General features: G+C 61.8%; 61 protein-coding genes, 1 tRNA gene and 4 pseudogenes (2 of these 66 running past the window's edge). 21 read left to right on the top strand and 45 right to left on the bottom strand.

The window, feature by feature from the left end:
* From pcaH to BMZ10_RS03560, 8 genes are all read right to left on the bottom strand, one after another.
* On the bottom strand, positions 1 to 302 hold the beginning of the coding sequence (gene pcaH, locus BMZ10_RS03525) for a protocatechuate 3,4-dioxygenase subunit beta (RefSeq protein WP_093458649.1). It extends 418 nt beyond the left edge of the window; the window shows 302 of its 720 coding nt (coding positions 1-302); it begins with the start codon at positions 300 to 302; its stop codon lies off the left edge, out of view.
* 134 nt (positions 303 to 436) lie between these two features.
* A complete protein-coding gene (pcaQ, locus tag BMZ10_RS03530) occupies positions 437 to 1,360 on the bottom strand; it encodes a pca operon transcription factor PcaQ (protein ID WP_093458650.1) in 924 nt (307 codons plus the stop codon).
* Between the two features lie 91 nt (positions 1,361 to 1,451).
* Positions 1,452 to 3,668, bottom strand: a complete 2,217-nt coding sequence (locus BMZ10_RS03535) for an ATP-binding protein (RefSeq protein ID WP_093458651.1) — start codon at positions 3,666 to 3,668, stop codon at positions 1,452 to 1,454.
* Positions 3,655 to 4,224 carry a biliverdin-producing heme oxygenase gene (locus tag BMZ10_RS03540; protein WP_093459970.1) on the bottom strand — a complete coding sequence of 190 codons (570 nt, stop codon included), beginning with the start codon at positions 4,222 to 4,224 and terminating at the stop codon, positions 3,655 to 3,657. Before BMZ10_RS03540 ends, BMZ10_RS03535 begins: the two co-directional genes overlap by 14 nt.
* A gap of 207 nt (positions 4,225 to 4,431) precedes the next feature.
* Positions 4,432 to 6,057: an NADP-dependent glyceraldehyde-3-phosphate dehydrogenase gene (locus tag BMZ10_RS03545; protein ID WP_093458652.1), complete on the bottom strand. Its 1,626-nt coding sequence runs from the start codon at positions 6,055 to 6,057 to the stop codon at positions 4,432 to 4,434.
* Positions 6,058 to 6,210: 153 nt separating this feature from the next.
* Positions 6,211 to 7,380, bottom strand: a complete 1,170-nt coding sequence (locus BMZ10_RS03550) for a GGDEF domain-containing protein (RefSeq protein WP_256214333.1) — start codon at positions 7,378 to 7,380, stop codon at positions 6,211 to 6,213.
* Between the two features lie 174 nt (positions 7,381 to 7,554).
* A complete protein-coding gene (locus BMZ10_RS03555) occupies positions 7,555 to 8,310 on the bottom strand; it encodes a DUF72 domain-containing protein (RefSeq protein WP_093458654.1) in 756 nt (251 codons plus the stop codon).
* Positions 8,307 to 8,738 carry an HhH-GDP family DNA glycosylase gene (locus BMZ10_RS03560; protein WP_093458655.1) on the bottom strand — a complete coding sequence of 144 codons (432 nt, stop codon included), beginning with the start codon at positions 8,736 to 8,738 and terminating at the stop codon, positions 8,307 to 8,309. The genes BMZ10_RS03555 and BMZ10_RS03560 overlap by 4 nt, the downstream gene beginning before the upstream one ends.
* A 201-nt stretch (positions 8,739 to 8,939) precedes the next feature.
* Here BMZ10_RS03560 and BMZ10_RS03565 point away from each other — a divergent pair, with 201 nt between their 5' ends.
* Positions 8,940 to 10,679, top strand: coding sequence for a dipeptidase (locus tag BMZ10_RS03565; protein ID WP_093458656.1), 1,740 nt, complete (start codon positions 8,940 to 8,942; stop codon positions 10,677 to 10,679).
* Between the two features lie 79 nt (positions 10,680 to 10,758).
* Here the strand turns inward: BMZ10_RS03565 and BMZ10_RS03570 are convergent, their stop codons facing one another.
* The 3 genes from BMZ10_RS03570 to gcvA form a co-directional block, all read right to left on the bottom strand.
* Entirely contained in the window at positions 10,759 to 11,298 is a 540-nt protein-coding gene (locus tag BMZ10_RS03570; RefSeq protein WP_093458657.1) for a DsbA family protein, read from the bottom strand.
* A gap of 258 nt (positions 11,299 to 11,556) precedes the next feature.
* Complete coding sequence (locus tag BMZ10_RS03575; RefSeq protein ID WP_093458658.1) at positions 11,557 to 12,384, bottom strand: DMT family transporter; 828 nt, start codon at positions 12,382 to 12,384, stop codon at positions 11,557 to 11,559.
* 67 nt (positions 12,385 to 12,451) lie between these two features.
* A complete protein-coding gene (gcvA, locus tag BMZ10_RS03580) occupies positions 12,452 to 13,366 on the bottom strand; it encodes a transcriptional regulator GcvA (protein WP_093458659.1) in 915 nt (304 codons plus the stop codon).
* A 313-nt stretch (positions 13,367 to 13,679) separates the two neighbouring features.
* Between gcvA and BMZ10_RS03585 the strand changes: the two genes are divergently transcribed.
* Both BMZ10_RS03585 and BMZ10_RS03590 read left to right on the top strand, forming a co-directional pair.
* A complete protein-coding gene (locus tag BMZ10_RS03585; protein WP_093458660.1) occupies positions 13,680 to 14,567 on the top strand; it encodes an alpha/beta fold hydrolase in 888 nt (295 codons plus the stop codon).
* 216 nt (positions 14,568 to 14,783) lie between these two features.
* Positions 14,784 to 15,653, top strand: coding sequence for an isocitrate lyase/PEP mutase family protein (locus tag BMZ10_RS03590; RefSeq protein WP_093458661.1), 870 nt, complete (start codon positions 14,784 to 14,786; stop codon positions 15,651 to 15,653).
* 35 nt (positions 15,654 to 15,688) lie between these two features.
* Here BMZ10_RS03590 and BMZ10_RS03595 read toward each other — a convergent pair whose 3' ends face one another.
* Positions 15,689 to 15,940: a hypothetical protein gene (locus BMZ10_RS03595; RefSeq protein ID WP_093458662.1), complete on the bottom strand. Its 252-nt coding sequence runs from the start codon at positions 15,938 to 15,940 to the stop codon at positions 15,689 to 15,691.
* Between the two features lie 157 nt (positions 15,941 to 16,097).
* A complete protein-coding gene (locus tag BMZ10_RS27830) occupies positions 16,098 to 16,556 on the bottom strand; it encodes a hypothetical protein (protein WP_218147164.1) in 459 nt (152 codons plus the stop codon).
* A 98-nt stretch (positions 16,557 to 16,654) separates the two neighbouring features.
* Between BMZ10_RS27830 and BMZ10_RS03610 the strand changes: the two genes are divergently transcribed.
* The 4 genes from BMZ10_RS03610 to BMZ10_RS03625 all read left to right on the top strand — a co-directional run bounded on the left by BMZ10_RS03610 (position 16,655) and on the right by BMZ10_RS03625 (position 19,089).
* A complete protein-coding gene (locus BMZ10_RS03610) occupies positions 16,655 to 16,954 on the top strand; it encodes a hypothetical protein (protein ID WP_093458663.1) in 300 nt (99 codons plus the stop codon).
* Positions 16,955 to 16,970: 16 nt separating this feature from the next.
* Entirely contained in the window at positions 16,971 to 17,219 is a 249-nt protein-coding gene (locus BMZ10_RS03615; RefSeq protein WP_093458664.1) for a hypothetical protein, read from the top strand.
* A 152-nt stretch (positions 17,220 to 17,371) separates the two neighbouring features.
* Positions 17,372 to 17,800: a DUF2231 domain-containing protein gene (locus BMZ10_RS03620; protein WP_093458665.1), complete on the top strand. Its 429-nt coding sequence runs from the start codon at positions 17,372 to 17,374 to the stop codon at positions 17,798 to 17,800.
* Entirely contained in the window at positions 17,797 to 19,089 is a 1,293-nt protein-coding gene (locus tag BMZ10_RS03625) for a PQQ-dependent sugar dehydrogenase (RefSeq protein WP_093458666.1), read from the top strand. The genes BMZ10_RS03620 and BMZ10_RS03625 overlap by 4 nt, the downstream gene beginning before the upstream one ends.
* A 195-nt stretch (positions 19,090 to 19,284) precedes the next feature.
* Here BMZ10_RS03625 and BMZ10_RS03630 read toward each other — a convergent pair whose 3' ends face one another.
* Positions 19,285 to 19,578, bottom strand: coding sequence for a hypothetical protein (locus BMZ10_RS03630; RefSeq protein WP_093458667.1), 294 nt, complete (start codon positions 19,576 to 19,578; stop codon positions 19,285 to 19,287).
* 102 nt (positions 19,579 to 19,680) lie between these two features.
* Between BMZ10_RS03630 and BMZ10_RS27650 the strand changes: the two genes are divergently transcribed.
* Positions 19,681 to 19,839 carry a hypothetical protein gene (locus BMZ10_RS27650; protein WP_177182034.1) on the top strand — a complete coding sequence of 53 codons (159 nt, stop codon included), beginning with the start codon at positions 19,681 to 19,683 and terminating at the stop codon, positions 19,837 to 19,839.
* A gap of 88 nt (positions 19,840 to 19,927) precedes the next feature.
* Here BMZ10_RS27650 and BMZ10_RS03635 read toward each other — a convergent pair.
* The 12 genes and pseudogenes from BMZ10_RS03635 to BMZ10_RS03680 form a co-directional block, all read right to left on the bottom strand.
* A tRNA-Asn gene (locus BMZ10_RS03635) sits at positions 19,928 to 20,003 on the bottom strand.
* 134 nt (positions 20,004 to 20,137) lie between these two features.
* Positions 20,138 to 20,824: a RibD family protein gene (locus BMZ10_RS03640; RefSeq protein WP_093458668.1), complete on the bottom strand. Its 687-nt coding sequence runs from the start codon at positions 20,822 to 20,824 to the stop codon at positions 20,138 to 20,140.
* A gap of 99 nt (positions 20,825 to 20,923) precedes the next feature.
* Positions 20,924 to 21,322 (bottom strand): RidA family protein, encoded by a 399-nt coding sequence (locus BMZ10_RS03645; protein ID WP_093458669.1) that lies wholly within the window; start codon positions 21,320 to 21,322, stop codon positions 20,924 to 20,926.
* Between the two features lie 79 nt (positions 21,323 to 21,401).
* Positions 21,402 to 21,884 carry a CesT family type III secretion system chaperone gene (locus BMZ10_RS03650; RefSeq protein WP_093458670.1) on the bottom strand — a complete coding sequence of 161 codons (483 nt, stop codon included), beginning with the start codon at positions 21,882 to 21,884 and terminating at the stop codon, positions 21,402 to 21,404.
* Between the two features lie 15 nt (positions 21,885 to 21,899).
* Positions 21,900 to 22,934 (bottom strand): Hrp-dependent type III effector protein, encoded by a 1,035-nt coding sequence (locus tag BMZ10_RS03655; protein ID WP_143070251.1) that lies wholly within the window; start codon positions 22,932 to 22,934, stop codon positions 21,900 to 21,902.
* 153 nt (positions 22,935 to 23,087) lie between these two features.
* Positions 23,088 to 23,273 carry a hypothetical protein gene (locus tag BMZ10_RS27655; RefSeq protein ID WP_177182035.1) on the bottom strand — a complete coding sequence of 62 codons (186 nt, stop codon included), beginning with the start codon at positions 23,271 to 23,273 and terminating at the stop codon, positions 23,088 to 23,090.
* Positions 23,274 to 23,309: 36 nt separating this feature from the next.
* Positions 23,310 to 23,522, bottom strand: a pseudogene (locus tag BMZ10_RS28150) (hypothetical protein); the annotation flags it as partial.
* Between the two features lie 60 nt (positions 23,523 to 23,582).
* Positions 23,583 to 23,795 (bottom strand): annotated as a pseudogene (locus tag BMZ10_RS28155) (hypothetical protein); the annotation flags it as partial.
* 60 nt (positions 23,796 to 23,855) lie between these two features.
* Positions 23,856 to 24,266, bottom strand: a pseudogene (locus BMZ10_RS28160) (phage infection protein); the annotation flags it as partial.
* Positions 24,267 to 25,004: 738 nt separating this feature from the next.
* Positions 25,005 to 25,847, bottom strand: coding sequence for a transglycosylase SLT domain-containing protein (locus tag BMZ10_RS03670; protein ID WP_177182076.1), 843 nt, complete (start codon positions 25,845 to 25,847; stop codon positions 25,005 to 25,007).
* A gap of 161 nt (positions 25,848 to 26,008) precedes the next feature.
* Complete coding sequence (locus BMZ10_RS03675) at positions 26,009 to 28,381, bottom strand: type III effector HrpK domain-containing protein (protein WP_305729100.1); 2,373 nt, start codon at positions 28,379 to 28,381, stop codon at positions 26,009 to 26,011.
* 500 nt (positions 28,382 to 28,881) lie between these two features.
* A complete protein-coding gene (locus tag BMZ10_RS03680) occupies positions 28,882 to 29,433 on the bottom strand; it encodes an RNA polymerase sigma factor (RefSeq protein WP_093458674.1) in 552 nt (183 codons plus the stop codon).
* Positions 29,434 to 29,677: 244 nt separating this feature from the next.
* Here BMZ10_RS03680 and sctW point away from each other — a divergent pair, with 244 nt between their 5' ends.
* Genes sctW through sctU form a run of 12 tightly spaced genes read left to right on the top strand, consistent with a single transcriptional unit; the run spans position 29,678 to position 40,200 of the window.
* On the top strand, positions 29,678 to 30,790 hold the full coding sequence (gene sctW, locus BMZ10_RS03685; RefSeq protein WP_093458675.1) for a type III secretion system gatekeeper subunit SctW: 1,113 nt from the start codon (positions 29,678 to 29,680) through the stop codon (positions 30,788 to 30,790).
* Positions 30,790 to 32,883 (top strand): type III secretion system export apparatus subunit SctV, encoded by a 2,094-nt coding sequence (gene sctV / locus BMZ10_RS03690; RefSeq protein ID WP_093458676.1) that lies wholly within the window; start codon positions 30,790 to 30,792, stop codon positions 32,881 to 32,883. The genes sctW and sctV overlap by 1 nt, the downstream gene beginning before the upstream one ends.
* A gap of 19 nt (positions 32,884 to 32,902) precedes the next feature.
* Positions 32,903 to 33,874: a type III secretion system inner membrane ring subunit SctD gene (gene sctD, locus BMZ10_RS03695; RefSeq protein WP_093458677.1), complete on the top strand. Its 972-nt coding sequence runs from the start codon at positions 32,903 to 32,905 to the stop codon at positions 33,872 to 33,874.
* Positions 33,871 to 35,220: a FliI/YscN family ATPase gene (locus BMZ10_RS03700; RefSeq protein ID WP_093458678.1), complete on the top strand. Its 1,350-nt coding sequence runs from the start codon at positions 33,871 to 33,873 to the stop codon at positions 35,218 to 35,220. The genes sctD and BMZ10_RS03700 overlap by 4 nt, the downstream gene beginning before the upstream one ends.
* Before the next feature lie 4 nt (positions 35,221 to 35,224).
* Positions 35,225 to 35,671 carry a type III secretion system stalk subunit SctO gene (locus BMZ10_RS03705; RefSeq protein WP_093458679.1) on the top strand — a complete coding sequence of 149 codons (447 nt, stop codon included), beginning with the start codon at positions 35,225 to 35,227 and terminating at the stop codon, positions 35,669 to 35,671.
* 6 nt (positions 35,672 to 35,677) lie between these two features.
* The gene (locus tag BMZ10_RS03710; protein WP_093458680.1) at positions 35,678 to 36,244 is read left to right on the top strand and encodes a type III secretion system HrpP C-terminal domain-containing protein; all 567 of its coding nucleotides are present in this window, start codon (positions 35,678 to 35,680) and stop codon (positions 36,242 to 36,244) included.
* A complete protein-coding gene (locus BMZ10_RS03715) occupies positions 36,241 to 36,978 on the top strand; it encodes a hypothetical protein (protein ID WP_093458681.1) in 738 nt (245 codons plus the stop codon). The genes BMZ10_RS03710 and BMZ10_RS03715 overlap by 4 nt, the downstream gene beginning before the upstream one ends.
* Entirely contained in the window at positions 36,968 to 37,408 is a 441-nt protein-coding gene (locus BMZ10_RS03720) for a FliM/FliN family flagellar motor switch protein (RefSeq protein ID WP_093458682.1), read from the top strand. Before BMZ10_RS03715 ends, BMZ10_RS03720 begins: the two co-directional genes overlap by 11 nt.
* A complete protein-coding gene (sctR, locus tag BMZ10_RS03725; RefSeq protein ID WP_093458683.1) occupies positions 37,405 to 38,058 on the top strand; it encodes a type III secretion system export apparatus subunit SctR in 654 nt (217 codons plus the stop codon). The genes BMZ10_RS03720 and sctR overlap by 4 nt, the downstream gene beginning before the upstream one ends.
* Positions 38,059 to 38,065: 7 nt before the next feature.
* The gene (gene sctS / locus BMZ10_RS03730) at positions 38,066 to 38,332 is read left to right on the top strand and encodes a type III secretion system export apparatus subunit SctS (protein ID WP_093458684.1); all 267 of its coding nucleotides are present in this window, start codon (positions 38,066 to 38,068) and stop codon (positions 38,330 to 38,332) included.
* Positions 38,333 to 39,127: a type III secretion system export apparatus subunit SctT gene (gene sctT, locus BMZ10_RS03735; protein WP_093458685.1), complete on the top strand. Its 795-nt coding sequence runs from the start codon at positions 38,333 to 38,335 to the stop codon at positions 39,125 to 39,127.
* A complete protein-coding gene (gene sctU / locus BMZ10_RS03740) occupies positions 39,124 to 40,200 on the top strand; it encodes a type III secretion system export apparatus subunit SctU (protein ID WP_093458686.1) in 1,077 nt (358 codons plus the stop codon). Before sctT ends, sctU begins: the two co-directional genes overlap by 4 nt.
* Before the next feature lie 410 nt (positions 40,201 to 40,610).
* Here the strand turns inward: sctU and BMZ10_RS03745 are convergent, their stop codons facing one another.
* The 14 genes and pseudogenes from BMZ10_RS03745 to BMZ10_RS03810 form a co-directional block, all read right to left on the bottom strand.
* Positions 40,611 to 40,970, bottom strand: coding sequence for a type III secretion protein HrpV (locus BMZ10_RS03745; RefSeq protein WP_093458687.1), 360 nt, complete (start codon positions 40,968 to 40,970; stop codon positions 40,611 to 40,613).
* 2 nt (positions 40,971 to 40,972) lie between these two features.
* Complete coding sequence (gene hrpT / locus BMZ10_RS03750; protein ID WP_093458688.1) at positions 40,973 to 41,176, bottom strand: HrpT family type III secretion system protein; 204 nt, start codon at positions 41,174 to 41,176, stop codon at positions 40,973 to 40,975.
* On the bottom strand, positions 41,173 to 43,293 hold the full coding sequence (gene sctC / locus BMZ10_RS03755; protein WP_093458689.1) for a type III secretion system outer membrane ring subunit SctC: 2,121 nt from the start codon (positions 43,291 to 43,293) through the stop codon (positions 41,173 to 41,175). Before sctC ends, hrpT begins: the two co-directional genes overlap by 4 nt.
* 1 nt (position 43,294) lies before the next feature.
* Entirely contained in the window at positions 43,295 to 43,723 is a 429-nt protein-coding gene (locus BMZ10_RS03760; RefSeq protein WP_093458690.1) for a type III secretion protein, read from the bottom strand.
* A complete protein-coding gene (locus BMZ10_RS03765; RefSeq protein WP_093458691.1) occupies positions 43,710 to 43,934 on the bottom strand; it encodes a type III secretion protein in 225 nt (74 codons plus the stop codon). Before BMZ10_RS03765 ends, BMZ10_RS03760 begins: the two co-directional genes overlap by 14 nt.
* 90 nt (positions 43,935 to 44,024) lie before the next feature.
* Positions 44,025 to 44,606 carry a type III secretion system stator protein SctL gene (gene sctL / locus BMZ10_RS03770; protein WP_093458692.1) on the bottom strand — a complete coding sequence of 194 codons (582 nt, stop codon included), beginning with the start codon at positions 44,604 to 44,606 and terminating at the stop codon, positions 44,025 to 44,027.
* Between the two features lie 38 nt (positions 44,607 to 44,644).
* Positions 44,645 to 45,187 carry a type III secretion protein gene (locus BMZ10_RS03775; protein ID WP_256214335.1) on the bottom strand — a complete coding sequence of 181 codons (543 nt, stop codon included), beginning with the start codon at positions 45,185 to 45,187 and terminating at the stop codon, positions 44,645 to 44,647.
* A complete protein-coding gene (gene sctJ, locus BMZ10_RS03780) occupies positions 45,187 to 45,990 on the bottom strand; it encodes a type III secretion system inner membrane ring lipoprotein SctJ (protein ID WP_093458694.1) in 804 nt (267 codons plus the stop codon). Before sctJ ends, BMZ10_RS03775 begins: the two co-directional genes overlap by 1 nt.
* Positions 45,991 to 45,999: 9 nt before the next feature.
* Entirely contained in the window at positions 46,000 to 46,374 is a 375-nt protein-coding gene (sctI, locus tag BMZ10_RS03785) for a type III secretion system inner rod subunit SctI (RefSeq protein WP_093458695.1), read from the bottom strand.
* Between the two features lie 41 nt (positions 46,375 to 46,415).
* A complete protein-coding gene (locus BMZ10_RS03790; protein WP_093458696.1) occupies positions 46,416 to 47,477 on the bottom strand; it encodes a harpin HrpZ family protein in 1,062 nt (353 codons plus the stop codon).
* A 55-nt stretch (positions 47,478 to 47,532) separates the two neighbouring features.
* Positions 47,533 to 47,871, bottom strand: a complete 339-nt coding sequence (locus BMZ10_RS03795; protein WP_177182037.1) for a type III secretion system major pilin HrpA — start codon at positions 47,869 to 47,871, stop codon at positions 47,533 to 47,535.
* Between the two features lie 137 nt (positions 47,872 to 48,008).
* Entirely contained in the window at positions 48,009 to 48,920 is a 912-nt protein-coding gene (locus BMZ10_RS03800) for a sigma 54-interacting transcriptional regulator (RefSeq protein ID WP_093458698.1), read from the bottom strand.
* A 48-nt stretch (positions 48,921 to 48,968) separates the two neighbouring features.
* On the bottom strand, positions 48,969 to 49,880 hold the full coding sequence (locus tag BMZ10_RS03805; protein WP_256214425.1) for a sigma 54-interacting transcriptional regulator: 912 nt from the start codon (positions 49,878 to 49,880) through the stop codon (positions 48,969 to 48,971).
* Positions 49,881 to 51,022: 1,142 nt separating this feature from the next.
* Positions 51,023 to 52,099 (bottom strand): annotated as a pseudogene (locus BMZ10_RS03810) (transglycosylase SLT domain-containing protein); the annotation flags it as partial.
* A gap of 266 nt (positions 52,100 to 52,365) precedes the next feature.
* Between BMZ10_RS03810 and BMZ10_RS03815 the strand changes: the two are divergent.
* The gene (locus BMZ10_RS03815; RefSeq protein WP_093458701.1) at positions 52,366 to 52,692 is read left to right on the top strand and encodes an NIPSNAP family protein; all 327 of its coding nucleotides are present in this window, start codon (positions 52,366 to 52,368) and stop codon (positions 52,690 to 52,692) included.
* A 38-nt stretch (positions 52,693 to 52,730) separates the two neighbouring features.
* On the opposite strand, the gene BMZ10_RS03820 is transcribed toward BMZ10_RS03815, so the two are convergent.
* From BMZ10_RS03820 to BMZ10_RS03840, 5 genes are all read right to left on the bottom strand, one after another.
* Positions 52,731 to 53,009 (bottom strand): helix-turn-helix domain-containing protein, encoded by a 279-nt coding sequence (locus tag BMZ10_RS03820; protein ID WP_093458702.1) that lies wholly within the window; start codon positions 53,007 to 53,009, stop codon positions 52,731 to 52,733.
* Positions 52,999 to 53,322, bottom strand: coding sequence for an antibiotic biosynthesis monooxygenase (locus tag BMZ10_RS03825; protein ID WP_093458703.1), 324 nt, complete (start codon positions 53,320 to 53,322; stop codon positions 52,999 to 53,001). Before BMZ10_RS03825 ends, BMZ10_RS03820 begins: the two co-directional genes overlap by 11 nt.
* A 160-nt stretch (positions 53,323 to 53,482) precedes the next feature.
* Entirely contained in the window at positions 53,483 to 53,890 is a 408-nt protein-coding gene (locus BMZ10_RS03830; RefSeq protein WP_093458704.1) for an SRPBCC family protein, read from the bottom strand.
* Positions 53,891 to 53,910: 20 nt separating this feature from the next.
* Positions 53,911 to 54,708 (bottom strand): SDR family NAD(P)-dependent oxidoreductase, encoded by a 798-nt coding sequence (locus BMZ10_RS03835; protein ID WP_093458705.1) that lies wholly within the window; start codon positions 54,706 to 54,708, stop codon positions 53,911 to 53,913.
* A 72-nt stretch (positions 54,709 to 54,780) separates the two neighbouring features.
* Positions 54,781 to 55,293: the 3' portion of an aldo/keto reductase gene (locus BMZ10_RS03840; RefSeq protein WP_093458706.1), read on the bottom strand. Its footprint extends 498 nt past the window's final position; 513 of the gene's 1,011 nt are visible here — the last part of the coding sequence; the start codon falls outside the window, past its right edge — the gene reads right to left on this strand; the stop codon is at positions 54,781 to 54,783.

Raw genomic sequence — 55,293 nt, forward strand, 5'->3', positions numbered from 1 at the left:
CACATTTCAACCAACGTGTGAGGCACCGGCTTGCCGTATTGGTCGATCACCCGCCCGGCCACGATGATCCGCTCGCCGATCGGCAAGCCGCCATGGTTGAAATTGAGCAGCAAGTCATCGTCGTGACGACCGAGTTGCAAGTGAGAGAAGTCGGGACCGCTGGTCTCCGAAATCGACTGGCCGATGCTGACCAGTGCCTGGCGGGGCGAGCGCAGAATCGAGGTCTTGTAGTCCGGCGTGAGGGCTTTGGGGTGCCAGTTGCGATCGCGTATGGCAAAGCGGCTGTCGTGGGTATCGGACATGCCGGTCTCCTTTTTGTCGTTTTTGGAAGGCTGCGCTTGTGGCCACGGCGACCTGAAGCAAGCGATGGGCGCAGTCTGGCGCGCCGAGAGCCTTGGCAAAACTGAAAAAAAACACCGCATCCATAACCAAATGGTTATGGATGTTCGCCCTCACGATAGGCCGTACCCACTTCGCGCAGCGTCTCCACGCACCACTGCGCGGCGATGGACAGGGGCAATGCCGGGTTGCTGCACAGTCCGACCGAACCGCCAGGTTCACGGATTCCCAGCTCCAGCTCGGTCAGTTGCCCATCAGCCAGGTCCTGCCGAACTGCGTCCAGCGGCGCAATCCATACCGCGTCGCTGCACTGCACGTAGCGACGGCTCAACGTCAATGACAGGGTTTCCAGACGCTGGCGTGGCGGCGCGATGCCGTGCTGAACGAACAGGCTGTCGGCGAATTTGCGAATGGTCGTGCCGGCCAGCGGCAGGACCAGCGGGAATTCTTCGAGCCTGGCGCCCTCGCCCTTGAGCAGCGGATGGTCGGCGCGCACCACTAAGGTCATCGACTCGCTGTACAGGTGCTCGAAGCTCAGACCGTATATCTGCGGGCTGTCGGTCATGCGCCCGACCACAAGGTCCAGCTCTGCGAGACGCAATTGCGACAGCAGGTAGGCGCTTGGGCCGGTGACGACGCTGATCACCAGCGCCGGATGACGGGCGTGCAGGCGACGGATCACCTCCGGCACCAGCACGCTTTCAACCGTCGACAGCACCCCCAGGCGCACCGCCACCGGCTCATGCTCGCCAGCGCGCAGGCTGTTCACCCCTTCGCGCAGCGCCTGCACGCTGGGCCCCGCGTAGCGCATGAACGCAACGCCCGCCTCGGTCAGCGCGGCCCCGCTTTTACTGCGCACGAACAGGCTGGCGGACAGCAGCGTTTCCAGCTCCTTGAGGGTTTTCGACAGCGCTGGCTGGCTGATCGCAAGCTTGCCCGAGGCCTTGGCCAGACTGCCCTGACGGGCGACCTCGAGAAAACACAGCAGATGTCGGAATTTGATGCGGGTGTCGATGTTCACGTCGGGGTCGGCCTGGAGTCGCAACGGGCAAAGAGCTCGCGACTTTCCCGCACCCGGCGCGCCGACGCAACCGCAGGACGCAGTAAGCGGCTCATGGCGCCAGCGGCACGGTAAAGCGGAATTCGCTGCCCACGCCGGGCTCGCTGCTGGCGGTCAACTCACCACCATGGGCCTTCACGATTCCTTTGGAGATATACAGCCCAAGCCCGGTGCCGCTCGGATTGCCTTCGCGGATACGCCAGTAGCGCTCGAAGACGTGGGGCAACTGATCGGCAGCGATGCCGTCTCCGGAGTCGACCACGCTGATGACGACCAGGTCGCCTTCGACGCTGGCCGTCACGCTGATCGTGCCCTCCTTCGGCGTGAATTTGATGGCGTTGCCCACCAGATTCGACAGCACCTGAAATATCCGCTCGGGGTCGGCGAACATCTTCAGGTGAGGTTCGCCGGTGAAGCTCAGGTCGATGAACTTGTTCAGCGCCAACGGCGTCAGCAACGTCCAGGCGTCCTCGAAAAACTGACTGACTTCCAGCGCCTGCGGCTCGATCGAGTAACGTCCGGCTTCGATCTTCGAGGTGTCGAGGAGGTCTTCGAGCAGATTGGTCATGCGCGACGTGGCACGCTGCAGGGTGTCGACGGCGGAAATGAGCCGCTTCGACGACGGGCTGACGTCAGCCGCCACCACGCGCTGCATCATGCCGCATTGCATGACAATGACCGTCAGTGGGCTGCGCAAGTCGTGGGACACAACCGCGACGAGCTCATCGCGGGCGCGCACCGCATCTTTTTCACGCAGCACCTGGCGGGACAGATCCGCTTCCAGCGCCGAGCGGCGCAGATCGGAAACGGCGTACAGGTCGCCGACGCTCCAGGCCTGCGCTGTGCCCTCGACCTGCTGTTTCCAGACGTTGAACGATTCTCTCGGTTGCAAACGGTCGCCGACCAGGTGTTTGGCAGTCTCCGGGTTGCCGCTCCAGCTCACGCTGTCGATGACTTCCGGGCGAAACCACAGCACGGCGTTATCCACCGGCTTGGGCAGGCTGATGGCGAGCAGGCCGCTGGCAATGCGCTGGTAGGCACCGGCTTCCGGCAACAAGGCGCTCAGGCTTGACGTTTCGACTGCGGATGTCGCCTGCAGCTGGACCCATTTGAGTAATGCGCCGACCTGCTCGACCGATGGGCAGCGGCCGAACAGGTGCACGTCACCCTCAATGATCACGGCGACGCCCGAGGCTTCGGCCAGCGCCATGAGGGCCTCGGGATGCGCGATCAAGCCGTTGTAGACATCGCCCTCGGCTTCACGCATGGCCGCGGCGAGGGATTTCAACAGGTTTTCCTTGGCCTGGCGCTGCAACTGCGCCTGGCGCTCTTCGAGCATGCTGATCTGCATCGAGAGCACCTGGCCAATGGTCTGACAGGCGGCGCGCAGCGCATGCGGGACTTGCAGCGGCTGGCGATTGCCGCAACTGATCAGTCCCCAGAGCTGATTGTCCTTGAGCAGCGAGATGCTCATGGAAGAGCGAACACCCATGTTGCGCATGTAGTGGCAGTGGATCGGCGACACGCTGCGCAGCACCGCATAACTCATGTCCAGCGGCTGTAGAGTGTCCGGACGCAGTGCCGGAACCATCGGCGCCGGGACATAGGTGGCGTCAGGGATGATGCGCAGCCAGTTGAGCCGGTACAGTTCACGGGCTTGTTCGGGAATATCGCTGGCCGGGAAGAACAGCCCGTCATAGGCGTCCAGCTCAGGGGCGGCCGATTCGGCGATGACTTGACCATGGCCCTGGTCCTGAAAACGGTAAATCAGCACGCGGTCGTAACCGGTCAGCGCACGAATCTCGTTGACGCTGATCTCGTAAAGCGCCTCCAGCGTACCGGCCGTCTGCAACCGACGCAGGGTCCGGCTCAGGTGCAAGTCCAGCGATGGCCTGTGCGCCTCGTCGAGCACCGGCTCCAGTTCGATGAACACGACGCCGTCGTGGCGATGCAGCAGGCCGTCCAGTTGCAAAGCGCCGCAGACCAGCGCAAGCGGATTGACCTCCTCGAGGTGCCCGTTCGACAGCGCCTCGCGTATCAGCCCGGCCTGTTCCTCACCCAGCCATCGCGACAACGGCTGGCCGGCCGCGATATCCCCCGCGAGCCCCAGCAACTGCCGGGCATTGGCGCTGGCCTGCTGAACGGTCCAGTGCTGTTCGTCAACCGTCAACAGCACGCCATGGGGCTGGATCGCGCCGGGAATCCGAATGGGCTCGTCGGCGCAGGTGTTCAGCAGTGCGCGGACATCTTGCTGATTATCGGGCGTCATGCAGTACTCCTGCGCGTTCCAGCCAGCGTTCGAAACAGCTGAAGGTGGTGCATGCCGCGTTCACGACCTGCAGGTTGTGCGCCGGGTGATCGAACTCAACCAGGCGCTTGAGAAATGCTTTCCACAACCGACCGGTGTCCCGGCCATAGACATCGAGAAATTCGCCGCCGGTGTCGGCGTCGATCGCCAGCTTGTCGGCGACAATGCGACGCAGCACTTGACCGCCGAGGGTAGCGCCTTCCATTACATACATCGTGCCGAGCAGATGAGCGATGCTGTCGATGGGTGGAAGGTCAGCGCAGACAGGCAGCGCCTGGATCGCATCGGCGCTGAGGCCCAAGGCATGGAGGTCCTTCGTCAGCGCGGGTGTCTTTTGTCGCTCAGACGACTTGAACAGCCCGCTGCCGAACGCCTCGACGCGTTGCTCGAGTGTGAGATGAAAACCGTAATACGCCTCGATCAGCCGGCGGTAGGTGTCAAGGTCGAAGTCGGCGCGCATGAAAGGAAGCCTGGCTTCCAGTGCGCGGTGTTGAGCCCCGGTTGCACTGCGCAACATCGTCAGGACTTCAGGGACGCTCGCGGCGCGAACGGGTTGCAGCTCGGGGGTGACATCAACCAAGGCCGGGGTTGTCCTTCAGGATCCGGAGAACGGGCTTGAAGTATCAGCCTTCGTGCACCCGCCGACAAGTTGATATCAGTGACAACGGCGACCCCGCCGCCGAAAAGGCAGCGGGGCCGTGCCGAAAGGCAAGACGACTGTTGGTCAGAAAATGTAGTCGGTGGTCAGGAAGCTCGATTCGCGGTTATGGATGATGTCGCTGATCAAGGCCTTGTTGCTTTCCTGAAACTTGGTCGCCACCAGCGTGCGGATGGAGAAGACCCGCAGGGCATCATGAACCGACAAGGTGCCTTCGGCGGAGTTTTTCCGGCCGTTGAACGGGAAGCTGTCCGGGCCGCGCTGGCACTGGGCATTGATGTTGATGCGCCCGACCTGGTTGGCGAAGGCATCGACCAGACGACCGACCTGCTTGGGATCGTTGCCGAAGATACTCAGCTGCTGGCCGAAGTCCGAATCCAGTACGTATTCGATCACGCTGTCCAGGTCGCTGTAAGCAACCACGGGTACGACCGGGCCGAACTGTTCTTCGTGATAAACGCGCATCTGCGGGGTGACCGGGTACAGCACCGCCGGATAGAAGAACTGCTCGTGGGTCGTGCCGCCGCCTTCGTTGACCACTTTGGCGCCTTTGCTGATGGCGTCATCGACCAGCCCTTGCAGGTAATCGGTCTTGCCCGGCTCCGGCAGCGGGGTCAGTGACACACCCGCTTCCCACGGCATGCCCGGCTTGAGCTGAGCCAGTTTCTCCTCGAATTTCTCGAGGAAGCTGCCGACGACGTTTTCATGCACGAAGAGGATTTTCAGCGCGGTACAACGCTGCCCGTTGAACGACAGGGAACCGGTGATCGCTTCGGCAACCGCGTTGTCCAGATTGACGTCCGGCAGCACGATGCCCGGGTTCTTGGCGTCCAGACCCAGCGCGGCACGCAGGCGGTGCGGCTTGGGGTGCAGCTTTTTCAGGGCGCTGGCGGCCTTGTTGGTGCCGATGAAGGCGAACACGTCGATCTTGCCGCTGGCCATCAGGGCGCTGACGGTTTCGCGACCACTGCCGTAGATCACGTTGATCACGCCGGCCGGGAAGCTGTCGCGGAAGGCTTCCAGCAGAGGACGAATCAGCAGCACGCCGAACTTGGCTGGCTTGAAGACCACGGTGTTACCCATGATCAACGCCGGAATCAGCGTGGTGAACGTCTCGTTCAACGGATAGTTGTAGGGGCCCATGCACAGGGTGACGCCCAGCGGCACGCGGCGGATCTGCCCAAGGGTGTCCTGTTCCAGCTCGAAACGGCTCGAGCGGCGGTCCAGTTCCTTCAAGGCATTGATGGTGTCGACGATGTAGTCGCAGGTGCGGTCGAACTCTTTCTGTGAGTCCTTGAGGTTCTTGCCGATTTCCCACATCAGCAGCGTCACGACAGCATCGCGCTGCTCGCGCATCAGCTTGAGGAAGGTTTCGACGTGATGAATACGGTCAGCCACGCGCATCGTCGGCCACGCGCCCTGCCCCCGGTCGTAGGCTTTGACGGCGGCGTCCAGCGCGGTCATCGCAGTGTCGGCGTCCATCAACGGCGTGCTGCCCAGCACCACCGGTTCAAGGCCTGCGTCCGTCTTCAACGACACAGGGCTGAGCACCGGCGCCAACGGCCCTTGCCACTGGCGCAACTCGCCGTTGACCAGATAATCCCGCTGCTCGATGGCAGGACCGGCGCGAAATTGTTCAGGGATGTCTTCGGCGCGCGGGTACAGGTTGTCCAGGCGGTTTTGCAGGGTCATCTCGCTTTACCTCTTCCAGTCGGTCATCGTGCAAACAGACCGACACTACGCCACAGCCGAACGGGAATGAAAAGAGTTGCAAGAAATGTCACGCGCAGGTGACAGAAGGCGCAGGGCTGAAACGATTGAGCTGCCAGCCCGGCGCAGGCCGGGTTAAGCCGGGCGGCCCCAGGCCACCGCCGTTTGGTTGCGGCCTTCTGCTTTGGCCTTGAACAACGCCCGGTCGGCGTGGCCAAGCAATGCATGAACGTCCCGATCGGCATCGCTCAACGATGCGACGCCAAGGCTGGCGGTGATGCCGCCGTGATGGTCGCACGCAATCGCAGCGATATCTCGGCGCAGTTTCTCGGCAATGGCGTGAGCGACGTCTGGCGACGTGTCCGTCAGCAGCAACGCGAACTCCTCGCCTCCAAGCCGGCCGCAGACATCGGCCTCGCGCACCGAATCGCAGATGACCGCGCCAATCTGGCGCAACACCTGATCACCGGCCTGATGGCCGTAGCGGTCGTTGATCTGTTTGAAATGGTCGATGTCCAGCATCAGCGCGCACAGCGGCAGGCGGTTGCGCCAGCAATGGTCGTAGGCGCGCTCAGCGTGATGAAAGAACGCACGACGGTTTTTCAGCCCGGTCAGTTCGTCAGTCTGCGCGGCATGGGTCGCAATGCGGTGGGCATGTTCCATTTCGCGGGTCAGACGGAAGGCTTTCTCCATTGCCAACGACAGCTTGCGGGTCGCGCTGGCGACGAACGATGCGAACACCAACGAAGCCAACGCCATGCCGACCTGGGTAGCCTCAGGCTGGAACAGCAACCACGTCGAGCATGGCAGCAGCACCAGGGCGATAGCCACCAGGGTCATCGAGCGGTAGGCCGAGTAACAGGCCACCGCACTGACCGACATTCCCACCGCAAACAGTAACACCAGCGTCTGCGTGAGCAGATCACCCGGCTGCATCAATGCCACCGCCCCGCCGCCCCAGATGCCCGCCGACAGCACCAGCGTGAGCCAATAAGTGGTTTCCCAGCGCTTCGGTGTGCGCCCGGCTTCGGCGCAACGAAAATAGGTGGTCAGCATGATCAGGCGCAAGGAAGTTGAGCCACCGAGCAGTGCCAGCCAGCCGATGATCAGGCCGTGAGCGGCGCGGTCCCAGCACAGCCAGGACAACATCAGCGCCGCGAGCAGGCTGCCGAAAACCGAGAAAAAACTTTGGCGAAACAACAGCTGCAAACGATCGGTTCGCACTTGGGCCCGTATCTGGACGTCGCGATCATGTTGAAACTCGAGGAGGTACATCTGCTCCGCCCGGCCCTGCCAAGATGACATGGCGCAGATTGTGGCACCGTGCTACTGCAGCGCACAACTCGCTCGCCCATCATTTGCAAGAAATCGGATCCTCATCAGCTTATTTGCGACGAAAGGGTCAGCAGCGTCCCGCCAGAGGCTCTATATCGGACGATGCAGCGCGACGGACGATTGCACCCGGCGCGTACGGGTCCGTCAATATGTGCCGATGCGGTGGTCCAGAATTGCTCTGAGCCTCAGGGCATTCGCGGTGGCAGCGCCGCTGGCGGTGTTGTCGAAAATGCACCATGACGGCCTGCCAGCCCGGGCGCTGGACAGCAGATCGTCAGCGAGGCGTTGCAGATAGGCCTCGTCGTAAGGGCTGTGATAAATGCGCGGCGCGCCGTGCAAGCGCCAGTAGTTTAGGCCGATATTCAGCCCCGCCTGACCCAACGGGGCGGCGTCATTGCTGATGCGCGACGGGTCGACTGCAGCTTGGGTAATGCCATGGGCCGCGAGCATCGGCGAGGCCTGCGCCCAGGACTCGTGCCGGGGTTCGAGCACCAGCGGACCGCGATAGCGCTCACGCAGGTGAGTGAAGAACGCCTCGGCGACCGATGCATCGCACGCCAGCTTTGGCGGCAGTTGCAGCAGCAGACACCCCAACCGTTCACCCAACGCCATGCACTGATTCAAAAACTCATCCAATGGATCTTCGCACTGCTGCAAGCGTCGCTCATGGGAAATCAGCTTCGGGATTTTCACCGAAAACCGGAACGCCGGCGGGACCGACTCCGCCCAGCGCAGGTAAGTTTGCGGCCGATGAGGCCGATAGAACGAGCTGTTGATTTCCACCGCGTTCAGCTGCAAGGCGTAACGCTGCAGGTGCGTGCCGTCAGCCGGGAACGCCGGCGCGTGCTCGCGGCCAATGCTCCAGCCCGCGCAGCCGACGAATATCGCAGCGATGCTCAATACAGCACCTTCGCCGCTTCACGCATGAATATTTCCACGGTCTTGGGCCCGATGCCCTCGAACGCCTGCAACCGCTTTTCAAAGTCGTCGCGGCTGTCACTGACCTCCCGGATACGCCCTACCTTGCCGCCGTACTCGCTATTGAGCCGGGCGGCCAGTGCCAGCAGGCGCTCGGCAGTTGTTTCGTCATATCGCACGTAATTGGCCTCGCCCAGCATTCTCACCAGCTCGCGATGGGTGCAATGGGCAAGTTTACGCGGCGTGTCACGCTGGTGTTCGTCGACGATGACGCGGTAAGCCTGTTCCGCAATCTGCGCCTGAATCCTCTTGCCCATCAGAAAGCTTGCCAGCAACCATTTGAACAGCGCGTCTTCATGGGCGCCGGCCAGGTCGATGTTCAAGTCATGTGCGGTAATGGTTTTGTTCATGTCGTCCTCCGATCTTCGCTAGACCGCGGTCCTGTCGACGAAATTCAACGGCATATTCATATCTGCGTCGCTTTCGCCGCACGGTGCGACACATCCTGCATCAGGTATTTCATCGACGTCGTACAAAATGTTAGGTTGCGAACGATTCTGATCGAGCGATCAGTTATTCCAATCGACTGCAGCAAAGGAATGCCCCACGCAATGAACGTTCAATTCAAGCGCCTGGCTTCGGCCGCTCTGGTGCTCGCCAGCCTGTCATCCTTCGCCACCACGGCGTCCGCCACCCTCAGCGCGCAACAGAGCGCAGACATCCTGACTCGCTTCAACGACACGTCGGTCAAGGATTTCCGACATTTCCTCGATCGTCTGGGCAAGAGTGATCTTGCGAAAACCGACGATCTGACCCCGACCATCCGCGCTTATCTCGCCAACAAGCCGCTTTCCGCGCAGCAGCAGAATGATGTTTATCGCCTGCTGGGGCTCTACACGCGGCTGAAATACGGCAGCGCTGCAACGCAGACTTTGCGCGAGCTGGTGGAAATTCCGACCTTCCAGACGCAAGGCGTCCCCCAGCACGACAACCCGGCGTTCATCAAGATCGCGGCAAAGATCGAGCGTCTGGCCAAGGCCTTCGACCTGAAGTTTCGCAACGTCGACAATCGCGTCTATGAAATTTCCCTCGACGGCAGTGGCAAGGAACTGGTCGGCATCCATGCCCACGCCGACGTGGTGCCCGTGACGCCGGAGAACTGGGTGCTGCAGGACGGCACCCGACTGGACCCGTTCAAGGTCACGCAGATCGGCGATCGCATGTACGGCCGAGGCACCGAAGACGACAAGAACGGCATCGTCGTCGCGCTCTACGCGATGAAGACCATCAAGGAGGAACACCTGCCGCTGGCGCGCAACTTCAAACTGCTGATCGACACCACCGAAGAAACCTCCGGGGATGCCATTCCGTATTATTTCGAGCGCAACCCGACGCCTGAGTACAACCTGGCGCTGGATGGCAGTTACCCGGTGGTGATTGCGGAAAAAGGCTACGGCACGGTGATGGCGAGCTTCCCGCGCAAACCGGCGACGGGCAGCGGCGCAGAAATCACGACGATGACCGGCGGCATGGCCACCAACCAGATCCCGTCCCGCTCGGTGGCCACGTTCGTGACCGACACGCCCGCCGAGCTTGCAGCCAGCCTGCAAAAGGCAGGCGCCGAATACGTGGCGCAGAACGGCGGTAACTTCCAGGTGGACGCCAAGGTGGCTGGCAAGGACGTCAGCCTGACGGTGACGGGCGTGTCGGCGCACTCATCGGAGCCTCAGTCGGGCGTCAACCCGGTCGCGCGGATGCTCGGCTTCATCAACAGCCTGAACGGCAAGGTCGCGCTCAAGCACAACTACGTCACCGACGCCTCGCAGTATGCCGCCGACAATTGGGGCCTGGACTATCTGGGCAACCGACTGGGCGTAGCGTTTTCCGATGACTTCATGGGGCCGCTGACGGCCTCGCTGACCTATGTCGCCCTGGATGACCAGGCCTTCAAGCTCGCGGTCAACCTGCGCGTACCCAAGGGCAAGTCGCCTGAGACGCTCAAGCAGGAAATCGCCGGAAAAATCGACGCCTGGAGCGCCAAAACCCACATTGCGGCGACCTTCGATTACAAGATTGCCGAGCCGATGTACCGCAATCCAGAGGGAGAATGGGTCAAGGCGTTGCTCGCTGTCGCCAGCGAAAACCTGGGCATGGCGCACACGTTCGGGACCTCGGCGGGCGCAACGTCCGTGCATGAATTGCCCAACGGCGTGCAGTTCGGTCTGGCGCGTCCGGATGTCAAATACACCGGGCACACCGACGCCGAATTCAAGACCACCGAGCAATTCCTGCTGGATCTGCAGATCGTGACCGAGATGCTGGGTCGCGTGGGCCAACTGCCGAAACTCTGACCGCTGACTGCGAACCCGCTGTGCGGCGGGTTCGCAGCCCTTACCGGGCAATTATCGCGTTAGCCGACATTTCTTCGGGTCAAGCCAGTCGCGCTGCCCAGTCTGCCACCGGATCGCCGCTGGACAGGTCGGCTTGCACCAATCCGTCGATCATGAACGTTGGCGAAACGTGGATGCCGTTCTGCCGCGCGTATTTGCAGTGCCACTTGATCGGCCCCTGTAGCTGAGGGTCGGCGAATGCCTGGGCAAGTTTCACACCGCTGTACTGCTCGATACGGGCGATGATCTGGTTCGGTGTCGCGTCCATGTTCGGCCCTGCTGCGTGGTGCTCGAACTCGAACTCCTCACGATGCGCCGCCACGGCGGCCATGACCGCCTTGGCGTCTGCCTTGCCGCCCGGCAGTGTCGACGCCGCCAGAATGCAGCGTACGATGACGCCGGAAAACATGTGCCAGGGCTGCGACTGCAGGCGGATCTTCACCGTGATGTTGTCTTCGCCCGCCTGAGCGAGCAGCTCATCGAGCTTGTTGAACGCCTTGACCGAAAACGGACAGGTCGGCTCCAGAAACACTTCAAAGATACGAGGCCCGTGGCCCCAGGAAAGGTCGTCTGCTTGCATGGTTCATCCTGTTCGATGGGTGTTGCGCGAAGGCGGTCTGAGCATTGAAAGCCCCGAATCGGACCGCCTTCGATGAGCGGGTCATGAACCGCCGGCCGGGCTCGCCAGACAGACCATGGCGGCGGCCAGGTTGCCGCGTCTGGCCTGTCGAACCGGCGGAGCGTCGCGCCCGATAGTGCCCCATACGCGCCGACATGGCGAATCACTTGCGTTATTAAACGACCCCTATCGCCGGACCGAACGCGCGCTGTGCACCCATCAACCGATGATGATCGTGCCGGTGGCAATGACCACGCAGGCCAACAGCTTGCGCAGATTCAGCGACTCGCCCAGAAAGAAGTAACCGATCAAAGCGGCAAACAGCACGCTGGTTTCGCGCAGCGCCGACACTGCGCCCATCGGCGCGGCGGACATCGCATAAATGATGATGCCATAGGCCAGCAGCGAAACCAGTCCACCGACCGCTGCCGTGATCAGGCCGGGACGCCAGGTGAACAGGCTGCGCGTGTCTCGCAAAGCGATGTAGACCATCGGCATCAGCACGCCCCACATCGCGCACATCCACACGGTATATGCCATGGGCGCGCCGGACAGGCGTGCGCCAATGCCGTCGGTCACGCTGTACGCGGCGATGAAACAGCCTGTGCCCAAGGCGTACGGCAGGCTGGGCACGGCCAGTCGGCGACGCTTGAATGCCAGCGAGATGATGCCGGCGGACACCAGCCCGATGCCCGCCAGCGTACTCGCGCTCACCGCCTCGCCGGCAAATGCCGCGGCACACAAGGTGATAAGGATGGGTGACGAACCGCGGGATACCGGGTAGGTCTGGCCCAGCTCTCCGACCTGATAGCTGCGCACCAGAAACAGGTTGTAGCCCACATGCAGCACTGCCGAGAGCCCGGCATAAAACCAGCTCGCCGATGCTGGAGGCGGCAGCACCCACGCTGCGGCCGTGCTGGCGATCGCCACCGCGATGCACATGACTGTCATGGACCAGAGTCGGTCGGCACCGCCGCGCAGAAGCGCGTTCCAGCTGGCGTGCAGCAGCGCGGCGAAGAGAACCAGCAGAATGATATGAATAGGCATGCCCCATCCTAGGCAAAGCTGCCAGGCGAATGAAGCGAAGTCTCCTCATCGCCTCATGAGTAAATACTCATGCTTCTCTGCCATAGCGCAGGCCGGCCTTCGTCGATTCCTCCAGCAGCCAGTCGTGAAACCGAATGATGTGAGGCTGTGACTCGATGCCCTTGGGACAAACGAAGTAATAACCGACCGGCGACGCGAACGGCACGTCGAACAGCCGGACCAGACGCCCGTCGGCCAACTCTGCTTCCACGTGACCGCTGCGCGCCAGGGCGATGCCCTGACCGAGCAGCGCCGCTTCGACGGTCATGTTGGTGTCGGCGAACCTGACGCATTCGTTCAGCGGCGAAATTCCCAGCCCGACCTGCTGAAACCAGACTTCCCACTTCGGCACCAGGTCGACGCCGTCGCGCGTCAGCAAGGGATAACGCAACAGCTCGGCGGGAGTACGCGGGACGCCAAAGCGCTGCAACAAATCGGGGCTGGCCACCGGAAAAATCTGTTCCCGGAACATGAAGTCCGAATAAAGCGCGGGGTAGTTGCCGTTGCCCAGACGGATGGCGACATCGGCCTCGCCGGCAGAAAAACGGATCGCCACGTCGGTGGTTTCCAGGGTCACCAGAATGTCCGGATGTTGCTGGGACAGCCCCGGCAAGCGGGGCAGCAGCCATTTCAGCGCGAACGAATACGTGGTGCTGACCTTCAACCTGACCCGGCCCTTTTCCTCCCTCAATTCCGAAAGTGTGGCCTCAAGGTTCATGAAAAACTCACGCACGATGGGCGCCAGTGCTGCGCCTGCGGGCGTCAGATTCAATGACTTGCCCCGCTCGAAGAGCTGCAGTCCCCAAAGGTCTTCGAGGTGCCGAAGTTGATGACTCACAGCGCTCTGCGTGACGTGCAGTTCCTGTGACGCGGCAGTGAAGGTGGCGTGCCGGGTGGCGACCTCGAAGGCGCGCAAGGTGGACGTGGGTGGCAGGTCTCTCATATCAGGTTCTCGGCAGCGACCGCGAGGGCGTGGTGCATGAAGGGTGGCTCATGATAAAGCAGCCGTCACGGGCATTTACAGCGACGTCGTCCGAGGGCTTCATCCGTCAGCGCCTGCGCATTCTTTCGCCAGCCAGCGGTCACAGCGTTGTAGCGTCGGCCGGGCATTCTCAGGGCCGATACTGACGCCCGAGCACACATCGGCGGACGTTCGTGGTACGCGGCAGGGCGCGGATCGGGCATCTGCCTTTGAACTACGGCCTGCTGAACAGTCCGCGCGTCGCCCGCCCTGCATCATTGGAAAGGAGCAAACCGTGAAAGAGATCCACGCGGGTGTGTTGAAAACGGCTTATCGGGACCTCGGCCCCGATGACGGGCCGGCTGTCGTGCTGCTGCACGGGTTTCCCTACGACATTCATGCTTACGACGACGTGGCTGAATCCCTGGCGCAGGCAGGCTGTCGCTGCATCGTGCCGTACTTGCGTGGGTACGGGCCTACGCAATTCATCGATGCGCAAACCCTGCGCTCCGGCGAGCAGGCCGCGCTGGGCGCTGACCTGCTGGCGTTGCTCGATGCGCTGCAGATTCAGCGCGCAGTGCTGGCCGGATATGACTGGGGCGGCCGCGCAGCTTGCGTTGTCGCCGCCTTATGGCCAGAGCGTGTGATTGGTCTGGTGAGCGGCGATCCGGGTTACAACATTCAGGACATCTCGGCCGCCGACACGCCGGCATCGCCCGAGGCGGAACGACGTTTGTGGTATCAGTATTACCTTCACGGCGCGCGAGGCTACGCAGGACTTGCCGCCCATCGCGAGGCGTTCTGCCGTTTACTCTGGGCCTCCTGGTCACCGGACTGGTTGTTCAGCGATGCGACCTTTCAGGCGTCGGCCCAGTCATTTGCCAACCCGGATTTTGTCGACGTAGTCACTCACTCCTACCGTCATCGCTTCGGCCTGGTGGAAGGCGATCCGCGCTATGCCGAGATCGAGCGCGCCTTGGCGCAGCGCCCGCCTATTACGGTTCCGACGGTCATTTTGAGTGGTGGCAGCGATGGCGTGTCCTCCCGGCGCGATGATGCGACGGCCAAGCGCGGCTTCGACGGCCCGGTCAGCCGACACGTGTTGGCGGGGATTGGTCATAACGTGCCACAGGAAGCGCCGGCCGAATTCGCTCAGGCGGTCATGAGCCTGCTCGCCCGGTGAGCCACGGCCCGCACCTGTGACGGCTCATCCGCACTGGAGTCAGGCGTTTTCGACCCGCGGACAGGCCTTTGCTGCACCGCTTTGGAGCGCTATCTGTTTAGTGCATGGGCCATACCGAACCGTCATAATGTTTCATCTTTTAGCATGGTAGTCTCGCCGCACTTTTAGCTTGGCGTAGATCGTTATCTTCGATGATGGCCAGAAACAGGAAGCCTCATGTCCAGAATTTCCCACTCAGCTCTACGCCGCAATTTCCGAGAACTCCTGGCCTCGAAGGCTTGCTTCGAAACCGCGTCGGTATTTGATCCGATGTCTGCGCGGATCGCCGCGGACCTGGGCTTTGAAGTCGGCATTCTGGGCGGTTCGGTCGCCTCGCTGCAGGTTCTCGCGGCACCGGATTTCGCTTTGATCACCCTGAGCGAATTCGTCGAACAGGCGACCCGCATCGGCCGCGTCGCGCAGTTGCCTTTCATTGCCGACGCCGACCATGGCTACGGCAACGCCCTGAACGTCATGCGCACGGTAGAAGAGCTGGAGCGCGCAGGCGTTGCCGCACTGACCATCGAAGACACGCTGCTGCCCGCGCAATACGGACGCAAATCCACCGACCTCATCACCATCGGCGAAGGCATCGGCAAGGTTCGCGCTGCGCTGGAGGCGCGCGTTGACCCTGAGCTTTCGATCATTGCCCGCACCAACGCCGGTGTCCTGCCGGTCGAAGACATCATCGCGCGCACCAAAGCGTACGAAGAGGCCGGCGCCGACGGCATCTGCATCGTCGGCATCAAGGATTTCACCCACCTGGAGCAGATCTCGGAGAACCTGACCGTCCCGCTGATGCTGGTGACCTATGGCAATCCGGAGCTTAACGACGCACAGCGTCTGGCAGATGCCGGCGTGCGCATTGTGGTCGCAGGCCACGCGGCCTACTTCGCGGCGATCAAAGCCACCTACGACAGCTTGCGCGCCCAGCGCCAGATCACCCGCAGCACTTCCAACCTGAGCGCGACGGAACTGACCCATACCTACACGCTGCCGGAAAGCTACGTGGCATGGGCCAAAGAGTTCATGAACGTCAAGGAATGAACCCGGCGTTACGGCCCGTCTTGTCGGCGGCGCCGTCATCGATGGACAGTTGGCATCGCGCCTTCAATTACTCTGATCTGCTTCAACCCTACCCGCTCGGCCTGCTGCAGGATTTCTTCGTGAGTCGCATCCGCGGCAGGCATCATCAGGCTGTTTTCCCCATCGCCGAAATGCAACTGGAGCAAGTGCATCGCTGCCTCGTGCACCGGCAAATGCGCCTGTTTGAGGTCGATGGCGAAGGTTCTCGGTTGGTCGTTGAACTGATATTCAAGGGTATAAACGGGCATGGCTTGTCCTCGGGCAATAATGGGCGGGTATTATCCTGACTCGCCAGTCAATTTTTAGTTCAGCGGCTCTTATCGTTTCGAACGGCTGATCGATGTCGGTCTGTCGGGCGGTATAAACGGACGGCAGGTGGCAGGCGTCGGTCGCCGTTTGGGCCAATCACGACCACCCAGGGCCTTCTTCGGACCGGGCAGGCAGTTCGGCAATCATCGGCCAGCGGTCATGCACCCACTCGAAGGCTGGGGGCGGCGTTGTGGTGACGACGTAAACGCGGCGCTCTTCGGCCTCACCGATCAGCAGGCATTCCAGGCCGTACCCTTGGGTCATCTCGAACCAATGGGAGACGCGCGCGGCGTCTTTTTCCATGTAGCCGCTGACCAGCCCCAGGGCACGTTGGGGGTGATATTTGTCCCACCCGCCACGCTCGATGGTTTCTCGCTTTGCCCAGCCCCCTTGCGGGCCGCTGCCAGGCTGCTCCTTGCGCCGTCCCCACGGCACCCAGCCTAGTTCCGTGCCGTCTTCGAGCATCACCGGAAACGCTGCTTTCGGATTGGGAAAGTACACTTTGACCGGCACGTACGCCCTGTTCTTGTCTTTCGCTTCGACCCCGCCACACATATCAATCACCCCGTCGGATTTTGGCTCATACAGCGTTGACCCGGAGAACGCCGTTTAGTTAACTGTATATAAATACAGTTATTCAGCAAAGGCCGGTCATGCAATTCGTCATCACACCCAGGCGCCGACAAGGCATCGCGCTGCAGATGGTTCCTCCCAAACGCACGACCGCGATACAGGGGGAGCTGGTCATTATGAACCGCGTCTGCGAGCAACTGAACCGGCATTCGAACGTCGCGAGCCTGCGGCCCATCTACGGGACGGGCCGCCTGCTGTTACCCGAGCTTTTCGACGCGACTCTCTCGGCGATGGCCCGCGAGGGATTCACCCTCAGCGGCATCGAGTTCGACGGTGAGCGGTGGTACGCGCAATCCTGGTGGTGTCGGCCGATTGATTAAGGGAGAACAAGGTGAAATGGGCAACGAGGACATCAGAAATCGCGAGCTGGAGCTCTGGAATATCCTGCTCAACCACGAGGGTCGCCGGGAGCTGGCCATCGATCACTGGAGCGGAGAACTCACCGGCCACGCCATGACGCTGGCCCGGCTTGAGGTCATCAGCGCAGAAGAACTGCAAGAGATGCTCGAATACGCCGACGCTGCTTATAGCCATGCCATCGAGCAAAGCCACACCCGCGAATGGGAACGCGGTAATAAGCGATAGACGCAAGGGGTAAATGGCCGCTGCCGTGGGCACCCCGGCGCCGATGCGGGAAATTGCGTTGAACTTACGTGGCGCCAGCAAGATCCTTTTTATCGCGCCTGATGCATTCACGCTGAGGAACGGCGTTGGGCCGCCAACGAAAAGGAGCCGACATGACTGACACGACTTATCCGCCCTACCCGACCAGGCCTTCGCCGCTTCATGCCCTGCTGCTGGCCGGCGCCGTGCCGCTGTTTCTCGGCGGCCTGCTGAGTGACATCAGCTACTACAACACCTACCAGATTCAGTGGAGCAACTTCGCCGCGTGGCTGATTGCCGGCGCGCTGGTGTTCTGCGGGTTTGCCCTGCTGTTCGCGCTGGTCAACCTTGTTCGCGCCGAGCACAAAGGCGGAAGGCCCACGGTGTATTTCCTGCTTCTGCTGGTCACCTTCGCGCTGGGGCTGGTCAATGCGTTCGAGCACGCCAAAGATGCCTGGGCCGTCATGCCGTCGGGCCTGGTGCTTTCGGTCATCGTCACTGTGCTCAGCGTGATTGCAGCATTCACCGGGCTTGGCGGCCTGCGCACGGGAGGTGCACGATGAAACGTCTGTATCCATTAACGGCCCTGACCATGGCGTTGCTGCTCAGTGCGTGCGGCAGCGAAAGCGACAGCACCCAGGCCAGCGGACCGGATCCGAAGATGCCGGCCCCACAGCGCGGGCTGCTGCCCAGCATGAAGATCGCCGAGCCGGCGGCCTGGGGCGATCAGAAGCCGACCGTCCCGGAAGGCTACAGCGTGACGGCCATCGCGACCGACCTGAAGATTCCACGGCAGACCCTCGTGCTGCCCAATGGCGACATTCTGGTAGCCGAGGGTCGTGGCGGCAGTGCCGCGAAACTCAAGCCCAAGGATGTCATCGCCAGTTACATCAAGGCCGAAGGCAACACCAGGGTCAAAGGTGGCAATCGCCTGACCCTGCTGCGCGATGCGGACGGCGACGGCGTCTATGAGTTGAACACGGTGTTTGCCGATAACCTTAACGCGCCCTATGGCCTGGCGTACGCCAATGGCAAAATCTACGTGGCCAATCAGGACGCACTGGTGCGCTTCGATTACGCAGACGGCCAAACCAAGGCCACTGCCGCGCCGACGACCATTACCGAGCTGCCCTCGCAGATCAACCACCACTGGACCAAATCCCTGGCGATCAGTGAGGACGCGCGCTTCTTGTACGTGGGGATCGGCTCGAACAGCAACGTCACTGAGCGCGGCATGGAAGTCGAACTCGACCGCGCCCGGGTCTGGCAAATCGATGCGCAGACCGGCGCTCACAGACCGTACGCGACAGGCCTGCGCAACCCGACCGCAATGAAGGTTCAACCGGGCACCGGTCAGCTGTGGACCGTGGTCAACGAGCGTGATGAACTGGGCCCGGACCTGGTTCCGGATTACCTGACCTCGGTGCGCGAGGGCGCCTTCTACGGCTGGCCTTACAGCTATTGGGGCCAGAACGTCGACACCCGCGCCCAGCCGCAAAACCCGGACAAGGTCGCGTCGGCCATCAAACCCGACTACAGCCTGGGTTCGCACGTCGCAGCGCTGGGCGTCGATTTTTCCATACCGGCGATGGGCGACAAGTTCGCCAACGGTGTATTTGTCGGACAGCACGGCAGCTGGAACCGCGACAACCCGGTCGGCTACAAGGTGGTCTTCGTACCGTTCAGCAACGGCCGCCCCGCGGGGGATCCCGTGGACTTCGCGACAGGCTTTCGTGGCAACGACGGCAAGACCCGCGGCCGCCCCGTGGGTGTGACGGTAGACCCGCGCGGTGCGCTGATCATCGCCGACGACCTGTCCAACACCGTATGGCGCGTGACCCGCAACAAATGACCCGTTGACCGACCGACTGCGTCACGCGTGAATGGCTCATAGAACCGGCTTTCGCCCGGAAGGCGTCGAGTGGCACACCGCATGACTGACGGTGGCCACAACAACCTCTTCCCGGCTGAAGCCGGTCCTACGATTGGCTGAGTTGTGTCGGGATATCACGGCTGCGGCCGGTCCTATTGGCTCACCGTGTTGCCGTCAGGCGCCGGTGTCGGCGTCGGCGGCCTTGACGGGCGAGGACTGCGGTATCCGGTCCGTCGCACGGCGTCCGAGATTTCCGGTGTTCACCATACGATCAGCGTGACTTCGCAACGAGATTTCCCGGTCTTGCAGCGTCAACACCATTCGGGTAGTTAACAATGCCCCGCTCGAGTCGCCTGCTTCTTTTAGCGTGACTGACACCTCCATCAGCTGCCGCGCCAGCAATAACAGATCGTCTGCAGTATCGTAGAGATCCTGAGCAAGCGACTCGCGCCGCTTTCGCTTCCACATACAATCCCCCTTCACACAACCAAGCGCCTCGCCACACCGCAAGGCGCCTTCATCAACATCCCGGATTTTCCGGCCTCCCTTAGATACGAGGCTGGAGCGTCAATGGATGCAGCTTACGTTGAGTTCGACAAACTTGTCAGAGGCTGGCAGTGGAATGCAGGCGCACCTGCACGCGACGCGCAAATCTACAAGCTGATGGAGCCCGAAGAAGCGGTGTCAGTTCAGAGCAATCGACGACGGGAAAATAATAAGGGAGGTTGAGTGAAAGCAGTCGAGCAGTTTTGAGGTCCGTCACCCGATTGCCGGTGTGACGCCTGATCCTCAAAGGTCTGCCCGCCCTTCTGAAATTTGGCTCCACGACCTGGACTCGAACCAGGGACCCAGTGATTAACAGTCACTTGCTCTACCAACTGAGCTATCGCGGAATGCGCGCTATCTTACTGATTGAAAAAGGGAAGTCAAGCAATCGGGCAAATTTTTTTGCAATGGCCGACGCCCGCTTGCTTGCCTGAAACATGCCCCGCCTGATGACCGTCATGCGGGGCTTGAAGAACGCCCCTCAGGCCTTTGTGTAGCGCAGCCAGACCGCGCCGCCTTCCTGCACCTCCGCTGAGGTCAGGGTCAGGTGGGCGGGCTGTTTCCACGCCTCGGCTGAAACCTCGAACGACGCCGGGTGTTCGCCGCGACCATCGATCAGCGGCAGGATCAGCACGCTGACCTCATCCACCAATCCGGCATTGACGAATGAACCGCTGACATGTGGCCCACCTTCCACGATCAGGCGCTTGCAACCCAGTTCCGAGCCCAGAATGTCGACCACCAGGGCCAGATCGATGTCGTGTTTTCCGGCAAAAATGTAGGACACCTGAATGGATTGCAGGTATGCCAGGTAATCATCGGACACGCCTTCAGTCAGCACTTCGATGACGTGTGAATCCAGCGCCTGATTATTCTTCCAGCCGACTTTGCCGTGGGGGTCGATCGACACGGCGTACGTCTTGGCATTGCGCTCGGCAAAATAGTGCGTGCGCGGGATCGGCGTGCTGGCCATTCCCTTCGGAAAGCCCTCGTCGTGGGCAATTTCCTGCATCGTTACCCGACCGCAGATCCAGGCATCGAACGCAAAGGTCTGCGCGAGTGTTTCGTAGAGATCCCCTGCCGACTTCTTGAACGCACGATCCCAACCGTCGGTGAGGGCGTGGCCGTCGAGGGACGACATCATGTGACAGATGACATAAGGCTGCATGGCAGGCTCCATGGAAATGGGTGGTCTAGAGCCGACCCGGAACGCCATCGATTAGTTCAGCGCGCAAACACCGTTCGCACCCGCTGGTTGCGTTGCGAGTCAGGCGACTCGCCGCGCGGCGACGCATTTGATTTCCACGAGTAGCCCTGGGTGCGCCAGCTCCGACACGCCGACGCAGGTCCAGGCGCAAAGCCCTATGGGAAAGACGCGATTCTTCACCTCTCTGAACACCGCCATGTGCTGCGACATGTCAACGTGGTAGGTGGTCATTTCGACAACGTCCTCAAACGAGCAATCGGCCGCTGCCAGTACGCTGCGCAGATTCTCCCAGGCCGCCGTGAACTGTTGCTCCGGGTCTTCGATGACCTGCAAATCCGCCGTGCGCCCGACTTGCCCGGCACAAAACAGCAGATCGCCCACCCTGACCGCAGGCGCGTAGCCGGCCCGTTCGACAATGGTTTTCATGGCGCGGGGAACGATAATCTCGCGTTCGGTCATTGCTGCTCTCTCACTGAAAAACAGCGAATCTATCAGGTCTGGCCGGGCCTTGAAGATCAGTTTACAACGTCGTTCGTCATCAAAGCCGCGCGCCCGCAGGCCCTGCGCTCAAACGGGTTGGCCGATCAACTGGCGCAGCGGCGGTTTTCTGTCCAGGCGCCTGCAGCGGCACCGCCAGCCAGTGCTCCATCTTCTGCGCCTGCTCGGTGAAACGCTCGAACAAGCGACCCATCGCGGCGCTGTCGAGGAGTTGAAAAGGCTGCCGGGCCCACAAGATCACCTTCTTCTGCTCCACCAGTGCGCCCGTGAGGATCGGCGGGTGCTCAAGGCCGAGCAAATTGGTCTGCAGCAGGATCGCCAGAGTTTCGGGATCGCCAAACCGTTCTTCGGACACTGGAAGCAAGCAACTCATGGTCAGGAAATCATTGGGGCTTTCCTTGAATTCAACGCTCAGACCGCTTTCCAGGGTCATGACGTAACTGGTGGCCGCGTCCAGCCCCCGGCCATCGAGCCGGAGCAGTTGAAACACCGGAAGCAGTACCTGTTTTAGCTGGCTTGCCATGGCTGAGTCCTCACATCAAAGGCGGATATTGCGAAAGCGATCGACGAACGAGTTCGCCCGCGCCCGGCGCCGGGGCGGCGTCTCGGAATAGTTGTGGTCGTGGGTCGTGGTACGGCGCAACGGCACGGTGGGGGCAATCGGTTCAGGCACCGGTGCGCGCTGCCGCGGGGCGCCGGTATCGGGATTGATGCCCGAATCCCGCAGACGCTGCCTGAACTGACGCTGCGTGAAGTTCTGATCGGCGCGCCGATGGTCACCCTGAAGGTCAACGCCGTAATAGCTGACGCCCAGGTTGCTGGAGGCGTGAGGCTGGATGTACAGGCGTTCGTCGCGCAGCACCTTGTCGAGCAAGCGTGGCCCGCCGATCGGGTCCCGCGGCCGCAGGCGGGCAAATTCCCGATCGACCTCACGCTGACTGGCCTTGTCGCCACGCAGCAATTCTTCGCGAATTTCAGGACGCCGCTGGGGCACAAAGCGCGCAACCGTCTCGGGGTTGTCGCCCAGCAAGGAGAAATCCTTGCGCCGCATTGCCCTGCCGAACTCAGGCCAGGCATCGGAAATCACAGTCCGGTTGGTTGCCCGGGAATCACCGACTTCGACGAAGGTATGGCCTACATCCCGGGCAACTAATATCGACACAGGCTGTTGCAACGACGAGGTGGCCAGCAGCGCGGCGTTGACCACGGCCATCTGGTCGCAGTTGCCCGCCTCAAAACGCGCAGCCGTGCGGGCTGCATCGTAATCGAAGTGGCCGTTTCGGTTCTGGTCGTAGACCACCACTGTACGCTTGAAGGCTTCGGCTTCGGTGCGTCTGACATGCCGTTCCTGATTGCCCGAGCCATGATTGAGAATACGCCAGGTATCGTCGATGGCGGCATTGGCATAGGTCAGCGCATTCATCTCGCCGACCGAGACCGTGACGGCCCGCCCCTGATGATCGTGGTTATGGCGCTCCAGCACGCGCCGACTCAGGACCGTTGTGTCCGGGTCGCGGGTGTTGAAGTGATGTGTCGATCGAGTGAAACCGGGCGCGGATGTCGACAAGGGCATGGCATTCACCTTCTTCAAAGGATTCGGCCATGTGTGGTCGTGACGCGGAGAAAGGTTCCGGCGCCGTCAATCCAGTGATGTGACGCGCAGGCACAGCGCAGTGCTGAAAAAAACGGCCAGCCCGGCGAGGTGCCGGGTGGCCGTTTCAAGGGGTTACTTGGTCAGGCACTCGTAGCAGAGCTCACCGGCCAGTTCGCGGACTTTCATGCGGTCCCATTTGTCGGCCGCCACACGATTGGCACCGGTCTTGTCGGAGCCATCGGATGCCAGGCCGCGCTCGGGCTGACCGTTGGCAGCCACGGCATTGGCACCGACATGGTCAGCACCATCCGCTGCCACGGCATTGGCACCCACGTGATCAGCGCCATCAGCAGCAACGCGGTTTGCACCCACGCGATCAGCGCCATCAGCTGCCACGCGGTTTGCACCGACACGATCGGCACCGTCAGCTGCCACACGGTTTGCACCCACGCGATCAGCGCCATCAGCTGCAACTCGGTTTGCGCCGACGCGATCAGCGCCGTCAGCCGCTACACGGTTTGCACCAACACGATCAGCGCCGTCAGCTGCTACACGGTTTGCACCCACGCGATCAGCGCCATCAGCTGCAACTCGGTTTGCGCCGACGCGATCAGCGCCGTCAGCCGCTACACGGTTTGCACCAACACGATCAGCGCCGTCAGCTGCTACACGGTTTGCACCCACGCGATCAGCGCCATCAGCTGCAACGCGGTTTGCACCGACACGATCTGCGCCGTCAGCTGCCACTCGGTTTGCGCCGACGCGATCAGCGCCGTCGGCTGCAACGCGGTTTGCACCCACGCGATCAGCGCCATCAGCCGCCACTCGGTTTGCGCCGACGCGATCAGCGCCGTCGGCAGCAACGCGGTTTGCGCCGACGCGATCAGCGCCGTCAGCCGCTACACGGTTTGCGCCGACGCGATCAGCGCCGTCAGCCGCTACACGGTTTGCACCCACGCGATCAGCGCCATCAGCTGCCACTCGGTTTGCACCGACGCGATCAGCGCCATCAGCTGCCACGCGGTTTGCACCGACGCGATCAGCGCCATCAGCTGCCACTCGGTTTGCACCCACGCGATCAGCGCCGTCGGCCGCCACACGATTGGCACCCACACGGTCCGCACCATCGGAAGCGGTAGCATTGGCGCCTACATGGTCGGCACCATCAGATGCGGTGCGATTGGGGCCTACTTTCTCCGAACCATATTCGGCGACTGTCTTGCCATCGTTCACATCGGAGGCCGCATAAGCAGCCGATACACCCAAAGCCAATACGGAAACCGTAAGGCCCCAAATCAATTGTCTCTTCATAACCGATTGCTCCAAGGGTCAATGCCGGTTGATGTGAGCAAGATGCTCGGAAAGTTGCCGTTCTCAACTCATAGGCAAACCACCGTTCAATAGAGCGGCGGTTATTACAAACAGCTTCGTGCTTAGAACTAAGCGGAGCAACACGGCACTGTGTACCAGATGGTTAATCATCAAATGATTTCGCGCCTGCTCAGCATAGCCTCACCAACGCATTCGCGCCCGCGCCGCAGGGCCTTTCCGCCCGATGGCAAGCCGCCCAGCCTTGTTCACTTCGATACTGTTTCGCGTCACTGGTTCTAATGATCCCAGTCACGCGCGCAACTAAGCAAGTTGTTGTTTTTGAAATTGACTGTCGCAGAAATCGGATTAATCGCGAAGCGGTAACAATACACGGATGCAACATGAACCATTAAGGTGCACAACTTTATCCGTTGCTCTACTTGACGCACGATCAGGCCGCGCAAGTAACTGATTTTAATAAGGGTGACAGGTGGAAATGACACAAAATAGGCAACGCCCAACCATGCATCACTCGGGGCAACTGGCGCGCAATGGCATGGCAATGGGAAAGAAATGGCACCGAGTGCGAGGGCGGATATAGGTCCACGCGGCCATCCTGTTGCGGGCGGCGAGCGCAAAGACTCTTGCAAAGACACTTACAGAAACAGGCAGACCACCTGGTGCGGCAGCCCGCGCTGCCGGCAGTCAGGTCAGTCTGCCGATGGATGAAGGCGTCGGTCAGGCGGGCAACTGCCCTTGGCCGCTCTCGATGATTTTCGCGAAGTTCATGACATTGTCGACGTACTTCGGATCGCCTACGCCGCCTGCGTCCGACAGGTTGCCGCTGACCTTGTCCGGCCCTGAGTTATAGGCGCGCAATGCCGAGCCCCAGTCGCCGAACGCCTTCTGCTGATCGCGCATGTACAGCGCGCCGGCCATGATGTTGTCGCGGGCATTATTGACGTCGGCATTGCCGAGCAGGTCGGGGTTTTCCTTCTTGAGGCCGGCGAAGGTGTCAGCATTGACCTGCATCAGGCCAGCATCGGTCTTGCCGTTGACGTTGGTGGTGTCCTGGCCCAGCTGGCCGCGGGATTCCGCCCAGATCTGTCCGGCCAGAATGCTCGGCGGAACACCCGTCGCCCTGGACGCATCCATGATGTCGTTGCGGTAAGGTTCCAGTTGCTTGGGCAGGTGCAGATCGCCCGAGCCGCTGAGTGTGGTGTCGTTGGAGACGTTGCCGGCAGCGCTGGTTGTCGGGTTGCTCACCCCACTGCCGCCCTCGGCAGCACCGCTCGGCGTTGCCCCGCCGCCACCACCCGCTCCGCCGTCGACACCGCCCGAACCGCCACCGCCGGCGCCACCACCCTCATTGCCCTGCGCTGCCAGGTTTTGGGTCTGCGGCTGATTGGGATTGTTCTGCATGAGCATCTGCAACATTTCCATCAGCAGCGACATCAGTTGCTGCGCGATGCCCGTCTGATTGTTTGCGCCAGACAGCGGGCTTGCCGCCGTGGTCTGGGGATCCTGGCTGTTGGGCGGAGCGAAGTTGACTTGCGACTGCGTGGGGTTGGCGAACAACAAGGTGCTGGGGTCGATGGCCTGATTGCCGCTGCCACCGCCGAGCGAGTTGTTTTGCCCGTTCTTGCCACTCAGGGACGAGAAGTCGGTGGGTTGCAGACTGGGCGTTACCGGGGGCCGAATTGCCATGCTCATGATCGTTTACCTCTTCAGGTCAGGGAAAATCAATGGGCTTTGGGGATGCCAAACTGGTCCAGGACCGGGTCGACGTTGTGGTCGAAGGCTTTTTGCGCCTTGTGTTTTTTCACCGCTTCGATGATTGCCGAAATGCCGAAGCCAAGGCTCATGGCCGCGTCGGCAATCCAGCCAACCACTGGGATAGACGCACCGATGGCCGCGCCAGCCGCCATCCCGGCCGCTTCGCCGACGACCATGCCGGCCACGCGCCCGCCGACCTTGGCCGCCACTTCGCCCAGGCCTGCCCGGCCGGCGGACTTGGCGACTGCGTCATAGCCGTGCTTGGCCGCCGAAAGGCCGGATTTGGTGCTGTCGTAAATGGTTTTCGCCGCGTCGGTCTTGTCGCCCCGGGCCAGCATGTCCGATACCGACGAGAACCCCATGACCGATTGCAGTGCGGCCGGTCCCATCTGCGAGGCGACCTGGGCGGCCATCGAGGGCGCGTGATCCTTATCGCCGTTGGCCTGATCGAGCAACTTGCGCCCGGCCTTCGAGTCCTGCAACTGGGCGAACGTCGACAGCACGTAATTCGCCTGCTGGCCCTGGACGAAGTCATCCGGCAGCACGCTGTCATAGGCCGCTTTTTGCGCATCGGCTGAATTCAGTGCCTGTTCGCCGTCGGCTTTCTTCTGATTGAGCAGTTGCTTTACCGCGCCACCTTCACTGAAATTGCTCACGTAGGAGTTCTGGATCCGGCCCTGCAGATCCGGACGCTGACCGATGACCTGTTGCGCGGTCGGGACATTGGCGTCGGGGCCGAGCAGGTCCTTTTGCATCTGCAACTGCGCCGACAGACCGCCAAGCGCGCTGCTGTAGTCAGCATTGGGTTTGTCTTTGCTGGTGGCTTTGTCAGCCGTGTTCAGATCGGTCTGCAAGGCCTGGCCGCTGTTGACCTTCTGCATCTGCTCGTTGACGGCCTTCTGCAGCGACGGCGAACTGCCCACCAGCGCACGAGACTGCTGCGGGATCTGTTTGTCGAGGAAGGCCTGAACATCGGGATCGGCCTGCAGCTGGCCGATTTTTTCGTTGAGCGCGTCTTCGGTCTTCTCGGTCTTGCGCAGATCCTCACCCGCGATGACGCTGCGCTGGGTCTGCTGCAACCTCACCATCACGGCGGCTTTCTGCTCACCGCTGTAGGCCGACGGGTTGTCGAACACGTCTTTGCCCAGCTTGCTGATGTCGACATCGGCGACCGAGTTCAGCGTCGCGGCGTCGTTGAGCACACTGGCGAATTCGCCGCCGTTGGTGGGCGCCTGCTTCTTGATCCAGTCACTGATGTTGCTCGCGCTGAACAGCTTGTCCGGGCTGTTCGCTGCCAGCTTGCGCCCTTCGAGGCCGCCCTGGTCGATCTGGCCGAGGAAACCGGGTTGCGACCAGGTTTTTGCCGCCTGTTTGAGCGGACCGGCCAGGCCCGGATTGTCGTTCTCGATGGCTTTGAGGCCGTCGGCGCTGGTCAGGCCGTCGACCTTGGTCTTGTCCTCGGCACCGGCGGCGTGTTTGGGATCGGCAGCCTTCGTCAGCGGCTCGTTGGCGCGCATCAGCGCGGCGCTGCGGACCATCTCCAGCGACTCAGGGTCGGCGTCCGGATGATCCTTCTGGTAATTGGCGATGTCCTTGTCGGCGCTGTCCGCGGCTTTCTGCATGTTCTTGGCGAACGCGTTGAGGTCGCCGTCGGTGATCTTGCCGTCTGCCTTGCCGCCGTGCTTGCCCGTGTCTATCGCGGTTTTCAGCGACGGGTTGGCATTGATGAATTCCATGGCCTTGGCAGAATCGGGCCCTTTTTCAGCGGCCATGCGCGCCGCCGCGATGGGTCGATTGAGCTCCTTGGCAGCCTGCTCGCGCTGATCGGGCGGCAGATTGGCGACCATCGGCGCCCAGCGCTCCAGCTCCTTGGGCGAAGAATATTTGGAGTCGTCGAGAAATTTCGCCTCCGACGCCTTGGGTGCCTCTTCCGGCTTGGCGGACGCAACCGGTGACGCTGCACCGGTCGCGCTGACATCATTCACCGCAGCCGGTTTTTCTGCGCCCGTTGCGCCTCGCGTGGGTGCGGCGCTCGCCCCGTCACTGGCCTGAGGCGTCACGCCCGGCTGCGAGGCGCCGGCCGATTGCGCCTGGCCCTTGAACAGCTGGGTGAGTTGGGTCAGCAGAGACAGGAGCTGTTGCTCGGTGCTCTGCGTCGTACTGCCGGTTTCGGGTGGGCTGCCCGGCTGCAACAGCGAAGCGCCGAACTGGATATTCGGGTTGGCGGCGCCGTTCTGCGCGAGCGCGAGTTTCGGGTTATTCAGCGGTGTCTCCTGAACTGAATCGCCGCTGCCGGGTTGAGGTGCGATACCGCTGAAAGGGCTGCTTGAAATACGCATGGGAGTCGCCATCCGGGAGTGAAGGATGGCAACTGTGTGGTTCGATGCTGGTGTCGGTTCCGATAAATGTTTCGGTTTGTGTCGACCGGTCGGACGCGCGATGCCGTAAGCAGAGCGGGAATGATCGCAGTGCCGCTACCCGAAACGCCGATGCAGTCAATGCACGCGCAGCAGGAACAGCCACCGGACACGCAGTCCAGAGCCTGCGCCGCGCTCCATCATTCTGATTGATGTCCACCATGAAGGCGATTGTCTTCAGCTTTGCCGGGGCTCGCGTAACATCGCCCCATCACTTACCGGCCAACGCGTTCCGACAGGACTTACGACCATGACCCTTCACATCATCAATGCCGTCGCCCTAACCGCCGTCACCGTTTTCCTGGTCAACCGTGCGTTTGCCTTGTACGACCTGGTCAATGCAGCCTCCGTTTCCGAACACCTCTGAGCCACACATCGCTCAGACGGTGTTCGGCAAACGCCCGCCTTGCCGGTCGAATGCTTCAGGCGAACGGGTCCATCTGCCGCTTCAACTGTTCTCTGGCGCGAGACAGCCGCGACCGCACCGTGCCGATCGGCACGCCCAGCGAGGTCGCGGTCTCCTGATAGTTGCCGTCCATTTCCAGTGACACCTCGATCACCCGCTGCATGTTCGACGGCAGACTGCCGATCGCCCTGACCACCCGCACCAACTGACGATGACCATCGACCTGATGGCCAATATCGCTGTGGCTGTCCGCTTCCGAATGGGTATGGTCCTCCCAGCTTTCCTGATAGGGCTGACGATACATCTTGCGAAAATGGTTACGGATCAGGTTCAACGCGATCCCGCACAGCCACGTCTGTGGCTTGCTTGCGTTCTGGAACTTGTGCTCGCTGCGCAGCGCCTCGAGGAAGGTGCTTTGCAGGATGTCGTCGACGTCTTCCGGATTCATCACACGCTTCTGAATGAACGCGCGAATCATCTTGACCTGGTCACTGGTCAGCTGACGGATACCGTCGTGCTTGCGGCGGCCGGCGGGGTCGATGTCGAGTATCGCGAGGCTTGGAAACATCAGGGCTCTTCCTTGTTTGGAGTGTGCTAGCCCTATAGCGATATGCGTGCCATCCAAATTAATGACGCAACTACTTGATATATAACGGATTTAAAAATCGCAACCGAATGACCTGTGCAAAAACTTGCGCGACCACGCTGAATCGCGGACGGTTTTTGGCACAGCGTCTCCCCCTCGCAAACAGATGGAACCGCTTCACAGGTACGACCCACTCAGAGCGCACGACCCCGCTCAGAATCGTCCTATGAAAATTGCCGCCCCCTCTGCCCCTCCCGTGCTACAGACAGCAGCCGTTGCGCCGGCGAAGGCAGCGGCGACGCCTGTAACGTCGTTGCGCAGCAATCCGCCGAACCTTGGTGGCACCACGCCGCAACAGGTCGCACGCTTTGCCTCGGCGCTGGTTCAGCAGAGCCGTACCCTCAACCAGCGAGAACTGATTGCCAGCAGCAACGCGCTGCAATCGCGCGCGGTGAAGCTGGGCGAGCTGTATCAACAATTGATGGGCAGCCACGACAAGGGCCTGGACGATGCGGCGCGCAACCTGCGCAAGCAGCTGCAAAAGCAGAATGCCGCCAGCCTGGCGCAGATTCTGAGCTTCGCCGATGGCGACGCGGCCAAAGCCCATGTGGTGTTACAGGCCGCCAGAAAACAGGCCCAGGCCGACGGCGAAACCGGCGAGCACGTGGTCCTGACAGAGCAATTGAAACTTTTGCGGCGCAAATACGGCAAACGTGCGCGCGCAGGCATGAACAGCGCCAAGGCTTTCTCGCGGGCGAACATCGACAGCAAGCGGCGCGGCACCCTGCGCAATCTGTACAGCGTGGCGGTCAGCGGCCAGCCCAATATCACAGGGCTGATCGATGCCCTGATCAACGAGCGGGAAGAGGCTGGCGAGTTCGAACTGAACCTGCGCGACATGCGCAGCGCGATCGCCGATGACCTGTCCTCGCTCACGCCCTCGACGTCGCCGCAGCAACTGCGCACCTTGATGCACGGGCTCAACACTGCTCGTCACGTCGCCACGCTGCTGCAAGGTTGCGAGCATCTACTGGGGCGAATGCGCAACAAGAATCCCGGCGTGCAGGTCGACCCCGCGGCCTTCCTCAAACACCTGCTGGCGCTGTCCGGCAAGGGCATGAGCCTCAACGAAACCCTGCAACTCACGCAACACATCGGTGGCAAGCAACTCAAGCATCAATTGGCCTTCCTGAACGGCCTGCGACCGATGCTGCAACAGTTGCCGATTCTCCTCTGGCGCGACATGAAGAGCCGCCAGAACGCCTTGGGCAACCTGCTCATCCTCATGGCCGAACTGACTCGGCAGGAACAGAACCAGCTCCAGGGGGGCCTCGCCTGATGGATCGTGTCATCAACCTGCTCAACCAGATCGCCCTGGCGGCCATGCGCCGCTCGGAAATCGTTGGCGCCTTCGTGGTGATCGCCATCGTCTTCATGATGATCACGCCGCTTCCCACCGGGCTCGTCGACGTGCTGATCGCCATCAATATCTGTATTTCCTGCCTGCTGATCATGCTGGCGATGCATTTGCCCAGACCGCTGGCGTTCTCGACATTTCCGGCGGTCCTGCTGCTGACCACCATGTTTCGTCTGGCCCTGTCGATCTCCACCACGCGCCTGATTCTGCTCAATCAGGACGCGGGGCATATCGTCGAAGCGTTCGGCCAGTTCGTGGTGGGCGGCAATCTTGCAGTGGGGATGGTGATCTTCCTGATCCTCACGGTGGTCAACTTTCTGGTCATCACCAAGGGCTCCGAACGGGTCGCCGAAGTGGGTGCGCGTTTTACCCTGGACGCCATGCCGGGCAAGCAGATGTCCATCGACAGCGACTTGCGCGCGAACCTGATCAGCGTTCATGAGGCGCGCAAGCGTCGCGCCGAACTGGGCAAGGAAAGCCAACTGTTTGGCGCCATGGACGGGGCGATGAAGTTCGTCAACGGCGACGCCATCGCCAGCCTGATCATCGTGGCGATCAACATGATCGGCGGCATCGCGATCGGTGTGGTCCAGCACAACATGAGCGCCGGCGACGCGTTGCAGGTGTACACGGTACTGACCATCGGCGACGGCCTGATTGCCCAGATTCCCGCGCTGCTGATTTCGGTCACCTGCGGCATGATCATTACCCGCGTGCCCGATGAGGACCGCGCCGAGGCCAATATCGGTCGGCAGATCGCCGAACAGATCACCAGCCAGCCCAAGGCATGGATCATCGCAGCGGTGGCGATGCTCGGTTTCGCAGCACTGCCGGGCATGCCGACGGCCGTGTTCATCGTGATCGCGATCATTTGCGGCAGCGGAGGTCTGCTTCAGCTTCAGCGGGCGAAACCCAGGGCCGAGCAGGCTCAGGCAATTGCCGTCGCGCCGGAAATGAACGGCCGTGAAGACTTGCGCACATTCTCCCCCAGCCGCCAGTTCGTGTTGCAGTTTCACCCCAGCCAGAACCCAGCGCAGGTCGAAGCGCTGGTCAGCGAAATTCGCCAGCGGCGTAACCGGCTGGTGGTGCAATACGGCCTCACCCTGCCTTCGTTCATCATTGAGCAGGCTGAGCACCTGCCGCCCGATGAATTCCGTTTCTCGGTCTACGAAGTGCCGCTGCTCAAGGCGACCTTCACCCAAAGCCATGTCGCCGTGGACGCGCGCATGCTCGATGACTCGCCGCAGGACGCCGTGTACGGCACCCCTGAACGTCAGGAGGGCCAGTGGCTGTGGATGCCCGCCGATGATCCTCAACTGCAGCAGGGGCAGATCGAGCGTGTCGACGCGATGACCCTGATCGTCGAGCGCATGGAGCGCGCGTTGCAGGCATGTGGCCCGCAATTCATCGGCCTGCAAGAGACCAAGGCCATCCTCGGCTGGCTGGAGACCGAACAACCGGAGCTTGCCCAGGAGATGCAGCGCGTGCTGCCGCTGGCGCGGTTTGCCGCGGTATTGCAGCGCCTGGCGTCAGAATGCGTGCCGCTGCGAGCCATCCGCGTGATCGCCGAAACCCTGATCGAACATGGCCAGCACGAGCGTGAGGTTACTGTGCTCGCCGACTACGTGCGCATCGCCCTGAAGTCGCAGATCTACCACCAGTACTGCGGTGCCGAAGGCCTGCTTGTCTGGGTCCTGACCCCGGAAAGCGAAGGGATTCTGCGCGACGGACTGCGCCAGACCCAGACCGAAACATTCTTCGCGCTGGACAACGAAACCAGTCAGTTACTGGTGCAACAGCTGCACATCGCGTTTCCGGTACGCACGCCGGAACAGGCGGTGTTGCTGGTCGCGCAAGACCTGCGCAGCCCGTTGCGCACATTGCTGCAGGAAGAGTTCTACCACGTGCCGGTGCTGTCTTTTGCCGAAATCAGCAACGCGGCGCAGGTCAAGGTGCTGGGCCGTTTCGACCTGGAAGAAGACCTCGAAGCGCTGGACAGCGAGTACGCCGCGTGAGCCCCCTGGAGAGCGATACATGTATGAATTAAGGGTTTTGACGGGCCTGCATCAGGGTGCAGCACTGCCTTTGGTGGGCGAGCAGTGGGCGATCGGTTCGCATGCCGAACAGGATCTGGCCTTGCACGACCCGGGCGTCGAGCAGCTGCATTGCCACCTGCAGCGTCAGGGGGAAAACTGGGTGTTGAACGCTGCCGACGGCAGCATTTGCGACGAGGAAGGTCATCGTCACGCGACGACCGCACTCGCGCCCAACACGGCTTTCGTGCTCGGTTCGGTGTGGTTGTGCGTATCCCCGGCCGAAGCCTCCTGGCCGTCCTTGCCGGCCGTCATCGCCACACCCAACGCCGAGCCCGAAGCCCGTGCCGAAGCGCCGCACATTGCCCCGCCGCTGGAAAAAGTCGAGTCCCGCTCGCGGTTGCTCAATCGCACCACGGGCATCGTGATCGGCGTGTTGCTGGGCATCGCCGGCAGCGCCTGGAGCCTGACCCGCAGCGCAGCGCCCGTGACCGAGCAGGTGGCAACCGGTGCACCGGTTCACAACATTGCGACCACCGCGAGCAAGGGCCGGGGCAAGGCTGAGCCGGCGCACAAACGCATCCAGCTGACCACTGTCGACGAGACCAGACGCCAGCTCAACACCATGCTCAGCGAGCGATTGCTCAGCGACGTCAACGTGCAGCAGACGCCGGAAGGCCTGGCATTGAGCGGCAACCTCAAGGCCGAGTCGCAGCTGGTCTATCAACGCATGCTGCAGCGGTTCAAGGATCGCTACGAATCGCCCGTCGCGCTGATCGATAACGTCACGGCGACCAGCAACGGCCTGCCCTTCACCATCGTGCAAATCATGTCGGGCCCTCATGCTCACCTGGTGACTGCTGACGGCCACCGCTTGTACGTGGGCGATGAACTGGCCGGATTGCGCCTGACCCGCATCGACGACAACCGAATTCAATTCGACGGCGAACGCCATTACGAGGTGAACTGGTGAACGCCGCCCTCGCCCAGTGGAAAACCCTGCACAGTCACCGGCTGAGCCAGTTTTCGGCAGTGCGGGTCAGCGGCCGGGTCAGCGCCGTGAGCGGGATCCTGCTCGAGTGCCAGATCCCGGCGGCCAAGGTCGGCGACCTGTGTGAAGTCAGCAAATCCGACGGCAGCACGATGCTGGCTGAAATCGTCGGTTTCACCCGCGACTGCACCCTGCTCAGCGCCTTGGGCACGCCGGACGGCATTCAGGTCGGTGCACATATCCGGCCGCTGGGCATGGCCCATCGCATCGGTGTTGACGACAGCTTGCTGGGCAGCGTGCTCGACGGCTTCGGCCGGCCGTTGCTGGGCGATTCCCAAGGCGCGTTCGCCGGCCCGGGCGATCGTCGCGTCATCCTGCCGGTGATCGCCGATGCATTGCCTCCGACCCAGCGCCCGCGCATCACCCGCGCGCTGCCCACCGGCGTGCGCGCAATCGACAGCGCGATCCTGCTCGGCGAGGGCCAGCGCGTCGGTCTGTTCGCCGGGGCCGGTTGCGGCAAGACCACGCTGATGGCCGAACTGGCGCGCAACATGGATTGCGATGTGATCGTGTTCGGCCTGATCGGGGAACGGGGACGTGAACTGCGCGAGTTTCTCGATCACGAGCTGGACGCGACCCTGCGCGCACGCTCGGTGCTGGTCTGCGCCACCTCGGACCGTTCCAGCATGGAGCGCGCCCGCGCCGCGTTCACGGCCACGGCCATCGCCGAGGCCTATCGCGAACGTGGCATGAAAGTGCTGTTGCTGCTCGATTCACTGACCCGGTTTGCCCGCGCCCAGCGTGAAATTGGCATCGCCGCTGGCGAGCCGCTGGGTCGCGGCGGCCTGCCGCCTTCGGTGTACACGCTGCTGCCGCGTCTGGTGGAGCGCGCGGGCATGAGCGAAACCGGTTCGATCACCGCGCTGTACACCGTGCTCATCGAACAGGACTCGATGAACGATCCGGTCGCCGACGAGGTGCGTTCGCTGCTCGACGGTCACATTGTGCTGTCGCGCAAACTGGCCGAACGCGGGCATTACCCGGCCATCGACGTGCAGGCGAGCATCAGCCGGATTCTCAGCAACGTCACCGGGCGTGAGCATCAGCAGGCCAACAACCGTCTGCGCCGCCTGATGGCCGCTTATCGACAGGTCGAAATGCTGCTGCGTCTGGGTGAATACCAGCCCGGTGGCGATCCGGTCACCGATTGTGCCGTGCAGTTGAACGAGCCGATCAACGCCTTTCTGCGTCAGGACCTGCGCGAGCCGGTGCCGTTGCAGGAAACCCTGGACGCCCTGATGCACCTCACCGCGCAACTGCCGGAGTGACGCCATGGAAGAAGAACTTGAAGCCGACCCGCAGCGACTGGCGATGGAGCACGTCATCGGCATCCTCACGCCCTTGCGTCAGCACCGTCAGGCCAGCGCCGAGCGGGCACAACGCACCGCGCAGAAAGCGCTGGAAGACATGCACGAGCACTTGCAGCAGACGCGCAACGCCTACGCCCAGGAGCGTGACAATCAGCGCGAACGGCGTCAGGTGCTGAGCGACGCGCACTTGAACAAAGCCATGGCCCTGAATGACCTCGACCGCTGGCACGAACAGGAGAACCGCATGCTCGATCGTCTGGCCTATATCCGCCAGGACGTGCAGCAGCAACGTCTGGGCATCGACGAACAGCAGCAACGCCTGGCTCAGGCCAGAGATGCCGCCAAGGCGTCACAGCGCGCCGTGGAAAAACTGGCCTGTCTGGCTGAAGCCATCAACGAACAAGGTTGAGTCGCGATGAATACGCCGATCAAACACCCGCCCCGCCCCCAGCCTCAGATGCAGTCGCGCCCCGCGCAGCCGCAGTCCTTCTCGACCGGGTCGCCTGCGCAGTCTGACAATCGCGGACTGTCTGGCGCAGGGCGACGCAGCGATGCCGAACGCCTGCGCGCGCTGGGCAACGCGCCGCTGGCGGATGAACCGCTGAGCGCCGACGGCCTGTTCTTTTCCCAATTGCTGGTGACGCCGGTCAGCGAAGAACCCCAGCAATCCGGCTATTCCGGCAGCGGATTGAGCATGCTCGCCCCCAACCAAGGCGTGCCGACGCAACTGATCGATGAACTCGCCGAGCGCTTGCCGTCGCAACCCGATGGTCCGTTCAGGGTGACGCTGCTGATGCCCACTCTGGGCAAGGTCCAGGTCAACGCCAGCAAGCGTGATAACCAGTGGACCGTCGAGCTGGGCTTCGCCCGACGCAGTGCACTCAAGCGCGTGCAACCGCATCAACGGGCCTGCGAGGACGCGTTGGCAAGGGCGCTCGGGCATGACGTCGAGCTGTCGTTGCATGAGGAGCTGCAGGCATGACCGCCCTGCGTTTGCGAAAAGTCGACGACCTCGTCGCACGGGTATCGCAGCAACTCGGCGCCGGCGCCAGCCTGATGTTCAGCGCCAGAGGCCTGCAAGGCCAACTTACGTTGACGGCCCTGCCGCCCCACGCCAGCGCCCATCGAACCTTGACCGGCTTCGACAGCGCCGTTGGCCGGCTGCGCCTGAGCGACGCCGAGGCCATGCTCAGCCTGATGGGCGAACTGCCCGTCACCCTGAGCGGCGAACATCAGGGCTGGTACTGGGATTTTCTCAATCAGCGGCTGAGTCCGGCCCTCGCGGAACTGTTTTGCCCCTTGCAACCACTCAGCGATAACACTGTGCTGCCTGTGGGCGACGCGCCGGAGAAAACGGTCACGTGCCGGCTGCAACTGACGCTGGGCGAGCAGACCCTCGATGGCCTGCTCTGCGCCGACGCCGCTGTGATCCAGCGTCTGCTCGACGGTCGAGGCTGGCACCGGCATCGCCAGGCGCTTGCCGATGACTGGCCGATCGTTCAGCCACTGGAACTGGGTCAGTTGTCACTGACCCTGGAACAGTTGGCCTCGCTGCAACCGGGCGACGTGCTGCTGCCGCTTCGCAGCCATTTCGACAGCGAGGGCCATGGCCGGCTGGAATTGGCCGGTCGGCAATGGGCAGTCCAGACAGACAGTCACGAACATCAGCTGTACGTACGGCTCAGCCACGAGGAAACCCTGGGACATGGCCAATGAAGCGTTGTATGAGGACGACATCGACAGCCTGACGGATGACGACCATGAGGCCGTGCCGGAAAGCTACCAGGACGCCTACGGCGAGGACCAAACGCACGATGAGATGAACGCCGCACCCGCCGAATCTGAATGGCAGGAAGCACCGCAGGACGCTTACGACACCCAGGCGGCCGGGGCAACCGAGGCCCATGCTCAGCCGCTCGATCCGCTGGATCAGTTGCCGATGGCGCTGACCCTGCGCTGCGGCAGCCTGAACCTGACCCTGGGTGAGCTGCGGCGCATGGCCGCCGGGACGACACTGCCGGTCAACGGCATCACTCCGGGATTTGCCACCTTGTGCCATGGCGAGCGGGTCGTCGCCGAAGGCGAACTGGTGGACATCGACGGGCGCCTGGGCCTGCAAATCACCCGGATGGCGTCCCCCGTATGATCATGGACGGGATGAACCCGGTCATGCTGGCGCTGTTTCTGGGCGCCTTGTCATTGATTCCGTTTCTGCTGATTGTCTGCACGGCATTTCTGAAGATCGCCATGACGCTGCTCATCACGCGCAACGCCATCGGCGTGCAGCAAGTGCCGCCGAACATGGCCATGTACGGCATTGCGCTGGCCGCGACCCTGTTCGTCATGGCGCCGGTCGCCCACGAAATCCAGCAACGGGTACACGAGCACCCGATCGAACTGGGCAGCACCGAGAAACTGCAGGCCAGCGCCAGCACGGTCATCGAGCCGTTGCAGCGCTTCATGACCCGCAACACCGCCCCCGACGTGATCGCTCACCTGCTGGACAACACTCAGCGCATGTGGCCCAAAGACATGGCCGATCAGGCCAGCAAGAGCGATCTGCTGCTGGCAGTGCCGGCATTCGTGCTGTCGGAGTTGCAGGCGGGCTTTCAGATCGGCTTTCTGATTTACATCCCCTTCATCGTCATCGACCTGATCGTTTCCAACCTGCTGCTCGCGCTGGGCATGCAGATGGTCTCGCCGATGACCATTTCGCTGCCGCTCAAGCTGCTGTTGTTCGTGCTGGTGCAAGGCTGGACGCGCCTGCTCGACAGCCTGTTCTATTCCTACATGTGAGACAGCCATGGAAGCGTTGGCGTTGTTCAAGCAGGGCATGTTCCTGGTGGTGATTCTCACCGCGCCGCCGCTGGGGGTCGCCGTCTTGGTAGGGGTGATCACCTCGTTGCTGCAGGCGCTGATGCAGATCCAGGACCAGACCCTGCCCTTCGGCATCAAACTGGCGGCAGTGGGCCTGACCCTGGCGATGACCGGCCGCTGGATTGGCGTGGAGCTGATCCAGTTCATCAACATGGCCTTCGACCTGATTGCCCGTTCCGGGGGCGCGCACTAGATGCCGCTCGACGCGCAGGGGCTGTTCGAACTGATGCTGGGCATGGGCCTGGCCGCCGCGCGGCTGTTGCCGTGCATGATTCTGGTACCGGCCTTCTGCTTCAAATACCTGAAAGGCCCGCTGCGGTATGCCGTGGTGCTGGTGGTGTCGATGGTGCCGGCGCCGACTATCAGCCGCGCACTCTCTTCACTCAATGATGACTGGTTCTCCATCGGCGCGCTGTTGCTCAAGGAGGCGGTGCTGGGCACCCTCCTCGGCCTGCTGCTGTATGCGCCGTTCTGGATGTTCGCCTCGGTCGGCGCGTTGCTCGACAGCCAGCGCGGCGCGTTGAGCGGCGGGCAGATCAATCCGGCGCTCGGGCCTGATGCGACCCCCATGGGCGAGCTGTTCCAGGAAACCCTGGTCATGCTGGTGATTCTCACGGGCGGGTTGTCGTTGATCACCCAGGTGATCTGGGACAGCTATCAGGTCTGGCCGCCCACCGCCTGGTTGCCGGGCATGACCGTCGATGGCCTGAACCTGTTCCTCGAACAATTGAACCAGACCTTGCAGCATATGATGCTGTACGCCGCGCCCTTCATCGGGCTGTTGCTGCTGATCGAGGCGGCGCTGGCGATCATCGGCCTGTACGCCCAGCAGTTGAACGTCTCGATTCTGGCGATGCCGGCCAAGAGCATGGCCGGCATCGCATTTCTGCTGATTTACCTGCCGACGCTGCTGGAACTGGGCAATGGACAGATTCTGCAACTGGCGGACCTCAAACACCTGTTGAGTGATCTGGTGCATCTGCCGTGAGCGAAAAAACAGAAAAGGCCACGCCCAAGCAGCTACGTGATGCGCGAGAAAAAGGCCAAGTCGGGCAGAGTCAGGATCTGGCGAAGCTGCTGGTGCTGCTGGTGGTCAGCGAGATCACGCTGAGTCTGGCCGATGAAAGCGTTGCGCGGCTGCATCACTTGATGTCGCTGTCGTTCCAGGGCATCGGCAAGCCGTTCATGCACAGCGTCGAGCAAGTCGCCAGCGAAGGCATGAGTGTGTTGATCGGCTTCATCTTGAGCAGCGTGGGCATGGCGATGCTGATGCGCATGGTCGGAAGCTGGATTCAGATCGGCTTTCTGTTCGCGCCGAAAGCCCTGAAAATCGACATCAACAAGCTAAACCCTTTCGCCCATGCCAAGCAGATGTTCTCAGCACAGAGCTTGACCACGTTGTTGCTGAGTGTCCTCAAAGCCGTGGCGATCGCCGCGACCCTGTATTCGGTGGTGAAACCTTCACTCGGCGCGCTGATTCTGCTGGCCAATACCGACCTGACCACCTATTGGCATGCGTTGCTGGAAGTGTTCCGGCACATCCTGCGTGCGACGCTGGGATTGCTGGCGGTGATCGGAGCCGTCGACTTTGCGCTGCAGAAATACTTCCACGCGAAGAAACTGCGCATGAGCCACGAGGACATCAAGAAAGAATACAAGCAGTCCGAGGGCGACCCGCACATCAAAGGCCATCGTCGCCAGCTCGCCCATGAATTGCTCAACCAGGAGCCAACCGCGCCGGCCAAACCGGTGGAGGACGCCGACATGCTGGTGGTCAACCCGACTCACTATGCCGTGGCGTTGTATTACCGGCCGGGGCAGACGCCGCTGCCGTTGATTCACTGCAAGGGCGAGGATGACGACGCCCTGGCGTTGATCGCCCGAGCCAAGAAGGCCGGGATCCCGGTGGTACAGAGCATCTGGCTGGCGCGCACGCTGTACAAGGTCAAAGCCGGCAAATACATCCCCCGCCCTACACTCCTCGCAGTGGCGCACATCTACCAGGTCGTGCGCCAACTGGAGGAAGTCACCGATGAAGTGATCCGGATCGAAGACGCGTAAAGCGCGCTGCGTTCAGCCCCGTCTGTAGCATGACCTGACCGTTGATGGACATCATTCGACGTGCTCGCGTTGAAGCCCGCATTCGCAGGTGCGCAGGTGCATGTCGAGCTTTGTTCGTGAGTGGGTCATCGAGTCCGTGGTCGGTTGTGAGAACGTGTTCGCGGGCAAGCGCGCTCCTACAGGTTCGTGGTCGCAGGGTTTTGCGCGGCGTGCCATTACGCGGAATAAGGGTGTGCTGCGGACGCTTTCGCCGGCAAGCGCGCTCCTGCAGGTCCGTGGTGGCAGGCTTTGCCCGGCGTGCCATTGAGTGTTTGCGGTGCAGGTGTCTGGTCGAGGGCGGATGGTCGTGGGCCTCAGGTGGCTGAGGCCCACGGGGTTATGCGATGTTTACGAACAGCAGCGTCGGCAGTTCAGGAGTTCGTGTCGCTCAGGTGGTCCAGGCCCGCCAGCATCAGTTCATGACGTCGGATGCTGTCCAGGCTAACCGGAGATTCAGCGGCGTGCGGGACGGCATGCCAGACCACGAAGTCGCGCTGCACGTCCAGAAACAGAAAGTAGTCGTTGAACAGCTCGCTCTGCGAAAAACGCCGTTCCAGCGCGTCGCGCAATTGTTCGGGGCGCAGTGCCCGGCCCTCGATGTGCAGGGCGATGCCCCAGTCGCGGTGTTCGCGCCGGCTGACGAAGGCCACCCCGCTCGCCACCGGCCAGATCGCCGCGCGTTCGGCGGCAACATGCGCGTAGAACGCCGCTTTTTCCGATACCCGAATCATGCTCAGTCCTTCAGTGGCACAACAGTGAAATCCAGTTCGTGATCACGCTCGTCGATGCCTTGGCGCATGTCCGGCGGCCACCAGATGACCAGTTCGCGGTCGTTGGAATCGGGCCGCTTGCACGCGTAACCCGAGCACCCCCGGCTTGCGCAGCCGGCCAGCGTGGCGAACGCCAGAAACAGGATCAGAAAACCACGCAGGTTCATCGTGTAGCCCCCTTGAGCAGCGAAGGTCGGTTCTGTCTGGCTTTGCTGGAAACCTGCGGCTGGCGCACGGCGATATAAATCTCGCTTTCGGCACCAGGCTGCACCCATGCATGTGGCCAGGCGCTGACGCCCATGACCCAGCGGCCGCCGCAATGACTCTCATCGATGCGCAGCGGCTTGCCGGTGGTGTTACGGGCGACGACCACTGCCACGCCCCAGTCCTTCTTCGAAAACCACTGCGAGCGCTGACGATCCATCACCAGCCCCTCACCCGGGTCGCACAGGCTGTCGGCCTCGAAGGGCAGCGTTTCACCGCTGCTGAAACCCACCGGTGCCACGCCGTCGAGCAACTGCGTGAAGGCGTTCTGGACATCGCCGCGGGTCGGCTCCTCGCCGCCGTCGCGACGCTCATCGATGCGCTTGAGCTGATCGTCGACGTCGTGAGGATTGCCCTTCTCGACGTAACGCGCCGGATTGACCTGATCGCCGATCAGGCGCGGGGTCAGGATGAACAACCGCTCGCGCTTGTTCAGCTCACGGTTGCGCGACTGGAACAGCAGCTTGCCGATCACCGGAATGTCGCCGAGCAACGGAATCTTGTTGACCCTGTCGGTGGTTTCCAGGCTGTGCAGACCGCCGATCACCAGCGATCCATGCTCGGCGATGACCGCTTGCGTGCTGACGTTGCCCTTGCGCACGGCCGGCTGGTCTTCGTTGATCTGCGAGGTGTCGATCTGGCCGTCTTCGATGTCGACGATCAACTGAACCTGGGATTTGCCGTCCTTGTCCAGCGACCGCGGGATCACCTGCAAGCTGGTGCCGGCGGTGATCGGCTGGATATTTGCCACCCGCTCGGCAGTGGCGGTGAGGTATTCGGTGCGGCTGAAATCGATCACCGCCGGCTGGTTTTCCAGGGTCAGGATCGACGGGTTGCCAATGACGGATGCCGCGCCATTACCTTCCAGCGCATGCAGATCGGCGGAAAATTTCCCGGCGTCCTGGATGAACAATGTCGAACTGGTGCCTTGCTCAAACAAATTGGCGCCGCCGCCGACGCTGCCGGCATTGAAATTCCAGCGGCTGGACAGCTGCGCCAGCTCGTTGCGGTCGATGTCCAGAATCACCGCATCGATCTCGATCAGGTTGCGCGGTGTGTCGAGTTGTTTGACCAGTTTCTGGTACATCGCTTTGCGTTTAGGCAGGTCGTAGATCAGCACGGCGTTGTTGCGCACATCGGCACTGACGCGGATTTTCGCACGGCTCGATGAACTCGAACTGCCACCCTTGCTTTTGCCGGACAGCCCCAGCACGCGGTCGACGTTCTGCTGCAACTGGCCGGTGTCCAGCACGCTGTCGTCGGGACCGCCGTAGTTCATCCCGCCGATTCCGGCGCCGGCCATGCCGGTGCTGCTGCCCAGGCCACTGGCGGTTCCACCGCCGCCCTGCAACAAGTTGACGCCGTTGATCGATGCGCCTCGGGAGCGGCTCTCAAGCAGCTCCTGGAGAATGCTGGCGACCCCGGAAACGGTCAGTTCCTGATCGCGATAGCGGATCGTGCGGTCGGCGGCGTTGGCGTATTTGAGCTGAAACACCAGAACGTCCTGCTTGTCCGCCTTTTCCGGCGCGTCGACTTTCTTGCTGTAGCTGCGCACGAAGTCGACGTATTTCGCCGGTCCGCGGACCAGCACCACGCCTTCGTCGGGCAAGGCGCCCCAGCCGAATCGCTTGTCCAGCAGACCGACATCGGTCAGCGCCTGTTGCAGGTCATCCACTGCGTCGGGGGACACCTCAAGCCGCGCCGAGGTCTGTTCACTGGTCGGGCTGATGTACAGGGTGTCGTTGTAGACGAACCACTGAAAGTGATGCTCCTGACCCAGGCGGTCGAGAAATTCCTGCGGATTCTGGGCGCGGATGCGGCCATCCAGCGTGCCCTGAACCGGGGCCATGTCCAGGCCGATGCCAAATTCCTTGGCGAAGTCGCCCAGTGCCGTCGCCAGATCGGTCTGACGGGCATCGTAGGCATAAGCGGTATGTTTCCAGGCGTCTGGCACCGCCGCCAGCGTCGGCGTCACGATGCCGATCATCAGCAAAGGCAACCACATAAAGGCCTTGCGCATTTCACACTCCCGGTTGCCAGTGATTGAGGGTGGTGCGAGGCGACGTGAACGTGCCGTTGCGCACACTGGTTTGCATCAGACTGAGGATCGCGCCGCGCTGATTGGCCAGGCTTTCCAGGCGATTGAGCAGTTGCACCGGGTCATTCAGGCCGGGCAGCCAGCTGACCAGCACCACGCAGCGAGTCTCGGGATCGATTGCCAGCGCACCCTCGCAGGCGCAGGCCACGCTCGCGCCGCCTTGTTGCAGCACCGCTTCGAGGCGCTGCGGGTCGCTGCCGTCGTAGGGGTCCAGGACGTCCAGGCTCAGGCGCACTCCGTTGCCGACGATCGCCAGCCGTGCGTTGGCCTCATCGATCCAGCAGTCCAGTGGCGTGAGCGGTCGCAGCTCACACCACTGAGCGAGAATCGCCGTGAATTCACTGAATTCCATCGATGATCGCTTTGGTGATGCTGTGGTTGGCGCGCAGGCTTTCGTTGTTGACGATGTTGGCGACGCTGGCCTGCTGTGAGGCATCGTTGAAAGCCATCAGGTCTTCGATCGAAGGGTTTTCCGCCGCGCCTTCGATGGCGTCGTCCATGTCGCTGCGGGCACGGCCGTAGGCGTTATCGACGTGGTTCTGCATGGATTTGAAACTGATCATGAGCGCTGCTCCAACTGAGGAATTCAACCTCTAAGTGGGAGCACCGGCCGCTCCGGTTCCATCAACCGTCACGACAAATTCAGTAAAGCGTCATTCGCTCGCCGAAGAGCCCAGCAGGCCACGACGCAGACTCACCCAGTCGACATCGAATGCGCCATTGGCGTCGCTGAGCCGCAGGGAAAGCGGCGTCATTGAGGTGTCCGTTTTCAGTTGCCAGTGCTCGGCAAACCGGCTCTGCTCCAGCCATTGCACCACGCTGGTCTGCATGTCGGGATGACAGCTCAGCGTTGCCTGCGCTTCACTGGACTGACTGCCGGCCAGATTGCGCACCAGCGCCCGGGTGCGCTCCGCCAGCGTGGCCTGATCAAGCAACTGCGCCAGCGTTTCGTTGAGCAATGTCTCGACCGCTTCCATGGCCTCTTGCTCAAGGCGCTTGCGTTGTTGCTCGAGGGAATCGAGCCTCTGGTTGGCCTGCTCCCAGAACAGCGCCAGCGCCTGGTCCTGTTCCTGCTGCGCCTGTTGCCGCGCCCGCTCGAGCAGTTCGCTGGCCTGTTGTCTGGCGTGACTCAACACCTCGCTTGCCAGCTGCATGTCGGCCAGGTCTTCGCGACGCAGGATGGTTTGTGCCAGAACGGCTGAGGCGGAAAGGTCGAGACGACGTTTGGCGAGCATTGGGAAGTCCTGCGCAAAGGAGGGAGAACGCGAAAGGGTCAGGGCGTGGCGAGGCGCCAGAAGATCGATTGCCAGAGCGTCTGCAGCTTGTTCGACGGCATCTCGGGGAACTGTGCGCCCAGCGCGCCGGGTGGCCACTGCAGGCGCAATCGCGACCAGCAGGATTCTCCCGCCCACGCGCCGAGCAGCAGCCGGCCATCGACGGCGTCCGGATGCAGCCATGCACCGGGGCGCAAGGCCTTGGCGACCGCCCGGCACCACGGTTCGTGGGCGAGCACTGCAGCGTCAACGACGGATGCGGCTGCACCGCCAAGGCAGATCCGCTCGGCCAGCGCCAACGCCTGACCCTGCTGTGATGTCTCCAGAGCCAGCCATTGCATCAGCTGCGAAACCGGCTCGGGGGGCTGACTCGGGGCGATGCCGACATGCTCGAAAAACAGCGTGCGATGACTGCCCAGCAGCGCGTCGCAATCAGGCAAGGTCAGGCCGTGCCGTTCCGCCAGCCGGGATCTCCAGTCGGGATGCGCCCATTCCCAAGGTGCGCACCACCACTGAATCCAGCGTTCATGCGCGCCTTGCATCAGGCCTGCACCGGCAACCGCGACGAATCGGCACGACGCAGGCGGAGCATCTGCAGCACCGCGGCGCGCCAGTCGCTGCGCACGGCCAGCAGGATGAGCAGCACCAGCAACAGACCACCGACCGGCGCCACCCAGACCATCATTTTCCAGAAATCAAGACGCTCGCTGTCCACCAGGAACGGGCCGAAATTGACCAGCCGCTCGGTGTCCTGAAACTCGGCGGCAGGCACGAAGACGATGGCGAACTTTTTCGAGTCCAACGGTTCGCCCGACATGCCGGGAATGCTGCTGGCGACCATTTGCTGGATGCGTCCACGCACGCTGTCCGGGTCCAGCGCCGAGGTGTGTTTGATGAACACAGCCGCCGACGCCGGCTGCACCGGTTCACCCGGCGCGATACGCTCTGGCAGGACCACATGGACGCGGGCGACGATGACGCCGTCGATCTGAGACAACGTTGCCTCGAGTTCCTGAGACAACGCGTAAATGTAGCGGGCACGCTCTTCCAGAGGCGTTGAAATCACCCCTTCTTTCTTGAATATCTCGCCCAGGCTGGTACGTGAACGCCTAGGCAGCCCGGCTGCGTCCAGCACCCGCACGGCGCGGTTGATGTCCGCGGTGTTGACGCTGATGACCACACCGGTTTTTTCCACGCGTTTGTGCGCATCGATATGCTGATCGGCCAGACTTGCGATCACCTCGTTGGAGTCCTGCTCGGACAGACCGCTGAACAGGTCGGTTTCATCACTGCAACCGCTCAGCGACAGCATCAGGCACAGCAAACCCGCAGTCAGAAATTTCACGGCGCGCCTCTATTGCAGGTTGGTCAGCTTGTCGAGCGCCTGAGCGCTCTTGTTGACGACCTTGGTCGTCACCGCTGTCTGCAGTGAATACTGCGACAGGGTTCGGCTCATCTGCGTGATATCCATGGGGTTATCGCCACTTGCCGCTTTCTTCATGTTGCGCACCGCCTGCTGCGAAAGCTTGTCGGTCGACCCGAGCCGCTCGGACAACGCACTGGCGATCTGCTCGGACAGGTGGCTCGGTTGCGCGGCCAGATCAGGGCGCATCGCCGAATTGAACAGGTCGACATCCGCCTGCGAAGGCCCGCTGACCAGTCCCTGATCCAGATGCTGCTCAAGATCGAGGGATGACGATTTGAGTTGATTGAGATGGGAAATGGTCACGGGCTGATCTCCGGCAGACGGGGTCGATACACAAGGCGTATTCAGGACAACTGATTGTTACCGGCGCCCAGCAGCGCCGAAACGAGTGCGGTCGCAGTCTGTGCCAGACTGCTCTGCAGATCGTGTTGGGCGAAAGCCGGATTGTGGCCGCCCGCACCGCCCAGACCGCCATTGCCGTTCTGGTTGGCTTGCAGACCGTCCTTGATCAGCCCGCTGAGCAGTTGCCCCAGGTCTTGACTGATGCTGTTACCGGCATTGGGCGAGGCGCCCGGCGCGATGTCCGGATTGGAGCGAATGCCCTGCCCTGCGCCCAGACCGCCGCCCAGATTCTTGTCCAGACCTTGTTGAAGCAGGTCTCCCAGCAACTGGCCAAGGTCTTGCGCCAGATGACCGCCTTGCGGATTGCCAATCTGGCTGCCGCCGCTCGGATCAGCGCCCAAAGGGTTGCCGCCCAACTGACCGCCGAGGCTGTCATTGGCGCCGCTCACGCCGTTCTGCTGTTGACCCAGCTGGGTGCCCAGCATGTCAAGCGCCGCACGGAAAGCACCGGTTTCCTTGGCGTCCAGGAAGTTGTCTTCCTTGAGCTCGTTTTTCCAGGAGCCTGAATCGGGCGCCGGAAACTTGCTCGGATTCTGGTCCATGAACTGCGCGATCTGGTCGAGCAGCGGCATGTCGCTGGCGGAAAACTTCGTTCCATCACCCTGCTTGGTCAGAAGGTCATCGAGCGACGCTTTACCCAGGCCATTGAGCACCTGCGACATCAGGTCCGGCTTGCCGGCACCCGAACCCAGACCGAGCTCGGCGGCAGCGCCGAAGTTATCGCCCAGTTTGTCCTTGATGACCTCACCCAGCGCGGATTTCACCATGTCAGGCGTTCCGCCCGCCAACGCGGCCAGCGGGTTCATTTTTTCAATCTGTTTGGCGACCATTTTGCCCAGCGGCGAATCCTGGTCCAGATGGCCGTCCTTGGTCAGTGCCGAGGCCAGCTTGTCGATGACATCCTTGAGCGACTGCGGGCCTTGTTGACCCCCAATGCCGCCGGTCGACACCACCGTGCCAATGTGCAGATTCTGCGTCGAATTGAGAGCGTTGAGACTTAGCATGAAACCTCCAGTTCAGGTGATGGCCCCCTGCCAAGAGGGGGCATTCTGAATTCAGTCAGTAGGAGATGGCCTTGGCGGACTGGGCCGTACTGCTGATGAATTTGCTGGCGGCATCGTTGTTTGCCGACTGGATGGCGTTCAATGTGTTCTGGGTCGCGGTTTCGCGAGCCGCAGCACCTTGCATGCGCGCGAGCGCAGCGTTGTTCTTGTCGTTGAGGGCGTTTTCTTCCTTGGTCGCGTTCAGCGCTTCGGTGTTCCCGCCGCCGGCGATCGAGGCCTGAGTGCTGGCGTTGGTGCCCAGCGTCTGCGCCCCTTGCGCGACGCTGCCGACAGTGTTGATGACGCCGTTGCCCATTTTGAGGAACGGATTATTGCTCACTCCAGGAATATTCATTCTGCTCACCTTGTTGGTCGACACCAGCAACATTGCATGGTGATCATGGGTGGCAGGCAGCTGCAAAACGGTTCCAGTTTTTTTTGCGTCAGCGTTACGAGCTGTCGCGCAGGGCACCGAGCCAGCTGCAACGGTCGTCAGACGTCGAGTTCTTTCATGCGGTGATAGAGCGTCCGACGCGGGATATCCAGCTCCTGACTCACGGCGTCAATGCTGTTGTTGTGGCGCTTGAGCGCGGCCTGGATCAACACCTTTTCGATCACGCGCATCTGCGACTTGAGCCCTGAAGACGAGTCGCCCTCCTCGCCCTGCTCGCTGCCCAGCAGCGGGAAGCCCAGGACGAAGCGTTTGGCCGCCGATTTCAGCTCACGGATATTGCCCGGCCAGTCGTGATTGAGCAGCACGTGACGCAGCACCGCACTGATCTCGGGCATCGCCAGGCCTGACTCACGGGCGCAGGCTGTCGCGAAGCGGCTGAACAGCGGAATGATGCGCGCACGCTGGGTACGCAGCGGCGCCAGCTTGAGCGTCAGCACATTGAGGCGGAAATACAGGTCGCGGCGAAAACGCCCTTGCTCCACCAGATCGTCCAGCGAATGCTGCGCAGATGCGATTACGCACACATCCAGCGCGATGGGGGTGGTCGATCCCAGGCGTTCGACCTTTCGGGTTTCCAGCACCCGCAGCAACTTGGCTTGCAGACTCAGCGGCATGCTGTCGATTTCGTCCAGGTACAAGGTGCCGCCCTGCGCCGCCTCGATGTAGCCGACCCGGGACCGATCGGCGCCTGTGTAAGCCCCGCTGACCACCCCGAAGAGCTCGCTTTCAGCCAGCGATTCGGGTATCGCCGCGCAGTTCATGGCCACCAGTCGCCCTTTGCGGCCCGACAATCCGTGAATGCGATTGGCGACCGTGTCCTTCCCGGTGCCGGTCTCGCCTGACAACAGCAGGTCGATGCCCAACTGAGAGAGGCTTCTGGCGACGACTGTCAGGTTGGGAACGTGATTATCGTCTTCCAGTTGTTCGTCGAAATAATCGTAAACACTCATCCACGACCTCTGGTATTTCAGGGTGGCGAAGCAGCTTGCGGTGCGGCATTACGACAGCAGCGAATCAGTCGCGCCCAAGGCTGTCAGGCCCAGTTCCTTCATGCGGTGATACAGCGTGCGTCGCGGGATCTCGAGTTCCTGAACCACCGCCTCAAGGCTGTGCTTGTGACGCTTGAGCGCGTCCTCGATCAGCATCCTTTCGATGACCCGCAGCTGGGTCTTGAGGCCGGTCTCCGGGTCCCGCGTCGGCGCCGGGTCGCTGCCCAGCAGCGGGAATCCAAGCACGAAGCGCTTGGCAGCGGACTTCAGCTCGCGGATGTTGCCCGGCCAGGCATGGCTGAGCAGCACCTGCACCAGACCGTTATCCAGGGTTGGCACCTGGCAGTCGAAATCGCTGGCGATGGCGTGGGTGAACTGGTCGAACAACGGCAGAATCTGTTCACGACGCTTTCGCAAGGCTGGCATCTGAATGGTCAGCACGTTGAGACGGAAAAACAGGTCGCGACGAAACAGCCCTTGTTCCACGAGTTCATCCAGCGGTCGCTGCGCCGACGCGATGACGCGAAGGTCCACGGGAATGAACGTGGTAGACCCCAGGCGCTCGATTCCACGGGTTTCCAGGATCCGCAACAGCTTGGCCTGAAGGCTCAGTGGCATGCTGTCGATCTCATCCAGGTACAGCGTCCCGCCGCAGGCTGCTTCAATGTAGCCTTCACGCGCCCGGCTCACGCCGGTATAGGCGCCGTTGACCACGCCGAACAGTTGGCTTTCGGCGAGCGATTCCGGAATCGCTGCGCAATTCATGCCTATAAAAGAACCTGTCCGACCGGACAAGTCGTGGATGCGTTTGGCCAGCGTGTCTTTGCCTGTTCCTGTCTCCCCGCACAACAGCAGATCCATGCTCAGACTCGCTGTATTCAATGCAATCTGCTGAATATCCAGCGCTGCATTCTCCCCCATTGACGCGCAACCGCTTACATCGATTTCTTCCTTCATCGATACCTCTCACAGTGGGTGCAAGCGACTTATTAGTACCACGCATTACAAAGGCAGCAATAATTAATTTTAGTTCCCGCACATGATGAGAACCGTTTCACAAGGTTCCCCGTGATATCAATATGACTTTATTGATCGCGCAAACAATTAGTTTGCGCAAACGGTTCAAACAGCTATTTAAATTTATCGCTTGCATCGGTCTGGACATTGGATTATCGGACCGCTGGGGCATCCGGATTTATTCCGGTGCAGAATCACAATACGTTAACAATCAGCGGGTTATGCTCGCTTTCGGTGCGCGTTATGCCTTGTTCTAGGGCCTTCAAAGGCTGCGTTGCCCGAGGGCCCTTTCTCAGCAGCCTCTTAACACCTGCGCAGTTTATTGCACACTTGCAGTGCGGCGCGTCGGATCCGGGTTATATACTCGGCTGGCTTTTTTATAGTCGACTACCGTTCACTTCACACTTTACCGTCGACAAAGTTAATGCCCTGCACGGGCATTTAGCGCTGCAGCGCTTTACTTCTTATTTATTACACCGCTATATAATCCAATCTCATGCATTTGTTTCTTATTAACTAACTTCGCCCGTTCGGAAAACCAACTAAGTAAGTTCGGTTTTCCGAACGACATTTGGTGTACTCGGGAGTTCACCGGCGAACTCCCCTGTTTCCGGGGGTCGGAGATAGCAGTACGCCCGTAGTCGAGGACACAGGGGCCGCAAAGGTTTGCTACTTTCCTGACGACTTAAGAAATGGGATCCAACTAATGACATCGCTTTGAGAAAGGCCGCTTAGATGTATCAGTGTGCGGTGACGCCGATTAAGCGAAAGGGATGGTTGTTTCAAAGTGTGTCAGCGTGAGAAATCAAGGCTGTGTATCAGCAGGGTTACACGCGAACGAAAAAGTTCACCGGAAATATCTCGCTATAAGATTGATGAATATGTCTGCAACGGGCATTGCCGGCCGTATGACAGGCTTCTGGATACGTCATGATCACGTGTGTCAGACGTGTTACCTGGCAGAGGGAACGGTGGCCCCGGACCGACCGGCGCTTTTAACAGGCAAATGTGGTGATCGAATCGTCAGGGATTCAGGGCGTCAAACCGACGGACGGCACTGACGCTGTCACCGCCAGGGATTCGACCTGAACGCCTGGGGTATCACCGCCGAGCCGTGCCAGGCTGGCGCTCAACCGTCGCAGCTGATCGCGCGGCACCAGCAGATGTGACGGCCCGTCGACGGTCTTCTTACGCAGAAAAGCCGGGTTCAGGCCCACCAACACTGCCTCATCAATGCCAGCGGTGGCCGCCAGCTGGCTCAGATCGATTGGCCGAGTCAGTTCCAGAACAGTGAAATAGGGCGCATTGGCGACCGGGCTGAGAGTGACGCCGTAGGCCTCCGGCTCGCGCACCAGCAGCGACAGCGCCAACAGACGCGGCACGTAATCCTGGGTTTCCCGGGGCAGGCTCAAATGCCAGTAATCGGTCGGCAGCCCGCGTCGCTGATTGGCTTCCACCGCCCGCGCCACCGTGCCCTCGCCCGCATTGTAGGCGGCCATCGCCAGCAGCCAGTCACCGTTGAATTGCTCATGCAACCGCGTGAGGTAGTCCATCGCCGCTTTGCTCGATGCAACGACATCGCGACGGCCGTCATACCAAGCGGTCTGACGCAGATTGAAATCCCGACCGGTGGCCGCCATGAATTGCCACAGCCCCGCAGCATCGCGGATTGAGCTGGCCTTGGGGTTGTATGCGCTTTCGATGATCGGCAGCAACGCCAGTTCTGTCGGCAGGGCCCGCTGATCGAGGTTTTCAACGATGAAATGCAGATAAGGGCTCGCGCGCTGACTGGCGTTGCGGATGAACGCCGGATTGGCCAGCAACCAGTCTCGCTGACGCACGATTCGCGCGTTGACGCCACAGTCATCCGCCAGGCTGAAGCCCTGCCCCAGTCGCCCCCAGATATCACCGCCCTCGTAGGCTTTGAGTACCGGACGGGGGGCGACGGTGTCAATGCTGCGACTGAGCCCTGCCACCAGACGCGGCGTGCGTTCGGTTCTCGCCTGCTCCGGGTAGTCGAACGATTGACAGCCGGCGCACAGTAACGCCAGCGTCAAGGACGCAAGGCGCAGTGGGTGAGCACACGGTAACGGGCCCGATGGCAGGTTAGAAGCAGGCGGCATGGAGGGAGTCCTGAAACGCGATTACCCTAGGTGGCCCGCGGAGCCCGACGGTTCCATTCGATCGCGAGACCGGCGCCTCGGCCTTGATGAGTCGTTGGCTCGCTGCCCCACGTCAGGCATTCAGCAATCGCCAGCGTGACGCGGTTGCGTCATTATTCGTGACCACTGTTTCCCGTTGATCGAGCGTATCGCGGCATGCCGGGCGCACCTCGGTCAGGCAGCTGATGCCTGATCATTTCACCGCAGCATCTTTCTGGAGTTGAACCATGATCGTCGAAATGCGTACCTATCATTGCGCCCCTGGCCGTCTGCCAGCCCTGCATGAGCGTTTCACCAGTACCACGCTGGGCTTTTTTGAAAAATACGGGATCGAACAGGTCGGTTTCTGGACGCACCTGACTGGCCCGAGCAATCAGGCGCTGACATACCTGCTGAAGTGGGACAGCCTCGCCGATCGCGAGGCCAGGTGGAATGCTTTTCAAAATGACGCCGACTGGCTGGCCAAGCGTGCCGCCAGCGAAGCTCAGGCGATCATCGTGGAGCGCATCGAAACTCAGTTCCTCGCGCCGACTGCATACTCCGCCCTGCGCTGATCGACAGCCGCCGTCGCGGCCTGGCCCGGTGCGCGCGGTCAGGCGTGACGGATCACCGATTCGATCTGGCGCATCGCCGGGAGCAAGGTCTGGGCAATTTCCTGCGCCTTGGGTGTTGGCTGCATCTTGCGGTCCAGGCGCAGGAACAGCGGATCGTCGAAGAAACGCCGCAACTTCACCAGCGAGCCACTGACCGCAGGCTGGGTGACCCGCAGATGGCGGGCGGCGACGCTGACGTTGCGTTCGCGGAACACCACCAGAAAGGTCAGCAGCAGATTGAGGTCGACACCCAGCAGGAGGTCTTCATCAAGCGACACGGCGCAATCCCTCCTCGGCGGTTTCGATCACAAAGCTGTTGAAATGAATGCGGCTGATCGCACCACTGAACACCAGTTCCATGAAGCCGTTGAGTTGCGGATGGCTGAAGTGTGCCTGCATCTGGGCGAAAGACGGCCAGTAGCCGCTGACGATCCAGTGATCGGCGTGGCTGTTGTCGGCGGTCAGGGTGTATGCGATGCACTGAGTGGTGCTGTTCAAAACGTCGAGCATGTGCGTGACACGCTCGCCGACCTCACGGGAACGACCTTGAGTGGCATGTATTTCTACGGTGTTGATGGCCGAAACAAGCATCATCCTCTCCTGCGCTTAGTGATGGGACAAGTTTGACGTCAGGGTCAGTCCGGATAAACCACAGGATCGGAGTTTCAGCATTGCCGATTAAGCGACAATTAACCGGGCGCGAGGGCATTGAACCCTGCGCGCCGGGCAGGCCAAGCAACGGCGCGTCGTTTCAGAAGTTGGCTTTCAAGGCCGCCAGCCCGCCTTCATAGACCTCACGAAAAACCGCTTCGGCCTCTTCATCGGACATGCCCTCAGGGGTGAAGCTGCTGGACCATTCAACCCGAGCAGCCTGCTCGCCTTCGGCGGTGACTTTCAAGGTAGCCAGGTAGTTGGACACCGCAAACGGTCCCTGGATGATCGAATAGCTGTAGGTGCGCCCGCGGTTGTCGAACGACTCCAGACGCTCGCTGATTTGCGCGCCATCCGCAGTGGTCAGATGACGAATCCTGCCACCTTCATCCGGGACGCTTTTGGCAATGAACGGTAGCCAGTCCGGCAAGGACATGAAGCCTCCCGCCAGTTGCCAGACCTTGTCCGCCGAGACCGGGATGCTGATGGATGCAGATGCTGTAGCCATGATGTTCTCCAGTGAATGTTTCAGATTGCCATGCTGTCGACGACGCCGCCGTCGACGCGCAACGCCGCGCCAGTGGTGGCCGAAGACAGAGGCGATGCCAGATACGCCACCAGGTTGGCGACTTCATCGACGTGTGCAGCGCGCTGGATGATAGACGAAGGCCGCGCTCGACGGACAAAGTGATCGGCCTCGTCCTGCGCGGTCCGACCGGACTGGGCAATGGCGTCCTTGAGCATTTCTTCGACGCCATCGGTGAAGGTCGGACCCGGCAGAATGGCGTTGACCGTGACGCCGGTACCGGACAGCCGCTTCGCCAGCCCGTGGGATACCGCCAGGTTGGCGGCTTTCGTGGTGCCGTAGTTGATCATGTTTGCCGGAATCGCGACCCCGGATTCCGAGGAGACAAAAATCACCCGTCCCCACTGGCTGGCGACCATGCCATCGACGTACTGCCGCGCCAGACGCACACCGGAGATCACGTTGACTTCATAAAAGCGCGCCCACTCCTCGTCCGGCGTGTCGAAGAAATCGACTTCGTTGAAGATGCCCAGGTTGTTGACCAGGATGTCGGCCCGCGGCTCGGCGGCGAACAACTGCCGGGCGCCTTCGGCGGTGGCCAGATCAGCGACGACGCCGCGTACCTGTGCACCCGGAACCTGCGCCGTGATCGAGGCAACGGCATCATCGACCTTGCCGGCGGCGCGACCGACGATGACCACCGTTGCGCCGGACAAGGCCAGCGCCTTGCCGATGCCCAGGCCGATCCCGGCCGTCGAACCGCTGACCACGGCCAGCTTGCCACTCAGATCTATTTTCATGGTGAACCTCGTATGTCAGAAAGCTTGCGTCAGTCGCGCACGGGGCGCAGTCACCGCCGCAAGCGTAGAAGATCAGGCTTTGGGCAGCGGCGCCAAAGGTGAAATCAGACCGCCCTGCACCAGCGCCTGCCAGAACTCGGCGGGAATACGCTGAGCGAGGGCGGCGACGTCCTCAACCATGCGGCCGGGGCGACTCGAGCCCGGAATGACCGCCGCGACGGCCGGGTTAGCCAGCGAAAACTGCAAGGCGGCGGCCTTGATTTCGACGTTGAATCGCTCGGCGATGGCCTTGATGGCTGCCACTTTGCTGAGGATCGCGGCGGGGGCCTTCTGATATTCGAAGTGTTCACCTCCGGCCAGGATGCCCGAGCTGTAAGGACCGCCGACGACGATTTCGACCTTCTGCCGCTCGGCCGATGCCATCAGACGCTGCAGGGCGCGATCATGATCTAGCAACGTATATCGACCCGCCAGCAGGAATCCGTCCGGTTGAGCCTCTTCCAGATCCAGCGTCAGTTCACAGGGCTCGACGCGGTTTACGCCCAGCCCCCAGGCTTTGATCACGCCCTCTTCGCGCAGACGGGT

It is taken from the genome of Pseudomonas sp. NFR16 (genome assembly GCF_900108875.1).
Taxonomy (GTDB): domain Bacteria; phylum Pseudomonadota; class Gammaproteobacteria; order Pseudomonadales; family Pseudomonadaceae; genus Aquipseudomonas.

Coding starts and splice junctions, on each gene's coding strand:
- BMZ10_RS03625 (WP_093458666.1), top strand. CDS start 17,797: ATGAAACGTCTGTATCCATTAACGGCCCTGACCATGGCGTTGCTGCTC.
- BMZ10_RS27650 (WP_177182034.1), top strand. CDS start 19,681: ATGGATGCAGCTTACGTTGAGTTCGACAAACTTGTCAGAGGCTGGCAG.
- sctL (WP_093458692.1), bottom strand. CDS start 44,606: ATGCTCGCCAAACGTCGTCTCGACCTTTCCGCCTCAGCCGTTCTGGCA.
- BMZ10_RS03675 (WP_305729100.1), bottom strand. CDS start 28,381: ATGCGTATTTCAAGCAGCCCTTTCAGCGGTATCGCACCTCAACCCGGC.
- BMZ10_RS03795 (WP_177182037.1), bottom strand. CDS start 47,871: ATGAATATTCCTGGAGTGAGCAATAATCCGTTCCTCAAAATGGGCAAC.
- BMZ10_RS03590 (WP_093458661.1), top strand. CDS start 14,784: ATGTCCAGAATTTCCCACTCAGCTCTACGCCGCAATTTCCGAGAACTC.
- sctT (WP_093458685.1), top strand. CDS start 38,333: ATGCCGCTCGACGCGCAGGGGCTGTTCGAACTGATGCTGGGCATGGGC.
- BMZ10_RS03595 (WP_093458662.1), bottom strand. CDS start 15,940: ATGCCCGTTTATACCCTTGAATATCAGTTCAACGACCAACCGAGAACC.
- BMZ10_RS27830 (WP_218147164.1), bottom strand. CDS start 16,556: ATGTGTGGCGGGGTCGAAGCGAAAGACAAGAACAGGGCGTACGTGCCG.
- BMZ10_RS03830 (WP_093458704.1), bottom strand. CDS start 53,890: ATGGCTACAGCATCTGCATCCATCAGCATCCCGGTCTCGGCGGACAAG.
- BMZ10_RS03565 (WP_093458656.1), top strand. CDS start 8,940: ATGAACGTTCAATTCAAGCGCCTGGCTTCGGCCGCTCTGGTGCTCGCC.
- BMZ10_RS03805 (WP_256214425.1), bottom strand. CDS start 49,880: ATGGGGGAGAATGCAGCGCTGGATATTCAGCAGATTGCATTGAATACA.
- BMZ10_RS03620 (WP_093458665.1), top strand. CDS start 17,372: ATGACTGACACGACTTATCCGCCCTACCCGACCAGGCCTTCGCCGCTT.
- BMZ10_RS03800 (WP_093458698.1), bottom strand. CDS start 48,920: ATGAGTGTTTACGATTATTTCGACGAACAACTGGAAGACGATAATCAC.
- BMZ10_RS03710 (WP_093458680.1), top strand. CDS start 35,678: ATGAATACGCCGATCAAACACCCGCCCCGCCCCCAGCCTCAGATGCAG.
- BMZ10_RS03545 (WP_093458652.1), bottom strand. CDS start 6,057: ATGACCCTGCAAAACCGCCTGGACAACCTGTACCCGCGCGCCGAAGAC.
- sctV (WP_093458676.1), top strand. CDS start 30,790: ATGGATCGTGTCATCAACCTGCTCAACCAGATCGCCCTGGCGGCCATG.
- sctW (WP_093458675.1), top strand. CDS start 29,678: ATGAAAATTGCCGCCCCCTCTGCCCCTCCCGTGCTACAGACAGCAGCC.
- BMZ10_RS03835 (WP_093458705.1), bottom strand. CDS start 54,708: ATGAAAATAGATCTGAGTGGCAAGCTGGCCGTGGTCAGCGGTTCGACG.
- hrpT (WP_093458688.1), bottom strand. CDS start 41,176: ATGAACCTGCGTGGTTTTCTGATCCTGTTTCTGGCGTTCGCCACGCTG.
- gcvA (WP_093458659.1), bottom strand. CDS start 13,366: ATGAGAGACCTGCCACCCACGTCCACCTTGCGCGCCTTCGAGGTCGCC.
- BMZ10_RS03640 (WP_093458668.1), bottom strand. CDS start 20,824: ATGCAGCCTTATGTCATCTGTCACATGATGTCGTCCCTCGACGGCCAC.
- BMZ10_RS03760 (WP_093458690.1), bottom strand. CDS start 43,723: ATGGAATTCAGTGAATTCACGGCGATTCTCGCTCAGTGGTGTGAGCTG.
- BMZ10_RS03825 (WP_093458703.1), bottom strand. CDS start 53,322: ATGCTTGTTTCGGCCATCAACACCGTAGAAATACATGCCACTCAAGGT.
- BMZ10_RS03550 (WP_256214333.1), bottom strand. CDS start 7,380: ATGTCATCTTGGCAGGGCCGGGCGGAGCAGATGTACCTCCTCGAGTTT.
- BMZ10_RS03615 (WP_093458664.1), top strand. CDS start 16,971: ATGGGCAACGAGGACATCAGAAATCGCGAGCTGGAGCTCTGGAATATC.
- sctS (WP_093458684.1), top strand. CDS start 38,066: ATGGAAGCGTTGGCGTTGTTCAAGCAGGGCATGTTCCTGGTGGTGATT.
- BMZ10_RS03575 (WP_093458658.1), bottom strand. CDS start 12,384: ATGCCTATTCATATCATTCTGCTGGTTCTCTTCGCCGCGCTGCTGCAC.
- BMZ10_RS03815 (WP_093458701.1), top strand. CDS start 52,366: ATGATCGTCGAAATGCGTACCTATCATTGCGCCCCTGGCCGTCTGCCA.
- BMZ10_RS03720 (WP_093458682.1), top strand. CDS start 36,968: ATGGCCAATGAAGCGTTGTATGAGGACGACATCGACAGCCTGACGGAT.
- BMZ10_RS03680 (WP_093458674.1), bottom strand. CDS start 29,433: ATGTTTCCAAGCCTCGCGATACTCGACATCGACCCCGCCGGCCGCCGC.
- BMZ10_RS03790 (WP_093458696.1), bottom strand. CDS start 47,477: ATGCTAAGTCTCAACGCTCTCAATTCGACGCAGAATCTGCACATTGGC.
- BMZ10_RS03745 (WP_093458687.1), bottom strand. CDS start 40,970: ATGATTCGGGTATCGGAAAAAGCGGCGTTCTACGCGCATGTTGCCGCC.
- sctR (WP_093458683.1), top strand. CDS start 37,405: ATGATCATGGACGGGATGAACCCGGTCATGCTGGCGCTGTTTCTGGGC.
- BMZ10_RS03630 (WP_093458667.1), bottom strand. CDS start 19,578: ATGTGGAAGCGAAAGCGGCGCGAGTCGCTTGCTCAGGATCTCTACGAT.
- BMZ10_RS03715 (WP_093458681.1), top strand. CDS start 36,241: ATGACCGCCCTGCGTTTGCGAAAAGTCGACGACCTCGTCGCACGGGTA.
- BMZ10_RS03645 (WP_093458669.1), bottom strand. CDS start 21,322: ATGACCGAACGCGAGATTATCGTTCCCCGCGCCATGAAAACCATTGTC.
- BMZ10_RS03775 (WP_256214335.1), bottom strand. CDS start 45,187: ATGCAAGGCGCGCATGAACGCTGGATTCAGTGGTGGTGCGCACCTTGG.
- BMZ10_RS03535 (WP_093458651.1), bottom strand. CDS start 3,668: ATGACGCCCGATAATCAGCAAGATGTCCGCGCACTGCTGAACACCTGC.
- BMZ10_RS03560 (WP_093458655.1), bottom strand. CDS start 8,738: ATGAACAAAACCATTACCGCACATGACTTGAACATCGACCTGGCCGGC.
- BMZ10_RS03705 (WP_093458679.1), top strand. CDS start 35,225: ATGGAAGAAGAACTTGAAGCCGACCCGCAGCGACTGGCGATGGAGCAC.
- BMZ10_RS03540 (WP_093459970.1), bottom strand. CDS start 4,224: ATGTTGCGCAGTGCAACCGGGGCTCAACACCGCGCACTGGAAGCCAGG.
- sctD (WP_093458677.1), top strand. CDS start 32,903: ATGTATGAATTAAGGGTTTTGACGGGCCTGCATCAGGGTGCAGCACTG.
- BMZ10_RS03610 (WP_093458663.1), top strand. CDS start 16,655: ATGCAATTCGTCATCACACCCAGGCGCCGACAAGGCATCGCGCTGCAG.
- BMZ10_RS03650 (WP_093458670.1), bottom strand. CDS start 21,884: ATGGCAAGCCAGCTAAAACAGGTACTGCTTCCGGTGTTTCAACTGCTC.
- sctC (WP_093458689.1), bottom strand. CDS start 43,293: ATGCGCAAGGCCTTTATGTGGTTGCCTTTGCTGATGATCGGCATCGTG.
- BMZ10_RS03765 (WP_093458691.1), bottom strand. CDS start 43,934: ATGATCAGTTTCAAATCCATGCAGAACCACGTCGATAACGCCTACGGC.
- BMZ10_RS03570 (WP_093458657.1), bottom strand. CDS start 11,298: ATGCAAGCAGACGACCTTTCCTGGGGCCACGGGCCTCGTATCTTTGAA.
- BMZ10_RS03655 (WP_143070251.1), bottom strand. CDS start 22,934: ATGCCCTTGTCGACATCCGCGCCCGGTTTCACTCGATCGACACATCAC.